The organism is Bacteroides sp. 4_1_36 (genome assembly GCF_003466325.1).
Lineage (GTDB): Bacteria > Bacteroidota > Bacteroidia > Bacteroidales > Bacteroidaceae > Bacteroides > Bacteroides uniformis.
The window spans coordinates 731-58,401 of record NZ_QSOX01000013.1 but is presented as its reverse complement, the minus strand read 5'-3'; the positions used below and the strand labels follow the sequence as shown (position 1 = coordinate 58,401).

Below are 57,671 nucleotides of genomic sequence, written 5' to 3'. Positions count from 1 at the left end.
GAGACCCGTTCAAGGACACATCCGGTCCGAGCTTGAATATCCTAATCAAGCTGATGAGCATGGTAGCCATTGTGATGGCAGGGCTTACGGTTGCGTGGAGTCTGTTCTAGAAAGAGTTTTTCCCCCGTATCCCACCAAAGGCGGGTGGCGCCGTTATCTGCGCCACCCAGTTTTTCCGTGAGGGTGGCGTATTGTGCCGGGTCGGCAGTGGCAGCGTCCGTCGAGAACGGAAGGCGGCGGATCATGATATCCGTATCAATCACTTTTCCGGTGTTGTTTTGGACCTTGAAAAGTTTGGGGTATCCGGTACGGCGTTGCTCAGCCCATGCCTCATAACTTTCGGGCCAGCATGCCAGCCACTTCTGGGTAATAATCTTTTCGAGTTTCGTCTCTATGTCTGCATCTTCTTCCCATTTGGGGGATATGGTAATCAAGGCTTTCATGTCCTTGCCTACCTTGCCGCCCGAGACTACATCTTTATAATCGGCAGGGGTTTTGTCGCTTTCCAGATATTCGGAGGCACCAGCACAGTCCCACTGTGTAAATGAAGTACTTACCCCGTATTCATAGCATGTGCGGGGATTCTCTTTGGTATAGCCACGGAGGGCTGCTTCGGCCCTGAGCAGCCAGACTTCTGCCGCACTCATCAATACGGCTCCGGTCTTTTCGCCGATGGTACTTGTGTTGAGGGAAGAGCAAAAACTGTAAATGTTGGCGTCACCGTCTTTCATGGGTAACCCGATGGGAATGCCTAACAACTGTTTTTGATAACCTTCGAGAAGGGCGGTGTTATACCATTTCTTGCCACGCGGGTCCTCATAACCGTTGACAATGGATTCCATCGAGGCATTCATGTAGACTTCACCCCAACCGGCAACGGCACACAAAGGATTGATATAGTTCTTGCCCATTACAGCGATGGTTTCCCTTGCACCTTCCAGTACACCTTGATTGTCATTCAGTGCTTTGGTTGCTTGGTCTTTGGCAAGTGTTGCATCTACATTGGAGATGCGCATGGCAAGGCGCAAACGTAGTGAGTTGGCAAACTTTAACCACTCCTTCAAGGTCTTGCCGTTGGTCAGCATATCATACTCTTTGAATTTGTTGTTGTCACCGCCCTCGTCCAGGTATTCCCTTATCAATTGCTGCCCTTCGTCCAGGTCTGCAAAGAAGCGTGTATAGGCTTCTTGCTGTCCGTAAACCCGGGGTGTCTCACCCAGTTGATGGTAGACCAGCGGACCGTATGTATCGGCAATGCGGTGCATCAGTTCCACTTTCAAAATTTCGGTAATGCCGAGGTAGCCTTTCAAGTTGTCATTGCCATAAAAGTTCTTTTCTGCCTTCTGCACCTCCGTGTAGACATATCCGTAAGTACATTGCCATGCGGCATTGGTCCAGCCTGAGTTCAGGTTGTAGCAGGCGTTGGATTTCATGAATTTAGGAATAGGGTCCATGAAGTAGCCGGAGAACATGTCATGGTTCAGGGATTGTGTCATCTGCCATACCCAATTTAAGCCAACAGAACCTATATTGAAGTAGATACCCGACTGTATGGGTTCGAATGGAGCAGTTAGGTTCTGGAAATCTATTTCCTTTTTGTCGTCCGAGAAACCTCCCTTGATTTCGTTGTCGTTCTCAAAACCGCCGGTGCAAGCTGCAAGCAGCAATATGCTATGGCAGAAAAGGAATATGATGCACTTGTTTTTCATAAGGTATTCATTTTAAAAGGTTAATCTTAGGTTAAAGCCGATATTCCGGGTAGTAGGCATGCCAAACACGTCTACTCCTTGATTGTTGTTGCCTACGGACATTACTGCATCGGGGTCGAACGGTGCTTCCTTCTTTAAGAAACACAAGTTGCGCGCTGCCAATGATACGTCGATTCCCTTTATGAATCTACTGTTTTCCAGTATCGTTTTCGGGAAAGAATAGCTCAGTGATACTTCACGGAGTCTGATGCAGGTTGCGTCGTACATATAATATTCGGAGATGGCATTTCTGCCGCCTACTGCGCTGTAAAATGCTCTCGGGTCGTTGAACTTCTGTCCCTGGTATTCTACATATCCCCGGGTGCGGGCATCTTCGGTGACTTTGGTCACGCCGTTGGCATCCAACTCAGACTGTGTCAGTGACATGACTTCGCCGCCAAAGCGGAAATCTATCAGGAAATAGAGCTCCAGGTTCTTGTAGGTAAGTGTGTTGCTCCATCCCATGGTGAAGTCTGGATTGGCATTCCCAAGCAAATCCTTGTTTCCGGTATTTCCTAAAGGCCTTTTGCTGGTTTCATCAACCATGATGCTGCCATCCTCGTTACGGCGGAAAGCATTTCCATAAATATCCCCCAGGCTGCCTCCTTCTTTGACGCGCATCTGATAGCCTGCGTTGAAACCTTCTTCGTAGTAGGAAAATTCTGGATAGTCAGGATGCAGGGTCACTACTTTGTTCTTGTTGGCGGACATGTTGATGAGACTCTTCCACGAAAAGTTTCTGTATAGTAGCGGAGTGGCGTCTACCGTCAGCTCAAAACCCTGGTTACGTATTTTTCCGGCATTGACATACCGGTATTTATAGGTGGAGCCCGTAGGATTGTCCATTCTCAACAACTGGTTCTTGGTATTGGTCTGATACCAAGTGAAGTCTATCCCGAAGCGGTGATGGAAGAAGCGCCATTCTGTACCGAATTCGATGGAGCTGCTGATTTCCGGTTTTAGGTCACCGCGCTGTTCTACGGTATTTACATTGATACTGCCGCCTACCATGATGATGTCTACCGGATTGGTGATTCCTATCGGGAGGTCATTACCGACTTCCGCCCATGAAGCGCGCACTTTTGCAAAACTTATCCATTTGGGCAGGGAGCAGGTTTTGTTAAGAATCCAGGTAGCTCCTATGGAGGGATAGAAGAATCCGGTATTCTTGCTGTCTGTGTGGGCTAATGTGGATGACCAGTCGTTACGTGCGGTAATGTCCAAGTATAGTAGTCCTTTCCAGCCCCACTGCATGGTGGCAAATACTGATTGGAGCGTGCGTTTGCTGTCGATGCTCTGATTTACGGCTGCTTTGGAGTCCATCACTACATTGGGGACGGTAAATACATTCGGTTTGTAGAGGGAAGCAAGCCTTGAGTCTATCGTCAGTGAATTGACTTTACTCATGTTGATGCTGGCTCCCAGTGCCGTATTGAGGGAAAAGTCATCAAATTCCTTGTTGAACAAGACCATTGCGTCACCGTAGACTTGGATTTCCTGGCTGTCCGACCAGATGTAACGTCCGTTTTCCTTGTCCTCGTATTTGCCGGCGATGTTGGGAGCTGTAGTGGCATACATCTTATTGTCGAATTTATCACTGATATAATCCACATTACCCCGTACCTGCAGGCTGAAGTAGTCCGTAATGTGCAGATTGGCTCTGGCCGATGCCACAGCGCGATAACGCTTGTAGCCACTGAGCACGCGGTTTTTCAGCCAGTAGGGATTCTGTCCCCATTCACTGACGGTACCATCTCCATTCTTTTCAATCCAGTTTTGTGTCATCATATTGCGGTCGGCATTCCACGTTTCAAAGTTTTCTCTGTAAGTGCTCATGTCTACGCCACGTGGGAAACTGTACAAGCTGACCAGCGGATTCAGATAATAGCCGCCGGTAGCAGGGGAGTTCTTGACGGTTTGGGTCATTAGTGTTGCAATGCCGTCCAGTTTCAGCTTGTTGTTGAAGAGGCTGACCGTTTCGTGTAGGTTCAGGTTATTCTTCTGTAGTTTGTTATTGTCCACAATTCCTTTAGCCGTGGTGTTGGCGTATGAGAAATAAGTTTGTACCTTTTCATTTCCGGTAGTGATAGCCAGCGAATTGAAAGTGGTGATGCCATTGCTGAAGAACTCGCCTATGTTGTCATAGTCCGTTACATTGCCTTTTGTACCCCAGCTTGCCGTACCGCCATCTTCGTTCCGGCCGTATGTATTTTGGAATTCGGGGGTACTGATGGCGTGACTTACGGTCAGGTTGGAGGAGAATGTAACGCGCTGCAGTCCGGCCTTTCCCTTTTTAGTGGTGATCAGAATGACGCCATTAGCTGCCTGCGAACCATAAAGCGCGGCGGCAGAAGAACCTTTCAGGATGTTGATGCTTTCTATGTCGTCCGGATTCAAGTTGGAAATCCCGTCACCGGCATCACGGTTCAATCCATCGTAGTTACCGCCGATTACGGTGGAGGTGGATTCTGTTGAGCTGTTCAGCATAGGAACACCGTCAATTACGTACAAGGGCTGGTTGTTGCCGCTGGCAAATGCAGAGCGTGCACCGCGAATGACGACTTTGGCAGAACCTCCTAAATTGGCGGTTTTATTGATTTGTACTCCGGCCGTCTTTCCTGCCAGTGTATTAATCATGTTCGGCTCTTTGGCACGGGTCAGCTCATTGCTGCTTATCTGTTGGGTAGAATAGGTCAATGAGGACATTTTCTTCTGGATACCCATGGCGGTTACCACTACTTGCTCCAGGGCGAGGTTCTTTTCTTCCATCCGGATGTGGAGATTATTTCTACCGTTCAGGGCAATGGTTTGCGGCTCATAACTGATGTAGGATACGACAATAGTGGCATAAGGAGGGATATTCATACTAAATTCTCCTTCGGTATTGGTGATAACACCATTGGCGGTCCCTTTTTCAAGAATGTTGGCACCGATAATCGGTTCGCCTTTGGAGTCCGTCACCTTTCCTCTTACAGTAGCCATTTCCTGCAGAGTGTCTGTCTTATCCTCAGCACTCCTGCTGTTTTTGGTTAAAACGATGTTTTTGCCTTCCATCACATACTTGATGTCTGTCCCTTTGAACATTTGGTCAAGTACTTCGGAAACAGTTTGGTTGCTTGCATTGATGTCGACGGTACGGCGTACATCGACGTTCTGTTTGTTATATACAAATAAGTATTCTGTTTGCGATTCAATTTGCTCGAGAACTTGCCCTACCCTCAGCCGGGCATTTTGAATGCTGACCCTGGCATTCTGAGAGTAGCAGTTCCCGCTGTACACCTGAAATATAACAAGCAGGAGAAGGAATAATGTGATTTTCATAGGTTTGCAATAATTGCTTAAAATCTAATTTTTTTAGATAAAAAAGCCTCATCAACAAAATTTTTCTCATATCTTTGTCACTGTGTTAAGTTAATAAATTGATTAAGGTCGATTTTTGACTGTTTCGGATCGGAAAGTATGGGGGTACTTTCCGATCTTTTTTTCTTACTCATATATAACAATTGAATCCTTTTCTTCGTTGATGCGGAACTTGAAAGGATGGTCTTTCGAGATGGTCCGCAGTATATGTTCGATGCCGTCCTGCTCTCTGAACTTGCCGGTAAAGCTGCCGTAGTTCAGCAGTTGAGGACTGGCAACGGTTATCTTTACATTATAGTATTTCTCCAGTCTACCGAGGATACCGCTGAATGGAGCGTCGTCAAAACAGTATAGTCCCTCTTTCCAGCGTAGATATTCATAGGAAGGAAGGACGGCCTTTCTACATTTTCCGTTTTCATTGAGAAATACCTCGTCTTTCTGCAACCTGGTGATTATCTGGCTGCTGTTGGCCGGATAGATATCGACGATACCTTCCACCAATGTGGTTCCGAACTCATGGCTCCCACTGTAGGCACAGACGTTGAAACTCGTTCCTACAACTTTTACCTTGTTCGTTTCTGTATGTACATAGAATGGGATATTCTTGTTTTTGGCTACTTCAAAGTAGGCCTCTCCGTCCAATTCCACATTTCGTTCGTTGCGTCCGAAGTTGGCGGCATATTTCATGGTGGACTTGGAGTTCAGCCATACGCGTGTTCCATCGGCAAGGATAATTTGGGCCCGTTGTCCGGCAGGCACAGTGACTGTTTGCAACTGCACCTCCTTGTTATATAAAAAGTCGGAGGTGATGAAATAACCGGCAATGGCGACAATGGTGACGGCGGCTATACGGGCCGCCCAGCGGAGCATCGGCATGATGTGCACCGTTTTCTTTTCATTGTTTCCCTGCTTGTCCGAGAACAAGGAAATGTCGTATATCATGCGCTCTTTCAGGAAGATGTCCCGGTTTTCATCCGAGGCGTCTATCCAGTCGAGTATCATCTTTTCTTCTTCAACGGAAGTAATACCTTTGAAATATTTATATAATAGCTCTTGGTTCATTGTCAATAATTTATTTCTTTTCTAAAACGTGCTCTTTTTACCTTTTGTATATATAACCGGAAAGTGGGCGGTAACCCTATTCCGTAGAAGCATTTTTTAGGATATTAATATTATGAGTATGGTAACAAGATAATCTTTCAGTCTCAGCCGGAGAATCCGCAGCACTTTGGTGATGTGTGCCTCTACGGTTTTAAGTGATATGTCCAGACTATCGGCAATCTGCTTGTTTGCCAGGTTCTGGTATCGGCTCAACATGAATATCTTCCGGCTTTGCTCGGGCATTTCCTGTAAGGTCTTATTTACGATATGCTGTATTTCCGTGTTGAATATCTGGTCCGGTTCGCAGGCTTTCAAGGTGGAGATGCGTAAGTCCAGTTCGCGCAGGTTGTGGCTGCTGATGGTTTCTTCCGCTCGCAGACGCACCTGCTTGTGCTCGAGTACGTGCAGGGCTTTGTTCTTTATGATGGTCAGCAGCAGGGCATGCAGGTTACTGTTTTCTTCCCAGCGGTCTCGGTTTTCCCATAAGGCAATCATGGATTCCATCACAACGTCTTCCGCTTCTGCTTTATCCCTGAGATAAGAATAAGCAAAAGCCAAAAACTTTTCTTGGTTTTCCTGGAAAAAGCGTGAGAAAAGATTCATAGTATGTAGGCTCCTTAAACCGGACATTAATTGAGGTTCTTTATGGAATATAAGGCTTTACATAGCAAAAAAACATAATCTTTTTGGAATATGCAAGCATTATGCCTTGTTTTTTCAGAGCCATTTCTGGCAGTATTGACAAAAAGAAAGCCTGATGGGGTTCCACCAGGCTTTATATACTTAAAGAATAAGAAATTTCTTATTTCTTTTCCGGTCTTTCTTGTCTTTCCGGTCTCGGAAGCAATACTTTGCGTGACAGCTTAAATTTTCCGGTCTTCGGGTCGATGTCGAGAAGTTTTACGTCAATTTCATCACCTTCCTTGATACCGGCTTCTTCTACTGTTTCCAGACGTTTCCAGTCGATTTCGGAGATATGGAGCAAGCCGTCCTTACCCGGCAGGAATTCAACGAATGCACCGTAAGGCATAATGGAGCGTACCTTGCCTTTGTAGACTTCGCCTACTTCGGGGACAGCTACAATCCCTTTGATGATACGCATAGCATCATCGATGCTCTTCTTGTTGGTACCGGCGATTTCGATTCTACCGATGTTGTCCACTTCTTCAATAGTAATGGTAGCACCGGTTTCTTCCTGCATACCTTGGATAATCTTTCCACCAGGGCCGATGACAGCACCGATGAATTCCTTGGGAATGGTCATTGTCTCGATACGCGGAGCGTGAGGTTTCAGGTCTTCGCGAGGCTCGGCAATGCACTCGGTGATTTTGCCCAAGATATATTCACGGCCTTCTTTAGCCTGCAGCAATGCCTTTTCGAGGATTTCGTATGACAGACCGTCCACTTTGATGTCCATCTGAGTGGCGGTGATACCGTCTTTTGTTCCGGTCACCTTGAAGTCCATGTCGCCCAAGTGGTCCTCATCACCGAGGATATCGGACAATACGGCATATTTGTCTTCGCCTGCATTCTTAATCAATCCCATGGCGATACCTGATACCGGTTTCTTGATTTTCACACCTGCATCCATCAATGCCAGAGTTCCGGCACATACGGTAGCCATGGAAGAAGAACCGTTTGATTCGAGGATATCGGATACCACGCGTACTACATACGGATAGTTTGCAGGAATCTGACCCTTCAATGCACGCCATGCCAGATGGCCGTGGCCGATTTCACGACGGCCTACACCGCGCTGTGCCTTGGCTTCGCCCGTAGAGAACGGAGGGAAGTTGTAGTGCAGAAGGAAACGTTCTTTTCCGTGTTCCAATACGTCGTCGATAATCTTCTCGTCCAACTTGGTGCCTAAAGTCACAGTAGACAAAGACTGTGTTTCGCCACGTGTAAAGATAGCGGAACCGTGAGGGCCGGGCAGGTAGCTGGTCTCACACCAGATAGGACGGATTTCGGTCGTCTTACGTCCGTCAAGGCGCTTGCCTTCGTCCAGAATGGAACGGCGCATCGCCTCTTTTTCCACATCGTGATAGTAACGGTCGATGAGGGCTGCCTTTTCTTCCAGTTCTTCTTCGGAGAACTGTGCCTTGAATTCTTCGCGGATGGCATCGAAAGCATCCATGCGTTCGTGCTTGTTCTTGTTTCCGGAAGCGGCAATGGCATAAGCCTTGTCGTAGCAAGCGTCGTGAACGGCCTTACGGAGTTCTTCGTCGTTCACTTCGTGGCAATATTCGCGTTTCACGGTAGAGCCTACTTCTTCTGCCAGTTCCATCTGTGCCTTGCACTGAATCTTAATGGCTTCGTGTGCGGCCTTCATCGCTTCCAGCAAGTCCTGCTCGGAAACCTCGTCCATTTCGCCTTCCACCATCATGATGTTTTCGTAAGTGGCGCCCACCATCAAGTCCATATCGGCTTGTTCTAGTTGTTCGAAGGTAGGGTTGATGACGAATTGTCCGTTGATGCGTGCTACGCGTACTTCGGAAATAGGTCCGTTGAAGGGGATATCTGAAACTGCAAGTGCGGCAGAAGCTGCGAGTCCGGCCAGAGCGTCGGGCATATCTACGCCGTCTGCTGAGAAAAGAATGATGTTTACGTATACCTCTGCATGGAAATTATCAGGGAATAAGGGGCGGAGAGCACGGTCAACGAGGCGGCAAGTGAGGATTTCGTAGTCAGAAGCGCGTCCTTCGCGCTTTGTGAAACCGCCGGGGAAACGTCCGAATGCGGAGAATTTTTCTTTGTACTCTACCTGTAATGGCATGAAATCTGTTCCGGGAACTGCGTCCTTGGCGGCACAAACAGTAGCTAAAAGCATGGTGTTGCCCATACGAAGCATTACAGAACCGTCTGCCTGTTTTGCCAGCTTTCCCGTTTCGAGCGTGATGGTTCTGCCATCAGGAAGCTCGATCGTCTTAACAATTGGGTTAATCATAAAAAATGTTTTATATCTAATTTTCTTTCAAAATTCGTGCAAAGATACATAATTTATTCATGTAAAATGGTGGGAATGAGATAAAAAGTTTGTATTTAGTTGTTTTTTGCAGTTTTCTATATGGAAGAACGAGGGAAAATGCTTTGACTGAACTTGAAAAGAAGTATATTTGCAGGCACGTTTGCAAAACAAAACTGAAGATACGATATGAAGAAAATCTTTTTTATGGCACTTGCTGCAATAGCATTGGGTGCATGTAATTCCGAACCGAAATTCAAAGTAGAGGGTGAAGTGTCTGGTGCCGACGGCAAGATGCTTTATTTGGAAGCCTCGGCATTGGAAGGTATTGTTCCTTTGGATTCTGTAAAACTGGAAGGGGATGGCTCTTTCCACTTCAAGCAGGTACGTCCGGTGTCTCCGGAATTTTACCGTCTGCGGGTAGACGACAAGGTTATTAATTTCTCGGTAGATTCGACGGAAACGGTTTTGGTAAAGGCACCTTATACCGATTTCGCCACTGCCTATACAGTGGAAGGTTCTCCGAATAGCTCGAAGATAAAGGACTTGACGCTGAAGCAGATGAAGCTTCAGGATAATGTGAATGCATTGCTGCAGTCGGTGCAGGCACATAAGATAGGTGCCGATGTTTTTGAGGACAGTCTTGCCTCTTTATTGAAGAACTATAAGGATGAAGTGAAAATCAGCTATATTTTTGCCGCTCCCAATACGGCTGCTGCCTATTTCGCCTTGTTCCAGAAGTTGAATAATTATTTGATTTTCGACCCTCTGAACAATAAGGAAGACATTAAGTGTTTTGCAGCCGTGGCAACCAGCCTGAACAATTATTATCCGGATGCCGACCGCTCCAAGAACCTCTACAATATTGTGATAAAGGGAATGAAGAATACCCGTACTCCGCAGCAGAAGGTGGTGGAAATCCCCGAAGAGGCAATTTCCGAAACCGGCATCATCGACATTAACCTGCGTGACATGAAGGGCAATACACGTAAGTTGAGCGAACTGAAGGGCAAGGCTGTTATTGTGGACTTCACTGTTTATCAGAGTGCCGTTTCTGCTACACATAATTATATGTTGCGCGACTTGTACGACAAGTATGCCGCCCAGGGATTGGAAATCTATCAGGTTTCTCTGGATGCAGACGAGCACTATTGGAAAACAACTGCCGACAATCTGCCTTGGATTTGTGTGCGCGACGGCAATGGAATTTATTCGTCTATAGCGGCTTCTTATAATGTGAAGAATGTGCCTTCTGTGTTCCTGGTCAACAAGAACAATGAGTTGAGTGCCCGTGGAGAGAGCATTAAAGACCTGGAGGCGGCAGTGAAAGCATTGCTGTAACATGTTATAAATAAGAAGTTTTCGTTTAAATATGTTACAAAGCAGCCTTTTATGCTTGACACGCATTGTATAAAAGGCTATCTTTGCAAAGGAAAATCGGAAAGAGGGTTCCAGCATGCTGACCATGTTGGAATTCTTTTTTGTTTATAGTACCATTAAAAACTAACATAACATTTAAGGAGGAAAAAGTATGGCTTATATGTCAGAAGACGGCTACAAGAAATTGATGGCCGAATTGAAACACCTGGAGACGGTGGAACGTCCCAAAATATCGGCTGCCATTGCCGAAGCGCGTGACAAAGGTGATTTGTCGGAAAATGCAGAGTATGACGCTGCCAAGGAAGCTCAAGGTATGCTTGAGATGAAAATTAACAACTTGAAGCTGACCATTGCCGACGCTAAGATTATTGATGAGTCGAAGTTGAAAACCGATTCTGTACAGATTCTCAATAAGGTAGAGCTTAAGAACGTGAAGAATGGCATGAAGATGGTTTATACTATCGTTTCCGAAAGTGAAGCCAATCTGAAGGAAGGAAAGATTTCCGTCAATACTCCGATTGCACAAGGTCTGCTTGGCAAGAAAGTAGGTGACATCGCAGAAATTAAAGTTCCGCAGGGCATGATTAACCTGGAAGTAGTGAACATATCCTTTTAAAGGAAGGCAGGTCCGCATACGGGCTTGCCTTATTTTATAATTTATAGCTATGGCAACAATATTCAGTAGAATTATCGCAGGTGAAATACCTTGCTACAAGGTGGCGGAGGATGACAGATTCTTTGCGTTCCTTGACATCAATCCGTTGGTAAAAGGTCATACATTGGTCATTCCCAAGCAGGAAGTGGATTATATCTTCGATTTGAACGATGAGGATTTGGCGGCGATGCATGTTTTCGCCAAGAGAGTGGCACTTGCCATCGGCAAGGCCTTTCCGTGTAGAAAGGTAGGAGAAGCGGTATTGGGGCTGGAAGTGCCTCATGCGCACATACATTTGATTCCTATGCAGAACGAAAAAGATATGCTTTTCTCCAATCCCAAACTGAAACTGACGGACGAAGAATTCAAGGCTGTGGCAGAAGCTATCCGTGCAGTGCTTTAATCGGTTTATTTTCCTCCCCTAAATAAACGGAAGCGGGAGTTGGACTTCATCCAGCTCCCGCTATTTTTTTGCCTTCGGCACCTATCCTTTAATTTTTAATTTAAATGTATTCCTCTCCCAGTTTTATCTGGGCATCATTCACATATTTGCGGATGGTATGTTCTTCATCTTTCTTGCAAATCAGTAATACATTGTCCGACTCGGCTATGAGATAACCTTCCAAACCGTCGATAACTGCAAGTTTGTTGTCGGGCAGCACCACGATATTGTCTTTGCTATTATAGATGAGGGATTTACATTTTAAGGCTACATTGCCTGCTTCATCTTTGGGAGACAAATCATACAAAGACCCCCAGGTTCCTAAATCAGACCAGCCGAAATCGCCTAATGACACATATACATTGTCTGCCTTTTCCATGATGCCGAAGTCTATGGAGACATTGGGGCAAGCAGGGAAGTTCTCATCAATGAATTGTTTCTCTTGGACTGTTCCATACACATCTTTGCCGGGGGCCAGTTTGGAAGTCAGCTCGGGCAGCAGGGCTTCGTTTGCCTTGATGATGGTATTTACGTTCCACATGAACAGACCAGAGTTCCAATAGAATTCTCCACTTTCCACGAATACTTTTGCCAGTTCCAGTTCGGGCTTTTCAGTGAAGGTTTTTACCTTGTAGAAATTATCACCGGCGGCTTCGGCTATTTGTATATAGCCATATCCGGTTTCCGGACGGTTGGGCTTGATGCCGAGTGTCAGCAGATTGTCCGATTGGGAAACGAAGTCCAGCCCTTTTTCGATAGCTGCCAGAAATTCGCCTTCCTTCAGGATTAAGTGGTCCGAAGGAGCTACCACTATATTGGCGTTCGGATTCAAGGCGCGGATATGATAGGAAGCCCACGCAATGCAGGGGGCTGTATTCCTGCGTGTCGGCTCCAGTAGAATCTGTTCGGGTTTAAGTTCGGGAAGCTGTTCTTTTACAAGGTCGGCATACAAGTCATTTGTTACGATAAGTATATTTTCCATGGGGATTACCTGCTTGAAGCGGTCGAAGGTTTGCTGCAGCAAGGAACGTCCTGTACCGAAGAAATCCAGAAACTGTTTTGGAAGTGTCTTGCGGCTGAATGGCCAGAAACGGCTGCCGATTCCTCCGCCCATAATTACACAGAAATTATCCTTATTGGTTACCATGCTATTGATTTTAAAAGTTTCTGCTAATGTACTGCATATTTTACAAACAAGGAATGATTCAAGCAGGTTTTATCGTTTTTTTCGCCTTTTTTTAGGAAAAGTATTGCAGGTTTAGAAAAAAGCTGTATCTTTGCACCGCATTTGAGAAGTCAAACATGCCCAGATGGCGGAATCGGTAGACGCGCTGGTCTCAAACACCAGTGGATTCACTTCCATCCCGGTTCGACCCCGGGTCTGGGTACGAAATAAAGAAGCGGGGAAAGTTTTAATGCTTTTCCCGCTTTCTTTTTATACTTATCTTTTATGCCCTTTGCTCATGGGAACAGATATCTGGCAAGAGATAGAAGTACTGAATCAAGAATTTGTGAGGCTTGGTATCAGTCAGTCGGTAGACTATGAAAAGTACTACCTCTATTCGCTTATTACCCATTCTACTGCTATTGAGGGCTCTACACTTACCGAATTGGATACCCAGTTGCTTTTTGATGAGGGGGTAACAGCCAAAGGAAAGCCGTTGGTCTATCATCTGATGAATGAGGATTTGAAGAAGGCATACGAACTCGCCAAAGAAGAAAGTGCACAAAATGCGGAAATTACGCCTGTTTTCTTACAAAAATTGAATGCTGCTCTAATGCGTACTACTGGGAGTGTATATAATGTAATGGGCGGTTCTTTTGATTCTTCTAAAGGTGAATTTCGTTTGTGCGGCGTTACTGCTGGGGTGGGCGGGTGTTCTTATATGAGCTATCCTAAAGTTCCCGCTAAAGTAGAAGAACTTTGTTCTATATTGAGAGAAAAGCAAAAGAATATGGAAACATTTCGGGAACGATATGAATTGAGTTTCAATGCTCATCTCAATTTGGTAACCGTTCATCCGTGGGTAGATGGCAATGGGAGAACGGCTCGTTTGTTGATGAACTATATCCAGTTCTGCCATCATCTTTTTCCGACGAAAATCTTTAAAGAAGATAGGGGCGACTATATTCTTTCTTTGCGGCAGTCGCAAGAAGATGAGAACAGTCAGCCTTTCTTGGACTTTATGGCAGCGCAGCTGAAAAAATCATTTGCGTCAGAGATTGAGAAATACAATACTGGACGTAAAAAAGGTTTTAATCTCATGTTTTGAAAAGCGACGATTCCTTCCTGATAAGCTCATATAGGCATTAGCTGATTGTGCTGTATCATCCTTTTGTATTGGGTTATTCTCAAAATATTCTCTTCTCGGCATTAAATACAAAATAATGGGTGTAAAATGCAAATTTATTTCGTAGATACTGTTTTCGCATTTATTTTTTTCTAAATTTGCAGTAGCTGGAATCTTATCTAACTATTTAATTATTAAATGTTTGCCAATTATGACAAAACATGTTCCTCTTTTTTTACCTCTCGGAAGTATTCGGTTACTGACGATATTCTTCTCTTTTTGTATAATCTTTGTTCATCCGGCATTGGCTGACAAAATGGCTGAAAGCCCCGAACTTTTCGATACTGCTTTCACCTTGCAGGAAAGGCTTGATATTCCCGACGGGTTTGTTCAAAGAGAGATGGTCTATATTTCCATTCTTTTAGGTACATTGGTGCTGTGCCTCTTCTTTTTCTTCATGCAGAGGCGGATGAAGAAATTGAGGGAAAGGGACCGGGAGAGGTATCTGCAACTGTTGGAAGGCATTCTTGATAATCTTCCCATTGCGGCAAAAGTGAAGGATGTGAATGATGGGATGCGCTATACTTTTTGGAATAAAAAGGCAGAGGAACTCTTTGAATGTTCGGCCAGAGAGGCTATAGGCAAGACGGATTTTGAAACAATGCCAGAGGCTGCGGCTTTAATTAGGAAGGAGGATGAAGAGTTGGTCAAGACGGGGATTCCACAAGAAGGTATACGACGTTTTTTTACCAAGAAGAACGAGGAGCGGTTTACCTTCCAGAACAATAATTTTATAAAGCTTTCTGATGGTCGCAAGTGGATTGTTTATACTGCTTGGGACATTACTGATTTGAAAATCATGGAGCGCAAACTACGTCTGGCCAAAGAGGAGGCTGAGGAGTCCAACCGGATAAAATCGGCTTTCCTGGCCAATATGAGTCATGAGATACGTACTCCGCTCAATGCAATAGTTGGTTTTTCGAGTATTTTGGCCACGGAAGTGTCTGAGGAAGAACGGGTGGAGTATCTCGATATTATAGAGCGGAATAATGAACTGCTGTTGCAGCTCATCAATGACATTCTGGATTTGTCGAAGATAGAAGCCGGTACATTGGAGTATGTCTATGCTAACGTGGATATCAATAAAATGGTGTCCGAGATAGAGCAGGCTACAAGTATCAGGCTGACCAATAAAGACGTGCGTCTGGTCACGGTTACGCCATTGCCCGGTTTGCTGCTGTATACCGATCAGCGCAGAATTACTCAGGTATTCAATAACTTCATCAGTAATGCGCTGAAGTTTACTGCTGCCGGTAGCATTACCATTGGTTACGGAATGCCCGAAAATAGCTATATCCGTTTTTATGTCACCGATACCGGGACGGGGATATCATCTGAGAATGCGCAGGGGATTTTTAACCGCTTTGTGAAGCTGGATTCCTTTAAGCAAGGTACCGGACTGGGACTGGCCATTTCGCAAAACATTGTGAAGGAACTGAAAGGAGAGATAGGGGTGGAGTCACAGTTGAGCAAGGGCTCCACTTTCTGGTTCACGTTGCCTTTTTATAAGATGGACGCGCACCGTTCTATCTTTCCTTGATGCTGCAAGCTCAATCCAATGAAGGGACATCGATTGTCTGGCTTTCCTCGTTCCAGTTGTCAAGGGTGAATTCTCCGGATGATTCTTCGGAAAAGATGTCTCCCAGAGTGAGGGTCAGGGTCAGTTTGGAGTTTGCTTCCAAAGGTCCGTTCAATGTTTGCTTGAAACTTTTCACGTTTCCATTTTTCAGTATGATGCTCATCTGGAATTCCGGTTTCCCGAAAGAAGGGAAGAGCATGACGGTGGCGTTGCTCATTTGTGTACCGTCGACGGAACGGACCAGAGGGAAGGCTACTGTGCGTGGGCTTCCTTGAGGAGCGGCGGTGTAGAAATTCAGTTCTCCAGCAATATTGGTGATGCGCACCACCATGCTGTCGATGCTCGAACTGAGGATGCCGTTGTTCTTGTCCTTGATGATTACTTTCAGTCCGGTCACTACCCGTTTGAGGGATGCTTTCAGGTCCTCACTTCCAATGTTGGCAGGCTGGACGGCGTGTACCAGGTCGAATACCGGATAATAGGTTGTGTCCGCTTCCATTTTGAATAGGGAGAAGTGTTGCCGGGACATGTCTTCGCCTAAGATGTAGACCGGGTCCCTCATGAGAGGATGTGCATAAATCGGCTCCTCGTATTTAGGGGTTCCCCAATAAATCATGTTATAGAGACCTGCGGGTAAGGATAACTCTCGATTGACGCCATCGTTATAGAAAGCTCCGTCTTTAACTTGGTAGTAACCGTAAAAAGGTGTCAGCTTCCGGTTTATGTAGTTTCCATAATAAATAGAGGTGCCCGCCTTGCAGGGCATGATGGTCAGTATGCCGGTCAGCGGGCTTTGTCCGCTTTCTGTGGACACGTCCATCAAAAGTCGTGGTGATACCAACTCACTGCTTTTTTCTATCTGGGGCGGATTGTCATCGGCGCAGCTTGCCACGATTGCGGCAAGTACTGCAAATACTACTAATTTTTTCATTATCTGTTAAGCTTTAGGTTGTTCTTCCTTGAGAACGTTTTTAGAAAGAAATGGTTCTTTGTACTCCGGAGAAAGTATATTGGGGATGGAAAAGTGAGGTGAAACCAATTCCGGTATTGAGGGGAATGGGAAGAATAGCCCCTCTTCAAAAGGCTTAGAGAAGGGATGGAAAACAAATTATACCTTTTTTAGTAACATTTTAGAAGCCTTGATTAACGAAATCATATACTCTTCGTAACAATTTCTCGACATTCTTTTCTTGTTCCTCCATACATTTGCATCCGAGTTCTTTGGTATTAATTGAAGAACACAATGAATCTTTGATATTAACCATTAAATAATGTACAATGAGAAAAACATTCTTGGAAAAGTGCATAAATCTGCGTTTATGCCGTGTTGCATTGGTACTTTTGTTTCTTGTACCTGCAATCAGTAACCTGCAGGCTAATCCTTCTCAAAACAAGACCATTTCGGGTGTTGTGACATCGGCTACGGATAGTGAGCCGTTGATAGGTGTCAGCGTGCAGGTGAGAGAAACCGCTACGGGTGGAATTACCGACATTGATGGCCGGTATTCGGTAAGTGCCCAACAAGGACAGACACTGGTGTTTTCTTACATCGGTTATCAATCACAGGAAATCAAGGTAGGTACTTCTTCCGTCATCAATGTGGTGCTGAAGGAGGACACGGAAATGTTGGATGAAGTGGTTGTAGTGGGCTATGGTGTCCAGAAGAAGAAATTGGTGACGGGTGCCACTGTTCAGGTGAAGGGTGACGAAATAGCCAAGATGAATACAACCAATCCCTTGCAGGCTATGCAGGGACAGACACCGGGTGTAAGTATTGCTTCGACTTCCGGTCAACCGGGTGCTGACATGAAAGTGAGTATCCGTGGTCTTGGTACCGTGGGAAATAGTGCTCCTCTTTATCTGATTGATGGTGTGGGTGGTGATATTTCTACTTTGAATCCTGCCGATATTGAAAGTATAGATGTACTGAAAGATGCGGCTAGTGCGGCTATCTACGGTTCGGCCGGTGCTAATGGTGTAGTGCTTATTACTACCAAGCAAGGGCGCGAAGGTAAAGCGCAGATTAGTTTCGATGCTTATTATGGAATACAGAATGTAGCTCGTAAGGCTAATATGCTGAATGCAAAAGAGTATATGGCCATTATGGATGAGCAGGCTTTGAATAGCGGACTTTCGGCTTACGATTGGAGCCAATACCAGTCTATTTACGATGCCAATGGCAATGTGTATGATACGGATTGGGTAGATACTATGTTCAAAGATAATGCCACAACGGAGAGCTATACGCTGGGTGTCACTGGTGGAAGCGCAACTTCCACTTATGCCCTTTCGTTAGGATATATGAGTCAGGAAGGTATTGTCGGCGGTTCGGATGTGTCTAACTATTCGCGTTACAATTTCCGTGTGAACAGCGAGCACAAACTTTTCAAGGATATTTTGAAAGTGGGCGAGCAGGTGAGTTTTGTATATAAGATGAATAACGGTATCAGTGTAGGCAACCAATATAATAATACCTTACGCGGTGCATTCGGAACATCGCCTATCGCTCCTGTCTATAGCGATAATAATCTTTATGATTCGCCTTACAATGACACCAGTACCAGTGACTGGAATAAAGGTGATGGAAACCCTTATGGTTTAATGATGACCGACAGCAACAATGAGAACAAAACGGCTACTTTTTCCGGTAATGTTTATGCTGAATTGCAGCCTGTCAAGAATTTGAAGATAAAGTCTGTATTCGGTGTGGTTTATGGTTCCAGCGAATACCGTAGTTTCAAGCCTCTCTACAAGTTCAGCCAATATATATATAATGAAGAACGTACTACCGTATCTCAAAATGCCAATCACTCTTTGGGTATGACATGGACCAATACGGCTTCTTATGACTGGACTATGGGAGAACATTCGTTCAACGCCTTGCTGGGTATGGAAGCCTATCGTTACGAGGGCACTTATATCGAAGCTAAAAATGGTATGTTGAAAGAAGGTTTTGATGATTGGGAGCATGCTTTTGTGGGCAACGGAACGGCCTCCGATTCGACCAACGGCTTGGGTGCCAGTGGCAATCCGCATACCGAGAGCCGCAAGGTGTCCTATTTCGGCCGATTGGGTTGGAACTGGAAAGAAACTTATATGGTCAATGCTACTTTGCGTGCAGACGGTTCGAGCAACTTTGCCAAAGGCAACCGTTTTGGTTACTTCCCTTCGGTATCGGCAGGATGGACCATTACTAACGAAAAATTCATGGAAAGTACGCAAAACTGGCTCGACTTCCTGAAAATACGTGCCAGCTGGGGACAAGTGGGTAATGCCAACATTGACGCATTCCAATATCTGGCTCCTATCAAGAGTACCAATACACACTATCTTTTCGGCAGCGGTTACGGCGACTCGGATGCTGCGGCACAGCTCGGAACCAACTGGGGAGCTTACCCTAGTCGTCTGGCTAATGCTGACATCAAGTGGGAGACTTCACAGCAGACCAATATCGGTCTTGATGCCCGATTCCTCAACAGTCGCCTGGGTGTTAATTTCGATTTCTACATTAAAGATACTAAAGACTGGCTCGTGGTGGCTCCTATTCTTGCTACTGCCGGAGCAGGTGCTCCTTATATTAATGGCGGTGGAGTGAAAAACACCGGTGTGGAACTCAATCTTACTTGGAATGACCAAATAGGCAAAGACTTTAGTTACAATATCGGTATCAACGGTGCCTACAATAAGAATAAGGTCGGAGAGATTCCTAACGACGATGGTATCATTCATGGCTCTACCAACCAGTTGTATGACAATACTCCTGAATTCTATCGTGCCGAGAATGGTAAGCCTATCGGTTATTTCTATGGTTTCAAGACAGCAGGCATATTCCAAAACAATCAAGAAATAGAGGATTGGATTAAGGCTGGTAACGGTGTGCTGCAAGCTGACGTACAACCAGGTGACGTGAAGTTTGTGGACATCAACCATGACGGACGGGTGAACGAGCTTGACAAGACCGATCTTGGTAACGGTATTCCTGATTTCACTATGGGCTTCAATCTCGGTTTCAACTGGAAAGGACTTGATTTCTCTGTAGTGGCCAACGGTGCTTTCGGACAGCAGATTGTCCAGAGCTATCGTAACCATACCTCCAAGCAAGCCAATTATACTACTGCAATTTTAGGACGTTGGACAGGAGAGGGAACCAGCAATCGCATACCTCGTGTCACAGACCAGAATCTCAACTGGCAGTTCTCAGACCTCTATGTGCAGGATGGTGATTACCTGCGAATCAGTAACATTACTTTGGGCTACGACTTTGCCAAGCTACTGAGATGTAAGGTCATCAGTCAGTGTCGTATCTATGCTCAGGTACAGAATGCGTTCACATTTACCAAATATGACGGCATGGATCCGGAAATAGGTTATGGTCCCGAAGGAGATAACGGACAAGGTTGGGTGTCGGGCGTTGATTTAGGTTATTACCCCCGTCCCCGTACCGTATTGTTTGGTGTTAACTTGAAATTTTAAAATATAGACTGATATGAAGAAAAACAAAAATATATTTATGGCAAGTGTCCTGCTCCTGAGTTTGGGACTGGCTTCGTGTACCGACAGTTTTCTCGATGTTACGTCGAAGACTGAATCTTCAACCGGTACATTCTATAAGACTGAAAAAGATGCTTATCGTGCTCTGATAGGTTGTTATGATGGTTGGCGCCAGACTTCATCAGCCATGATGGTAGGGTTTTATATAGCTTCCGAGGTGATGAGTGCCGAGTGTTTTGGCGCTACCGGAAATGCCGATGGACGTGGCTATCAGGCCATTGACCGTTTTGACATCTCCCAATCGCCGGCTGACCTCAACCTATACGAAGGTGACTGGAAAAATTATTATGCGGGCGTCTATCGTTGCAACGAGCTGATAGCTCATGAAGAGCAGATTGTATGGAATGAATCGGATAGCAAACGTGGTATCTATATGGGCGAATGTCGTACGTTGCGTGCATTGCTTTATCTGGATATGGTTCGTTTATGGGGGAATATCCCACTCTTTCTGGAACCGGTAAACGAAAATCGCGCTCCTTCACCTGCCAAAGAGGTGTTCAGTGCCATATTTACTGACTTAAAATATGCTATCGAGAATATTCCCGGTGACGCTTATCCCAAGGCCGACTATACCAAGAACGACGGACATATTACAAAATATGCCGCCGAGGCTTTGCTGGCACGTGCCTATCTTTTCTATACCGGATATTACGGTGAAGAACCTGTAGAGGTGACTCGTGCCGAAGCTTTGGCTGCTGTAGAAGACGTAATCGCTTCAGGAGAATATGGTTTGGTACCGCAATTCAAGAATTTATGGCCGGCTTCTTCTGCAAAAGTGGCCGAAAAAGGAGACTATGAAACTTTGAAGGGTACATATGCCGGTGATGGAAACAAGGAAACCATTCTTGCGTTGAAATTTACCGCTACTCAGGATTATAACGGGAATAATGACTCCAACCGTTGGCAGGTGATGTTGGGTATGCGCCAGCTTAATGCTGCTCCCTATTGCAAGGGATGGGGCGCATTGACGGTAAATCCTGATTTTGTGGAAGCGTTTCCCACTGGTGACCTCCGCCGTTCGGCTTCTATCATTGATTTGGTAGGGGAAGGAATCACCGGTTCGGCCGACTTTACCACCAGTTTTAATGACTGGCGTGAATATACCGGCTATGCTGTGAAGAAGTATGCTCCCCTTTGCTATGCCGATGGAAGCCATGCCGGTAAGCAGGATGGTAGCGGTGACTTCCAGACACAGAACCGCCAAGACTACGTTATTATCCGTTATGCCGACGTATTGTTGATGGCCGCAGAACTGGGTAGCCCCAATGCGCAAACTTATTTCGACCAAGTGCGTAAGCGTGCTTATCAGGTTGATGACAACGGAACAGTATCGGCCAACTATCAAGCTAAGAGTGTGTCTCAACAAGCTATTATGGAAGAACGTCGTCTTGAATTTGCTTTTGAAAGCATTAATTATTGGGATCTCCTGCGTCAAGGTATAGACGTGGCAGCCGAGAAGCTCGCCTTGAATGGTGTCAAGGTGAAGAGTGGAGGCGCTGATGATGCAATAACCATACGGGTCGACCGTGTGAAAGCCACCAAAGGCTTGAGCCAGATTCCTTATAATCAAATTAACCTTTCACAGAGTGTACTTGTGCAGAATCCCGGATGGTGAGTACCATTAATAGAGTAAATAAAAAATAAAAACAATAAGATATGAGACTTAAATCATTCTTTTCCATATTGGCAGGAGCGGCTTTGATATTTTCCGCTTGCTCGCCCGAAGAGTACGAGATGGGGGCAAAAACCTATGTTTCCGATGATTTGGTGGAAGGTATCGCCTATACGGTGACCCCTGATGCCAATGATCCTAATACGATTCATCTGACTTCGCTCATCAAGGGAGCCACTCCCTTGTGGGTCACTCCAAGCGGTCCTTCTCAAAAGACCACTCTTGACTTGGCACTTCCTTTTGCCGGAGAATATAGCGTGACTTTCGGCGCTTCCACACCGGCAGGTCCGGTATATGGCGAACCATATACCTTCAAGGTAGAGACCAATAACTTTGCCATGCTCGAAGACCCTATCTGGGCTAACCTTGCAGGTGGAGTGGGCAAGAGCCGTAAGTGGGTTCCCATTGACAAGAACTTTGGTATTGGCCGTTGTTCGGGACCGGTGATGTACATGAGCCACACTGATGTGAAAAATGATGGAAGCAATATTACCGACCTTATGATTGGTAGCGCCAATTGGGCTCCCAACTGGGATCCGGGTATCCAATCGTGGCTCATTCCGGCAGACGACCCCTATTTCCAGTCGTACATCACTTTCGGCCTGGATGCTGTGAAAGGCTGTACGGTGGAACTTCATCGGGTGGCTGCTTCGGGCACGACGGATGCCACCGGAACTTTCAACTTGAATGTGTCTGACCCGAAACGCCCTGTCATATCTTTCTATGGCGGTACCTATTCATTGCATAACGAGGGTTTTGATGATGTCTGTTCCAACTATACCAACGACATCAAGATTATAGAATGTACTCCTTATCTGCTGCAGGTAGCTACGATGCGTACCAATAGCGAAGGTCCGTGGTGGCTGGTGTGGAACTTCATTTCCGAAGAGGCTTATAATGACCCCAGTATCATACCGACTGAAGATCCGGGTTTGCTTCAGCCTGCCGAAGTACAACAGCCTGCCATTGAAGATTTGGCAACCAAACTGTTCACTACTGAAATCAACGGTGTCACCTATGTGGGCAATGAGGCACGCTTCCTCATCAATGATGAAGAACCTTATGACTGGACATGGTGGAATGGTGGTTCTGCTGCTTGGGAAAGCGTAGTGAAGGGACAGTACGGTTCTTCATGGGCACCTGTGGCCGATGCTTCCATTGCCGACTATGAGCTGGTATTGAGCAGCACGGCCGATGGCTACAAATGGGATGACGGTACCAATGCCGGTAAGCTTGCCATTGAAGACGGCAAATTGAAATTTATGGATGCCGACGGCAATCCGGTTGAGATAACCGTCCTCACCGCTACCGGTGATAAGCGCACGGTGGAAGTGAAGGGAAGCGAGTTTACCGTAATGGCTTGCGATGTCACCAGCTCTTTCCAGATGGGTGTGCCTGCAACGACCAATGACAAGGGAGCCGTGGATTCTTATCTTTGTGCCAACCTCAACTACAAACCTATCGCTACCGGACCTACCGGGCCTACTGAAATCAAGGTAGACAACAGCAAGGTACAAATTCTTTTCGGTGACGGAAATCCCGATCGTTTGCGCTTGCAGTTCTACAATCCTTGGGGCGGTGGTGACGCGGGATGGCCGATCGACATCACGAAGGTGAAGTTGAAAAAGAACCAGACGCTGAAGATACAGTACAAAGTGCTGAGTGGAATCACTTGGAACGAGGGCGCGACTCCTAAGACCGTGATTATGGACAATAACATCGGAAATGCTTGGGAAGATGACTGCTACAACTTGGCTCATGCCGTGGCCTTTGATACTGCCGAAGGAGCTGTACAGACTGTGTCCGTGACCAATACCACCGGTGCCACTGTGACTTACGAAGGAAGCAGTTGTATCTGTATCGGTATCCAGAATAAGGGACTTGCTACTGTGGCTGCCACCGAAGACGGACAGCCGGATGTGAAGGTTGAGATAATTTCGATGACCATTGAATAACCACTTAAATGAATTTAGTATATATGAAGACAAAGATATATTTAGGAATACTTTCACTTGCACTGGGCCTTTCGCTGGCTTCGTGCAATGAAGATGACGACTATACTATCCACACCACCCCGATTCTGAACGAATCGTCGGTGGTGACGGGGTCGTCCGATGTGACCGCCACTACCGCTACACTCCATGCCACGCTCTCCGGGTTGGATGGCATGGATGCCGGAAGCTATAAGACCGGCTTCTTCTATGGTTTTGCGCAAGACAACCTGCCCGAGGACGTGCAGGCTGCTTATGACGGTAGCGCCTTCAGTGCTCAGTTGAACGGGTTGAACAATAACTCTACGCTCTATTATCAGGCTTATGTATGCTTGCAGGGTAAGGTGTATTACAAAGGTGAGGTGAAAAGCTTGCTCACCACCGATGCCAAGGTGGCTACTGCCGATGCCGCATCTGTCGACTTCGCCTCGGCTGTATTGGGTGGGACATTGACCGATGCTACGGCCGATGCTACTTGTGGTGTTGTTATCTCTACTTCATCCGATGTAGAAGCGGTTCGTGCAGGCCTTATAGTGAAGAGTGAGGAACTTAAGGACAGCTATTCATTCGTCCATGAAGGGTTGGTGCCCGAAACGCAATACTATTATGCGGCTTACCTCAATCTGGGTAGCGGCATTGTGTATGGTGAGGTGAAGAGCTTCACTACTCCTGCCTATGACTTCGATCTCGACAATGACCTTGTCGACCTGGGACTCTCCGTGAAGTGGGCTCGCTTCAATGTGGGTGCCAAGAGCGAGACTGGACTGGGTGGCCTTTTCGGATTCGGTGACCTGACCGGATGCAACAATAGCATCGACCCTGCCGACTATGCTTCGGCCGATACTTATAAAACGGCTTCCGACTTGGCTTTCCGTGCATTTCAAGGGCGTGCCACACTGCCTACTGCCGATGATTTCGAGGAACTCTTCACGTTGTGCCAGAAAGAGTGGACTGAGCAGAATGGAGTGACAGGTTTCAAGTTCACCGGTCCTAATGGTAATTCCATCTTCCTGCCTGCAGCCGGTACGCGTGTGGCAAACGATGTGACGGCGCTGGGTACTGAAGGATATTACCTCACCGGTACTGTCAACTCTTCCAATACAGAATTTGCGGTAGGTTACCAGTTTGCAGCTTCTGTCAATCACCGTATCACTGCCGCAGTTTATCAAGGTATGGCTGTACGCGCTGTTTCCACAGCCAAGAACGTACCGTTCAACAAGGCTCTGCTCTATCAGAAGTGGTATCTTGACAATGGCCAGGACGGTAAGCAGCACGTGTTTGAAGGACCTTTCACGCAGTGGGGTGTTACGGACAACTGGAGCACAGTTTCCAACGGACAACCCAACATTGAACAGCAGATTCATTGGGAGATGGGTACGGATAATGGCTGGATAGGTTATACTTACGGAAAGGACTATGGTTATATGGAGCTCAAGGAGGACGGTACGGTGAATATTCATCGTATTGCCGAAGACGGTACCGTGACCGATGAAACCGGTAAGTTTACGATTGACGAGGCGAATAAAGTGATTGACATCGACATAGATGTGCTTTGTGCCAATACTTGGATTGGCACGAAGAGTGGTAAGCTGAACATTCTGTCGTTGACTGCCGACGGCTTGCAGATTGCCCTGCCCGATGGCGACTATGGCTATTCGTTGAACTATTACAGCCAGGCCAAGGCCGATGCCGATGCGCAGGTTCCTGTATTGCTCAATATCGCCGATTCATCATGGGCAGGAAGTTGGGATGCACTGCTTGTAGCCATTTCACCCGAAGACTTGGCTGGACAGCACACGTTTGTTTTCGAGGGAACTTGTACCGATGCTATGGTGTTTACGCTTGACTTTGCCGGTATGGCGAAGCGCTATCCCAATTCGTTTGTACGCATTGACGACATCAAGCTGGACGGTACTTCCATCCGGTTTGATGCCAACCGCTTCTATTATGGCGACATTGAAGGAAACGGCAAGTACCGTGTTCAGTTGTTCAATGCTTATGGGGCGGGTTCTGTAGGCAATGCTGTTCCTCTCAGTCCGTTCAGCAATGTAGAAAATCAAGGTACCGAGCCTGCCATCCATTTCAAGGAGAAGCTTGAGATTGTCTGCACCGTCATTACCGACGGTACCGGTGCAGGTATTTATACGCCCAATCTGGTTACTGTCAATCCGGATTGGGGAAGTGCATGGGGATATAACGCAGGAGCTACGTTCGAGGTGAAATACGAGAACTTCCAGTACAGCCTTGTGGCTTCTCAGTTCGACATTAAGTACGAATCTGCCGACTATGCGGCAGGTTCCATCATGACCTTCGTTGAAGTGGCTGACATTTACAAGTATTTCCCCGGTTTACATGCCACACTTGACAACCTCTATCTGGATGGCAAGGAAGTGACATTTGATGCATCCAAAGTGCTCGATGCCAATGAATCCCCGAAGTATCGTCTGGAACTTTGGAATTGCTATGGGACAACAAAGGATAAAGGGTGCGCTTTCGGTACTCCTGATGGTGATGTTATCAAGGAACTTGGTTTCAGCAGTTCTATGGAAGTGAAGTTCACGTTCCACACTCTTTTCTCTGTTCCTGAATGGTAAGAGGGATAGACGGAAATATACTGGTTAGATAGGAAATCCGGGATGCAGGCCATCCCGGATTTTTTGTTTTGCCCTCACCGGTGTGCATCGTTCTGATATAGATTGAAGAACCATAGAGAGAATAAAATAAAGGAGGTGGTCCGTAAGGCGGCGCTTTGATAGCTCTTTGCCTTGTACTTTGTTCGGACGGGATGGGTACTTATTGCGATAAACATAGTGATTTTATGGTATCTCCACTAAAGTGGTCCGCCTTGTTCATAGTAGTGAACAAATCAGCCCACTTAGGTGAACAAACTTGTTCACCTAAGTGGGCCGTTCATGAATCTTTGTACTGAACCGGACAGACAAAAGGGCGGAAGCGGAGAAAAGCAGGGGCTTTCTCTAAGATTGGCTGCTATTTTCCTTCGTAATCAAAGTATTCAAAGTCTGCATATGCTTTTGAGGTTTGAGAACCGGAGACGGCATACAATCCCAGCATGATTCCCGTAAAGCCACCGGCAGTTTCTGTACTGATATAGCGCGTATTCATTCGGCCCAGTTCTTTGAAGTCCTTTCCGTTTGTGGCATACTCGAACGAATAGATTTCGTTGCTGCCTTTTACACGGAGTTGTACTTTCCCCTGGGGCAGAATAACTTCCTTTTCCGTATGGGTCAATTCATTCAATTGGTAGCGCAATACTACAGCTTGTTTCCCGTCTGCCAATTGCTTGACTAATAAATCGTAATGGGATGATTCGAACATGTAGACCGTCAGGCCGGCTTCGTCGCCACTGGCGGCTTTTTTCAGTTGCATGGAAGTGGTGGCTGTGAAGTCGATATGTTCTTGCCGGCGGCCGGCAAAAGTAGGACTGCCTTTCCCGTTGTTCAGGTTTACGGGGGTTGCTTTCAGACGGAGGTTACCGGAAGCAAAGGTATAGTTTTCCGGATGATAGTTTCTGATATGAACCCATTCGGGACCTAATTTGCCGTTTTTGAAATCGGTGCGTGCAGGCTTGGGGGCAAGAGGATATTGCGGTAGGGTTGGCACATCCATTTGCAGGGCTATTGTGCCATCTCCGTTTACTACCGGCCAGGCATTCTTGTCCCAGCGCACGGGAGCAAGGAACGTTTCGCGTCCCAGCAGGTGATGGTTGCCGCTTTGCGGACGGAAAGCGAGACACACCATCCACCACGAACCGTCAGGGGCTTGTATCAGGTCGGCATGGCCGGTTCCTTGTATCGGGCTGTTTTGTGCATTCTTGTTGATGTGGGTCAGGATGGGATTGGCGGGATTCTCTTCGTACGGGCCGTCTATATCGCGGCTACGGGCTATTGTCACTTTGTGGCCGTATTCCGTGCCGCCTTCGGAAATCAGCAGATAATACCAGCCGTCTTTCTTGTAAATATGCGGCCCTTCAGGGTGCCGTCCGCCCGTGCCGTTCCAGATGCGTTTGGACTCGTTGAGTTGTTCGCCGGTTTTGGGGTTGATTTCGCACAGATAGATACCTACGCCCGGATTGCTGACAAGGTAACACTTGTCGTCTTCAAAATAGAGGGACGGGTCTATACCGCCTTGCTTGAGCCATACGGGTTCTGACCATTCGCCACGCGGGTCGGTAGTGTGTACAAGGAAGTTGCCTTTGTCGGACACGTTGGTGGTAATCATGTAGAATGTACCGCTGTTGTAGCGGATGGTAGGTGCATAGATTCCTCCCCATGGGCCGGCGTCGTGAAGCGGCAGTTGTGAGGGGCGCGTCAGGCAGTGTCCGATTTGTTCCCAGTTGATGAGGTCTTTGCTGTGGAACAACGGTACGCCCGGGAAATATTGGAAACTACTGTTGACCAGATAAAAGTCATCTCCTGCGCGGCAGATACTCGGGTCGGGATGGAAACCGGGAATAACGGGATTTTGATAACCTTGCCGGTTTTGTGAAAAGCAGGACAGGCTGAGCGCCAGTCCTAAAAGTAACATCATCTTTCTCATAAATGCATTGTATTTTAAATAGTTTATCAGATATATGAATCAGGGTAGTTGAAGGAAGTGTTTATACACAAAAATAAAGTATTCTTTCGGTTCAAGCAAGCCGGATGTGTCTGATGTCATTCAATGATAACTTTTGAGCCCTATTCGGAAACAAATGATACCGTTGCAGATAACATGGCATCGGTGTGTTTTCCGCCTTTTCCGCTACTTTTGCTCTCACTGATTTAACCATTATTTTTAATACGTAAAGACATGATGAAGAATATCATTGAAAAATTCCAAATTTGCCTGGTGCTGTCGGCACTGCTTTTCTCTTCTTTCGTTGCCGCATGTTCCGGCAATGATGATACTGTGACTCCAGAAATAACGATTCCCGCGAACATTCTGACGGATGGAATGACTTTCTCCAAGACCGGAGGAACAAGTACGCTGAACATCAAGTCGAACGTTGCATTGGAAGTTACCAGCAGTGCACCGGAGTGGTGTAAGGTTACTGCCGAAAGTTCTGCTTCGAGTAGTATTTTGAAGTATACCGTTATGGCAGAAGCCAATACGGACACGAGTGACCGTGAAGCCAAGGTAACGGTGAAAGCCGGAGGCAGCGAAGTAGGGAGCTTCACAGTGAAACAAACGGCTGCGGACGGATTAATCATATCCAACTCTACCTCTTTCGACCTGCCAGCTGCGGGAGGAGATGTTTCTGTGGTGGTGGAAACCAATGGTGACGTACAAGCCGTTTCCGATGTTTCTTGGATAAAGGCGGTCAATACCCGTGCCATGGAAGACAAGATTTTCAAGTTTACCGTCTCTCCCAATCCTTTGGGAGCGCGCGAAGGCCATATCTCTTTTACTTTGGGTAGCCTGACGGAGACTGTGGCCGTAAAGCAGGGTGCGGGCGAAACCGGCAATATGGAAAGCGATGCCAGGACACTTGCCGCCAAGATGTATGCAGGTATCAATATCGGCAACACGCTGGAAGCTTGTGATAACAAGAACAAGATAGCGAGCGAAACGTTATGGGGAAATCCTAAAGTGAGTGAGGCATATATCAAAGGGCTGAAGGCATTGGGATTTAATGCGGTGCGCATCCCTTGCGCGTGGGATTACTACATTGTGAATCCATCGACCTATGAGATAGATGCTGCATGGCTCGACCGGGTGAGCGAAGTGGTGGGCTACTGTGTAGCCAATGATATGTATGCCATTGTCAATATCCATTGGGATGGCGGTTGGCTTGAAGAGAGTATCACCCATGGTTACAGCAGCGAAGTAGATGCCAAGCAGAAAGCTATCTGGACACAGATTGCCAATAAACTGAATGCTTATGACGAACACCTGCTCTTTGCCGGATGTAACGAACCCGGACAGCAAGACCAGGGGAACGTTGGCACATCGGCCATAGATGTCATCTTGAAATACGAACAGACCTTCATTGATGCCGTGCGTGCCACCGGAGGAAATAATGCGAGCCGTTGTCTGATTGTGCAAGGTCCTTATACCAATATTGACAAGACGGTGAATGACTACACGATGCCCAAGGATGAGGTACCCGACCGTCTGATGGTGGAAGTTCACTTCTATGATCCCTATCAGTTCACCATGATGAACCATGACGAAACCTGGAGCAATGTATTCCTTTATTGGGGTAAGGATAATCATGTATCCGGTTCCATTCATAATGCCACCGGTTACGAAGAAGATTATGTGAAGCAGCAATTCCAGAAGATGAAAACGGCCTATGCAGATAAGGGAATTCCTGTGATTGTAGGCGAGTATAGTGCCATGAAGCGGGCAAAAGAAGACAAGATAGAGGGGACTTCTGAACTTGCCTATCCTGATATTGACCAGGAGATGCATAACAAGAGCCGCTCCTATTGGAATGAGGTAGTCACCCGAGAGGCGAAAAACCACGGTTGTGTCCCCTTTTATTGGGAAACCGGCGGTGACATGAACCGTGGTACGGGTACGGCGAAGGAGGCTTATGCCATTGAGGGCATCATGAAGGGAGCCGCAGCCGGTCAATACCCTTATTGATTGAGTGGTGGATAGAATAAAAGACAGTTTTTAAAAGTATCATACAAATAGGTTTTATAGGTTACAAGGATTGTTGATATAGTTTTTTTGATTGGTTACGGAGAAGTATGTCCGCGAGGGATATGCTTCTCCTTCTTTAAAAATCCTTGTCTTTCCTTGCTTTTCTGTTCGTTTTTCACTTCATTTGCAACAAAAATAACTTCCCTTAGCTCTGATAGTATGAAAAGACTGCAACTACTGCTCTTGTGGGTTTGGATGGTATGTTTCTCTGCTGCTTCACATGACTACATGTTTAAACATTTGGAAGTGAAAGACGGACTTTCCAATAATCAGGTTAATGCTATTTATAAAGATTCAAACGGATTCATGTGGTTTGGTACAGCTTCGGGGCTGAACCGCTATGATGGTTACAATATAAAGATTTATCGCAGCCAGAAAGATGACGAGAAATCTCTTCCCGATAGTTATGTCGAGGATATACAAGAAGATGCGTCCGGTAATTTGTGGATACGTACGGGAAGTGGGTATGCCATTTACAACTCGGCTTCCGATGTTTTTGACCGTAATGTGGAAGCTTGGATGTGGAACGTCGGTCTGACCGGAAATCCTTCGCTTATCTATATTGATAAGGAAAAGACTTTCTGGATCTATATTAATGGTAAAGGTGTTTACAGCTATAGAGAAGGACAGAAAAATGCCGTGGCAGTAAAGGAGGCGGATGAACTGCTTGCGAAAGCCGAAGTGTCCGACATGAAAGAATGCGGCGAAGGAATCCTGTTGGTTTTGAGTAACGGTATCTTGGTTTGTATAGATGAGGAAAAGCAAAATATCAAGTGGACCAATCCGGACATTGCCGAAGATTGCAGGGAAGTAAAGAATGCTACCTTTGATTTGTTTGTCGACCATAGTGGGCGGGCGTGGATATTCAGTGTGGAGGGGATGTGGATTTATAGCCTTTCTCGGAAGGTTTGGGAACAGCGTTCTCCCCGAACGGACACCTACAATACCGTACGTGCAGTGGCACAGGATAAATACGGATGTATATGGGTAGGCAGGGATCAGGATGGCGTTGAATTGATAGAACCGGCGGGACGGAAAATCCGTCTGGCGAACGATCCTAATAACGGGCGTACTCTGTCCAACAATACAATAACGGCTCTTTATGAAGATGAGGCCGGTACGATGTGGGTGGGAACCTACAAGAAGGGCGTCTCTTTCTATAATGAAAGTGTCTTCAAATTCGGCATTGCCGATGTAGGCGACATCAATTGTGTGGAGGACGGAGGCGGTGATATCGTATGGGTGGGGACCAACGACCGCGGGTTGATTCGCTGGAATAGCGTGACGGATGAACGTATGTTTTTTTCGCATACGGCAGATCCCCGCTCTATCTCGAGTGATGTCATAGTCTGCCTTCTTCGGGACAGTAGCGGCAGAGTGTGGGCTGGTACTTTCTGGGGCGGACTGAATTGCTATGATGGAAACCGCTTTATCCATTACCGGTCCCGTAAGGGAGACAGTAACTCGCTGGTCTATGACAATGTATGGGCATTGGCAGAAGATGCGGACAAAAATATCTGGATCGGTACGTTGGGGGGAGGATTGCAATGCCTGAATCCTCAGACGGGGATATTTACCACCTATTCTACAGGTAATTCAAACCTTGTGTCGGACTATATCTCATCCCTCTGCATCAGCTGTGACAATAATCTGATTATCGGTACTTCGGCAGGGATGGCTTTCATGGACCTGAGGACCGGCGAGATTACAAATTTTGCAGGTACAAAATCGGGTAAGACCAGACTTTCCAACCAAAATATCAATCAAGTTTACGAAGATAGTCGCGGTTTGTTATGGATAGCCACGCGTGAAGGCTTGAATGTATATGACAGCAAACGGGATGAATTGTACGAAGTGCCTATCAAACCCGGTTTCTCCAAACTATTGATATTAGGTATTACGGAAGATGAAAACAAAAGTATATGGATCAGCACCGGAGGAGAACTGATAAACGTGGTGTTGTCCGTTGACAGCAAGACGGAGCAGCCCGTGTTCCGTTGCTATACCTATAATGACAAGGACGGGTTGCAGAGTTGTGACTTCAACCAGCGTTCCCTCAAACGACTGCATACGGGCGAGATTGTAGTGGGAGGACTGTATGGGCTGAATCGCTTCCAGCCGGGCAACATAAAGTATAACCGTACGTTGCCCAAGGTTATGTTTACCGGTTTCCAGTTGTTCAATGAAGACGTGAAGGTGGGCAAGGAGTATGCAGGACGTGTCATCTTGAAGGAAGCTTTGAATGAAACAGAAGAAGTTGTCTTGGCTTATAAGCAGAATGTGTTCACGGTGCTGTTCGCGTCGGACAATTTCGTGCTGCCCGAAAAGACACAGTATTTCTATAAATTGGAAGGGTTTAATGAGAACTGGCTGACGAGTATGTCCGATATGCATCGCGTTACCTATACCAATCTGGCTCCGGGGACTTACATTTTAAAAGTGAAGGCTACAAACAGTGACGGATATGCGGGTACTGAAGAGGCTTCGCTCAAGATTGTCATTCTTCCGCCTTTCTGGATGACTCCGTGGGCATATATCGTTTATGCTCTTCTGATAGTAGGAGTTGTTTCCTTTTCACTTTATGCCGTACAACGGAGGGAACGTAATAAGTTCAGAATCCGCCAGATAGAGGAAGATGCGAAGAAGAGGGAGGAGTTGAGCCAGATGAAATTCCGCTTTTTTACGAATGTCAGCCATGAGTTGCGTACGCCGCTTACGCTGATTATATCGCCGATGGAAAGTATGATGAAGGAGATTACGGACGAAAAACTGCATGGCAAGCTACAACTGATGTACCGCAATGCGCAGCGTTTGTTGAATCTGGTCAACCAGTTGCTCGATTTCCGTAAGAATGAGATGGCAGGATTGCATCTCACTTTGTCCGAGGGGGATATTGTGGCGTATGTGCGTAGCATCTGTGCTTCTTTCCTGATGCTTTCTGAAAAGAAACATGTGCATCTGACATTCTTTTCGGCCATGGAATCGCTGAATATGTCATTCGACGAGGATAAAATTGGTAAAGTTGTGATGAATCTTCTGTCCAATGCTTTCAAATTTACTCCGGACGGGGGACGTGTGGATGTGGCATTGGAAATGTCGAAAGAGATGTCCGGAAGATTGCTGATAAAGGTATCGGATACCGGTGTCGGTATCAGGGATGAAGACAAGGAGCGGATTTTTGAACGTTTCTATCAGGTGGAGCAGGAAGAACCGGAGCACCAGTCAACGGGTAGCGGTATTGGCTTGAGCCTGGTACGCGACTTTGTGACGCTGCATGAGGGTACGGTGCGCGTTGTCGACAATGTGGGTTCCGGTAGTGTGTTTCTGGTTGAGCTCCCGGTTAAACATGTACGTGTAAGTCCTCCCAAGCCTGCACCGCTTACAGAAGAGGTGGAAGAGCATGAGGAACTTTTGCCGGGTATGGAAGAGGAAGCGCTTTCGGTTGATTTGCTGGACGATATGGAGGATAATGAAGATGAAAAAGAAAAGCCGTTGGCCCTGATTGTGGATGATAATGAAGATTTGGTTGCCTTCATGAAAGATAGTCTGAGCTTGTATTTCCGTATACAGTCAGCTTCCAATGGTCGGGAAGCTTGGCAGAAAATATCGGAACTGATGCCGGATATTATTGTCAGCGACGTAATGATGCCCGAGATGGATGGGAATGAATTGTGCCGCTGGGTGAAGACCGATAAACGCACGAGTGACATTCCGATGATATTACTCACTGCACGGCAGGCTGTGGAAGATAAAGTGGAGGGGTTGACCATCGGTGCGGATGATTATGTGACGAAACCTTTCAATGTGGAAATCCTTATTCTGCGTATGCGCAAGTTGATTGACCTGAGCAAGAAGCGCAAGGCAAAGTCGCTCATTGACCCCGAACCAAGTGAAATAGCCATTACTTCGTTGGATGAAAAGCTGGTGGAAAATGCCATCAAATATGTGGAGGCGAACATCGGTCGGTGTGACTTGTCCGTAGAAGAGTTGAGTCGGGGGTTGGGTATGAGCCGGGTACATCTTTACAAGAAACTCTTGCAGATAACCGGTAAGACACCTATTGAATTTATCCGTGTCATCCGTCTGAAAAGAGCGGCGCAGATGCTGCGCGAGAGTCAGCAAAATGTATCGGAGATAGCGTATCAGTTGGGCTTTAACAACCCCAAGTATTTCAGCAAATATTTCAAGGATGAATTCGGTGTTTTGCCCTCTGTTTATCAGGAAAGAGAGGGTAGATAACAAAAGATACCCCTTACGGAAACATATTGTCTTTTAGGGTAATCAAAAGCGCCCTTTTGTTTCAACATCGGGGAGACCCGTTTTTGAAGGAAACTTTCTATTTTTACATCGGAGAAAATTCACTTTAAAAACAGTAATATGAAATTGAAAAACACTTCAGTTTATTTGCTTGCCGGATGGATGCTCGCCGCATGTTCCGGAGGCGGATTCCAAAAGACCGAGAATGGTGTTGTTGTGGAAGTCAAGCAGCAGCAACCGACGGATGTGCGTAAAGTAAGATTGGAAGTAATGGGTGAGAAGCTCATTCATGTATCGGCTACTCCTGAGAAGGAATTTTCAAAGGAGCAGAGTCTCATTGTGATCCCTCAACAGAATAAGACCGACTTTAAGGTCGAAGAGCAGGGCGATGAAGTGACTGTCAAGACATCGGAATTATGTGCCATTGTGTCCAAGACAACGGGTGAGGTACGCTTCACGGATGCCGACGGCAAGCAGATTCTGGCTGAAGACTCTGACGGGCGGACCTTTACTCCGGTGGAAGTGGAAGGTACGAAAGGATATACAGTACGTCAAGTATTCCAGTCGGCAGGCAATGATGAGGCTTTCTATGGCTTGGGCCAGCACCAGGCGGATGAGTTCAACTATAAAGGTAAGAATGAGGAACTGTTCCAGTACAATACAAAGGTGTCTGTACCCTTTATCGTGTCTAATAAGAACTACGGTGTGCTTTGGGACAGCTATTCGCTCTGCCGTTTCGGTGACCCGCGCGATTACTCACAGCTGGGTGATGTCTTCAAACTTTATGATAAAGAGGGCAAGGAAGGTGCTTTGACCGGTACATATATTCCGGGCAAGAAAGACGTGGAAACCCTTGTACGTCGTGAGGATTCTCTTTATTTTGAACATCTGGACCGTGCCGCACATTTGAGTAAGGTGATTAATTTGCCTGCGGAGTTCCCGTTCGGAGGGTCCGACGTAGTTTATGAGGGAGAAATAGAACCGGCAGAAAGCGGCTTGTTCCGCTTCATCCTTTACTATGCAGGCTACATGAAAGTATATATTGATAATGAGTTGGTGGTTCCCGAACGTTGGCGTACGGCTTGGAATCCTAACACTTATAAGTTTGCTGTCAATCTGGAAGCGGGCAAGCGCGTTCCGTTGAAGATAGAGTGGAAGCCTGATGCCGGTGTTTCTTACTGCGGTCTGCGAGTATTGAGTCCGGTGGCTGATGAAGAACAGAACAAACTCTCCTGGTGGGGTGAAATGCAGAATGAAATAGACTACTATTTCGTTTATGGTGATGATATGGACGATGTGATTAGCGGCTACCGTACATTGACAGGTAAATCCCAGATTATGCCGAAATGGGCGATGGGTTACTGGCAGAGCCGTGAGAAGTACAATACGCGTGAGGAGGTTCTCTCCACGCTGAAGGAATTCCGCGAACGTCAGATTCCTATCGACAATATCGTAATCGACTGGCTGCACTGGAAGCAGGATTCCTGGGGAAGCCATGAGTTCGATCCCGAACGTTTCCCCGACCCGAAAGGAATGGTCGACTCCATCCACGCCATGAACGGACGTCTGATGATTTCCGTATGGCCCAAGTTCTATGCTACGACCGAACACTTCAAGGAATTTGACGAAAAAGGTTGGATGTATCAGCAGGCTATCAAAGACAGCATCAAAGACTGGGTCGGTCCTGGCTATCTGGGCTCTTTCTATGACGCATACGATGCCGATGCACGCAAGCTCTTCTGGAAGCAGATGCAAGACCACTACTATCCTCTGGGTGTTGACGCTTGGTGGATGGATGCCAGCGAACCGAACATACGCGACTGTACGGATTTGCAATACCGCAAGGACCTTTGCGGTCCGACAGCACTCGGCCCCTCTGCCAAGTTCTTCAATGCATACGCACTGATGAATGCAGAAGCTATCTATGACGGACAGCGCGGCGTGGAACCGGACAAGCGCGTCTTCTTGTTGACACGTTCCGGCTTTGCAGGGTTGCAACGCTATTCTACTGCCACCTGGAGTGGTGACATCGCTACCCGTTGGGAAGATATGAAAGCGCAAATCTCTGCCGGCTTGAACTTTGCTGTCAGCGGTATCCCTTATTGGACCATGGACATCGGCGGATTCTGTGTAGAGAACCGTTATGTGGCTGGTCAGATGGAATTCAACAAGACTGGACGTGAAAATGCTGATTACAAGGAATGGAGAGAGTTGAATACCCGTTGGTATCAGTTCGGCGCTTTCTGCCCGTTGTTCCGTGCACACGGCCAGTATCCGTACCGTGAGGTTTGGAATATCGCTCCGGCAGGACATCCGTGCTACAACTCCATCGTTTATTATACGAAGCTGCGTTACAACATGATGCCGTATATCTATTCTTTGGCAGGTATGACTTATTTCAATGATTATACCATCATGCGTCCGCTCGTAATGGACTTCACAGCTGATGCAAACGTCAACAATATAGGTGACCAGTTCATGTTCGGTTCTGCCCTGATGGTGGCTCCGGTTTACGAATACGGTGCACGCAACCGCGAGGTTTATTTCCCGGCAAGCTGCGGTTGGTATGACTTCTACTCCGGCAAGTATGTGGACGGTGGCCAGAAGCTGACAGTGGATGCTCCTTATGAACGTATCCCGCTCTACGTTTGCGAAGGTGCCATTGTACCTTATGGTCCGGATATGCAATACAGTGATGAAAAACCGGCTTCGGAAATCACTCTCTATGTTTATACGGGTAAGGACGGCGCGTTTACGCTCTATGAGGATGAAGGTGTGAACTATAACTACGAGAAGGGACAATATGCCACTATACCGTTTGCCTATAACGATGCTGAGGGTACACTGGTTATCGGCGACCGTACGGGTGACTTCCCCGGTATGCTGAAGGAACGTACTTTCAATGTGGTGAAGGTAAGCAAAGACCAGCCGCAACCGTTCGATTTGAAGGCGAAAGGCACAACGGTGAAGTATGACGGAAAAGCACAAACCGTAAAATTATAATCAGAATGATAGACGACGGTGCCAGGGAGAGAAGTCTTCCCGGTACCGATCTCGTCGTTCCTCGGTGCCGGGCACTTCCCCACTTCTGAATAGCTGTGAGAGAGGAGTAGGCACTCGATAATCTTTTAGATATTTATTACCATGAATAAAATCATATTGTCTTTGGCCATCGGGCTGTCCCTATTGGCCGGTTGCAATGCTCCTAAAGAGGTAGCTGGCGATGACCGTAGCTTGGATTTTACGGCCGACTGGGCCTTTCGCTTGGGAGATGATACGGCGGCAGCCCGTCTGGATTATAATGACGCAGACTGGCGGAAACTGAACTTGCCCCACGATTGGGCTGTTGAAGGAGAGTTCAGTCGGGACAATCCGTCAGGAACAGGGGGAGGTGCTCTGCCTGGTGGTATAGGTTGGTATCGTAAGACTTTTATTGCCGATAAGGTCGATGAGGGCAAGCGCTATCGCATAGATTTCGATGGTGTCTATATGAACTCCACCGTTTATATTAATGGGCATGAACTGGGAACACGCCCCTATGGATACATCTCGTTTAGTTATGATTTGACTCCTTATATCAAATGGGGGGAGAAGAATGTGATTGCTGTAAGAGTGGACAATGCCGAACAACCCAATTCACGTTGGTATTCCGGTTGCGGTATCTACCGTAATGTGTGGTTGACGAAACTGAATCCGGTGCATGTGGCACAGTGGGGTACCTACGTGACGGCAGAAGAAGTGTCGAAGAACAGTGCCCGGTTGAAGATACGTACCAGTTTACAGTACGATGTAGAGATGCAGACGGAAGATTCCGTGCAGCAGGCCGACGGTACATATGTTGTGTTCGATTCGGAAATTATTCCTCTGATTGATGTCGTCCTGCAATCCCGGTTAGTGGATGCCGACGGTCATGTGGTGGGTGAGGCTGTGTCGGAAGCTCAGCTGATGCCTGTCGCTCCGGCAGAAATGGAGCAGGAAATAGAATTGAAGAATCCTAATCTCTGGAGTATTGATGCACCTTATATGTATAAGGTAGAAAGCATCCTCAAGAATAAAGAGACCGGCGAGGTACTCGACCGTTATTATACTCCTACCGGCATCCGTACTTTCCGCTTCGATGCACAAAAAGGATTTATCCTGAATGGTGAACAAGTGAAGATAAACGGTGTCTGCATGCATCATGACCTGGGTTGCCTGGGAGCTGCGGTGAATACGCGCGCCATCGAGCGCCAGTTGGAGATTCTGAAAGAAATGGGTTGCAACGGAATCCGTTGTTCCCATAACCCTCCTGCACCGGAGCTGCTCGACCTTTGCGACCGTATGGGCTTCATCGTGATGGACGAGACTTTCGACATGTGGCGCAAGAAAAAGACCCGCCACGACTATTCACGCTATTTCAACGAATGGCATGAACGCGATTTGACTGACCTTATCGTGCGTGACCGCAATCATCCTTCCATCTTCATGTGGAGCATCGGCAACGAAGTGCTGGAGCAGTGGACGGATGCCAAAGCCGACACCTTGAGTCTGGCAGAGGCCAACCTGGTCTTGAACTTCGGCCATAGTGCGGATATGCTGGCAAAGGACGGAGAAATGTCCGTCAACTCACTGCTGACAAAGAAACTGGCGGACATGGTGAGAAAGCTCGATGCCACGCGCCCCGTGACGGCAGGCTGCAACGAGCCGAATCCGAACAATCATTTGTTCCGTTCCGGTGCGCTTGATATTATCGGCTTCAATTACCATGACGACTGGTTTGCAGGTGTTCCCGTGAACTTCCCCGGTAAGCCGTTCATCGTAACGGAAAGTGTTTCCGGCCTGATGACACGCGGTTACTACCGGATGCCGAGTGATTCGATGTTCATCTGGCCCGAACGTTGGGACAAGCCTTTCTATGATGCCTCGTTCTCTTGCTCCTCCTACGACAACTGTCATGTTCCTTGGGGCAACCGTCACGAAGGTACTATGCGTCATGTGAAGAACAACGACTTTATCAGTGGACAATACGTCTGGACGGGCTTCGATTATATCGGTGAGCCTACTCCTTACGGTTGGCCGGCACGCAGCTCTTACTTTGGCATTATCGACTTGGCCGGCTTCCCGAAGGATGTCTACTACATGTATCAGTCCGAGTGGCGTCCGGATAAGGCGGTGTTGCATCTTTTCCCGCATTGGAATTGGACGGAGGGACAAGACATCGATTTGTGGGCATATTATAACAATGCCGACGAAGTGGAGCTTTTCGTGAATGGAAAGTCGCAGGGTGTGCGCAGCAAGGGAAAAGACGATTTCCACGTCATGTGGCGCGTGAAGTATGAGCCGGGTACGGTAAAGGCTGTTTCCCGCAAGGAAGGAAAGACTGTGGCCGAGCAGGAAATCCGGACAGCGGGCGAACCTGCGCAGATTCGTCTCAGCCCCGACCGCAGTACCATTCAGGCAGATGGCAAAGACTTGAGTTTCATTACGGTTGAGATTCTGGACAAAGATGGAAATTTGTGTCCGAATGCCGAAAACGATGTGACCTTTGCCGTAGAAGGTGCCGGCTTCATTGCTGGAGTGGATAACGGAAGCCCCATCTCTATGGAGAAGTTCAAGGACAACCACCGCAAGGCTTTCTACGGAAAGTGCCTGGTGGTACTGCAGAACAACGGTGAACCGGGTGGTGTCAAGGTGACGGCTACGGCTGATGGACTGGAGAAGGCGACGACGGCGATTAAAGTTAAATGATAATTTGATGTGCTAATTGGCACATTAGCATATTAACCAATTAAGACATGAAGAATAAATTTTTAGCAACCTTATTTCTTGCATGCTCCATCAGTACCGTGTCTGCACAGACACCGGTCTATATGGACGATGCACAACCTATTGAAGCACGTGTAAAGGATGCTCTCAGCCGGATGACACTGGAAGAGAAGGTAGCCCTTTGCCATGCGCAGAGTAAATTCAGCAGTGCGGGTGTTCCGCGGCTCGGCATTCCCGAGCTTTGGATGAGCGACGGCCCTCACGGTGTCCGTGCCGAAATCAACTGGAATGACTGGGGATATGCCAACTGGACCAATGACAGCATTACCGCTTTCCCGGCTTTGACTTGTCTGGCCGCTACCTGGAATCCGGACATGTCTGCAAAGTATGGCAAGGCCATCGGTGAGGAAGCGCGCTATCGTGAAAAGGATGTGTTGCTGGGCCCCGGCGTCAACATCTACCGTACTCCGATGAACGGTCGTAATTTTGAATATATGGGCGAGGACCCTTATCTGGCCAGTGTGATGTGCGTACCTTACATCCAGGAGTTGCAGAAGAACGGAGTGGCAGCTTGTGTCAAGCACTATGCGCTGAACAACCAGGAACTGTGGCGCGGACATATTGATGTGAATCTTAGCGACCGTGCTTTGCATGAAATCTATCTGCCTGCATTCAAGGCTGCGGTAGAAGAAGGAGGTGCCTGGAGCATTATGGGCGCTTACAATAAGATTCGCGGCCAGCACGCCTGCCATAACGATTTCACACTGAACAAGATTCTGAAAGATGACTGGAAGTTCGACGGCTGTGTCATTACCGACTGGGGCGGTGCCCACGACACCTATGAAGCTGCCGTCAACGGTCTGGATATTGAAATGGGTTCTTACACCAACGGTCTGACGTCCGAGAGTGTATTTACCTATAACGATTATTACCTTGCCAACCCTTACCTCCAGATGTTGAAAGATGGCAAAGTGCCGATGTCTACAATAGATGACAAGGCTTCCCGCATTCTTCGCTTGATATTCCGTACGGCGATGAACCGTCAGAAACCCTATGGTTCGGTAGCTACGGAAGAGCATTATGCCGCTGCCCGCGAGATAGGCAATGAGGGCATTGTGCTGTTGAAGAATGCTCCGGTGATAAAGAAAGGTGCCCCGTTGCTGCCGATTGATGCAGCCAAGTATCAGAATATCCTGGTGGTGGGCGATAATGCCGTACGCTTGCTGAATCAGGGAGGAGGCTCTTCCGAACTGAAAGTGAAGGATATGGTATCTCCGCTGGATGGCTTGCGTGCCGTTTATGGTGATAAGGTAGCCTATGCGAAAGGCTATGCCGCCGGTCGTCCGATGTACGGCCGTGCAGATGAAATTCCGCAGAATGTGGTAGACTCACTCCGTGCAGAAGCCGTGGAAATGGCGAAAAAGGCAGACTTGGTGGTACTGGTAGGCGGATTGAACAAGAACCACTTCCAGGATTGTGAAGGCGGCGATCGTCTGGAATACGGCTTGCCTTTCGGGCAGGATGAACTGATTGAAGCTTTGCTGGGGGTAAACAAGAACCTGGTTCTGGTGCTTCTCAGTGGTAATGCGGTGGAAATGCCGTGGGTATCCCGGGTTCCTGCCATTGTGCAAGGCTGGTATTTAGGCTCCATGGGTGGCAAGTCTCTGGCTGACATCCTGAGTGGTGCGGTGAATCCAAGCGGAAAGTTGCCCTTTTCTTTCCCTGCCAAGTTGACGGATTGCGGTGCACATGCTTTTGATGAACTCAGTTATCCGGGCGACAGCATTAAGCAGGAGTATAAGGAAGATATTCTGGTGGGCTATCGTTGGCACGACACCAAGGAGATTCCGGCTCTCTTCCCCTTCGGTCATGGCTTGAGCTATACTACCTTTACATATGGCAAACCGGTGGCTTCTGCCAAGGCCATGGCTGCCGACGGTACGCTGACGGTGACAGTTGCCGTGAAGAATACGGGTAGCATTGCCGGAAAAGAGATTGTACAGCTTTATGTAGGCGATGATAAATGCAGTGTGCTTCGTCCTGTAAAGGAACTGAAACATTTTGCAAAAGTCGGTTTGGCGCCGGGCGAGGAGAAGAGCGTGACTTTCACCCTTACTCCGGATGATTTGAAGTTCTACGATGAGGCTTCCGCAGCTTGGAAGTACGAACCGGGTAAGTTCAAGGCATACGTTTGCGCTTCGTCTGCCGACGTCCGTGGTGTAGTTTCGTTCGAAATGCAATAATCTTATAATCAGTGCGTAACCACTGCAAAATCAGTGCAACTGTTTTGCAGTGGTACTGCATACCTTTTGCAGCGCTACTGCAATTGCTTTGCAGCGTCACTGCAAAAGGTATGCAGCAATGCTGCAAAGTGTATGCAGTAATGTTGCAAAATGTATGCGGTAAGTTTGTAGCCTGAAATCAGAATCAAAAAACAATATGAAGACACTTGCCACTCTATTTCTGCTTGCAGCCTCGTTGCTGCTTCGTGCTGCCGATACCCCTGCCGACAGTTGTAATCATCAGCTATACTATACATCGCCCGCCGCTATCTGGGAGGAGACTCTTCCTTTGGGCAACGGACGCTTGGGCATGATGCCCGACGGGGGCATTCTCCGTGAGCACATTGTGCTGAATGAAATATCATTATGGAGCGGAATGGAGGCGGATTATAGCAATCCGGATGCTTCGAAGAGTCTGCCTGCCATCCGGCAACTGTTGTTTGAGGGAAAGAACCGAGAGGCACAGGAGCTGATGTACAGCAGTTTTGTTCCGAAGAAGCAGGAGACTGACGGGAGATATGGAACCTATCAGGTATTGGGCGATTTGGATATAGATTTTACCTACAATTCTTCATTATCCATTCTCAACTCTCCATTAAACAACTATCGCCGTTGGCTCAACTTGCGCGATGCGGTGGCATATACGGCTTTCAGGCTGGAAGATGTCGATTATCACCGTGAGTATTTTGTTTCCCGTGACCGTGATGTCATGCTGATTCATCTGGTTGCCGGACGTGAAGGGGCTCTGAATTTCTCTGCCCGTTTGAGTCGTGCGGAACATAGCTCGGTGACTGTCCAAGGGAACACCCTTTTGATGGACGGCATGTTGGAAAGCGGTAAACCCGGTTTGGACGGTATGAAATACCGTGTGGCCATGCAACTCGTGCAGAACGGTGGTGAATCGTCTGTCAGCCTGGAAAACGGTATCCGCTTGAAGAACGGGCAGGAAGCCTGGTTGATACTTTCTGCCGCTACCTCCTATGCCGCTGCCGGTACCGACTTCCCGGGCGAACGCTATGCGGAAGTCTGCGACAGCTTGCTCCGTCCTTTCACCGCCCCCGCTAATTCTCCATGTGCCATTCTCCATTCTTCATTATCCAACCATGTCACCGCTCACCGTTCCCTCTACGACCGTGTTTCCTTGACGCTTCCTGCCACGCTGGATGATACGCTCCCGACGAACGAGCGCATCCTCCGCTTCACACAGCAGGAGTCGCCGGCATTGGCTGCTCTGTACTATAACTACGGACGCTATCTGCTCATCAGCAGTACCCGCCCCGGCAGCCTGCCGCCCAATCTGCAAGGACTCTGGGCAAATGGAGTATCGACTCCCTGGAACGGGGACTACCATACGAACATCAATATCCAGATGAACCACTGGCCCTTGGAGCAAGCCGGACTTTCCGAACTCTATCAGCCGTTGACAACGTTGATGGAGCGCCTTGTCCCTTCGGGAGAAGCAAGTGCGCGTACTTTCTATGGCGATGAGGCAGATGGCTGGGTGCTCCACATGATGACCAATGTATGGAATTACACCGCTCCCGGTGAACATCCTTCCTGGGGAGCGACCAATACCGGTGGTGCGTGGCTGTGTGCCCATCTGTGGGAACACTATCTGTATACGCAAGACAGGGATTATCTGCGTCGTATTTATCCCGTCTTGAAAGGTGCCGCCCGGTTCTTTAGTTCCACCACCGTGCAGGAGCCTTCTCATGGCTGGCTGGTAACTGCCCCCACTTCTTCTCCGGAAAATAGTTTCTATGTGCCGGGTGACAGCGTGACTCCCGTCAGCATCTGTATGGGTCCCACTATGGATGTGCAACTGCTCACCGAGCTTTATACCAATGTCATTGCCGCCGCCCGCCTGCTGGATTGTGATGCGGACTATGTGGCGAAGCTTGAGGCAGACCTGAAGAAGTTTCCGCCCATGCAAATCAGTAAGGAAGGATACTTGCAAGAATGGCTGGAAGATTATAAGGAAGTGGATGTGCACCACCGCCACGTTTCCCATCTCTACGGCCTGCATCCGGGAAACTTGATTTCGCCGGAGTCCACCCCCGAGCTTGCCGAAGCCTGCCGGATGACCTTGAACCGTCGTGGAGATGAGGGTACCGGTTGGAGCCGTGCTTGGAAGATAAACTTCTGGGCTCGTTTGGGTGACGGAAACCGTGCTTGGAAACTTTTCAAGAGTTTGCTGCATCCTGCTGTCGATGCTGCGACGGGAGGTCATGGTAGCGGCACTTTCCCTAATTTGTTCTGTTCGCATCCTCCTTTCCAGATTGATGGCAACTACGGTGGCGCGGCGGGAGTCGGCGAAATGCTGCTGCAAAGTCATGAAGGCTTTATCCATCTGCTTCCTGCCCTGCCGGATAGCTGGACTACCGGTAACTTCCGTGGAATGCGCGTACGCGGCGGTGCTTCCATAGACCTGGACTGGAAGGATGGACGGGCAACGAGGGCTGTTGTTACCGCTCTTGTTCCGGGTAAATTCATCCTAAAGATGCCCGCAGGCGCCGTTCGTGCCCAAGTGAAGATAGGAGGACGTACGCATACTTACAAAGAACCGGCATTTCCGTTGGATTTGAACAAGGGAGAGGCGGTGACCATACATTTCTTATAGGAACGTTCCCCTCCGACAAAATTATCAAGTTATTTGTCTTTCGCGTCCGAATGCTGTACATTTGCAGTGCATGTAGAACAAATATCTTAGATAATTATGAAAAATAGAGTACGTTTTTTCTTCTTGTTTCTCGGCTTGCTGGGAGCGTTGGCAGTTCATGCACAAATCAATGAGTTGCCACGTTCCACACCCGAGGCAGAAGGAGTCCCTTCCAAGGCTGTCACTGCCTTGTTTGATTCACTGATGGCATTGCCGAAAACAGACATCCACAGCGTGGTGGTGGTGCGTCACGGCAAGGTCATCGGAGAAATCTATCCGGCTCCGTTCGCGCCGGAATATCGCCATACCATGTATTCCTGCTCCAAAACCTTTGTCGGGGCTGCCGTAGGACTTGCCATTGCGGACAACCGCTTGCGTTTGACAGACCGCGTCGGTGCTTTCTTCCCGGAGCTTCTTCCGGATTCGGTTTCCACTAATCTGGCAGACATGACTGTCCGTGACCTGCTTACCATGACATCGGGTGTCACTCCCGACTGGAATATGCGCAACCTCACTCCCGACTGGATACGTACCTTCCTTGCCAAACCGGTGAAAACTCCGGGCAAGAAGTTTGAATATGATTCGATTAGTACCTATATGCTTTCTGCCATTGTGCAGAAGGTGACGGGCATGACCTTGCTGGATTATCTGAAGCAGAAGCTTTTCATCCCGATGCATATCACGGACGTTGCGTGGGAGATAAGCCCTGAAGGCATCAATACCGGTGGCTGGGGACTGCATATCCAGAGCGAGTCATTGGCAAAATTCGGATTGCTGCTGCTGAACCGGGGTGTTTGGGAAGGCAGGCAGTTGCTTCCGGCTTCCTGGGTGGAGCAGATGATGACCAGACAGATAGGAGATTATGGCTATCAGATGTGGCTTTGCGAATATCCGGGTGCTGTACGTGCTGACGGGGCTTTGGGACAATACATTCTGATTGTTCCGGATAAGGATATGGTAGTGGTCATTACCGAATGTACATTGATAGACGGTCGTCGGCAGCGTCGTCTGGTCTGGAACCGCTTGTTGCCGGAGACAGGTGACCAGGCATTAGTGCCCGGTAAGGACTACAAGCGCCTGCAGAAGAAACAGCGTTCTTATCAACTGCCGTTGGTGCAAGGAAAGGCTGCTTCCTCCCTTTCACAGAAATACGCAGGCAAGCGCATCCTGCTCGGAGAGAACAAATACGGATGGCAATCCATCGAACTGCAATTCAAGCAGCAAGAAGTAGTGATGACTGTGGTGGAGAAAGACGGAAAGACATACAGTCTTCCGTTTGGCTATAAGCAATGGTCGAAAGCGGCAATTGATGGCTATCCTCCGTATTCGGTTGCTGCAAAGGGGCGTTTTAAGGGTATAGAAGGCCCTTTCCAGGTGGCAGGCAGTTATGCGTGGGCGTCACCTGATGCTTTGCAACTGAAAGTACATTATGTCAACTGGATAAGCGCTCTTGGGCTTACGCTCTGCTTTGAGGATAACAAGGTACTCCTGACTGTTACGGAGAATTATTCTTCGGGTGAAGGGGTGACTTTCGAAGGTACATTAGCGCATTAAAATAATGAATCGTATTTTGCTTACTCTAAAACGGCCTTTTATCTGGCTGTACCGTTTCCGGCACCGTTGCGGCTACGGTGTACATTCTCCTTTTGCCTTTAACCTGATTACGCATGTAATTTACGAAAGTACGGCTTATTATAAATATGAAGAGCTGGCCAAGGCACAGAAGCAACTGGAGCTGGAGAAAGATAAACGTTGGAAGTACGAATCGAAGAAAGTAAAACGCCTTCTGTTCCGTCTGGTAAACTATACCCAGCCGGAGACCATTGTAGATGCCGGTACGCTTGCCGCTTCTGCCCTCTATCTGAAAGCGGGGAAGGAGGGAGCAGATTATACTTCGGCTTCCGACCTTTCCGAGCTCTTTCTGGAGAGTGGCGTTCCCGTTGATTTCCTTTATTTGCACGATTATCGTCATCCCGATTTTGTAGAGGAGGTCTTCCGCATCTGTTCTGCCCGTACCAGGGGAAAGTCTGTTTTTGTGATTGAGGGTATCCGTTACACTCCGCAGATGTCTGCCCTCTGGAAACGTATGAAGCAGGACGGGCGGGCGGGTATTACGTTCGACCTTTATGACCTTGGTATCATATTCTTCGATAAAACAAAGATAAAACAAGACTATATTGTCAACTTTTGATTATCTTTAGGCGTTTCAATAGTGATTAGCGGTTAGTGATTAGTGCTTAGCTCCACTTACTGGCTGCTAAACATTAATCCCTAACCCCTAAACATTAATTCCTTATGAAGATATACACCAAAACCGGAGATAAAGGAACCACCTCTCTTGTAGGCGGAACCCGTGTACCTAAAACGCATATCCGCCTTGAGGCGTATGGTACGGTGGATGAACTGAATTCCAATCTGGGTCTTCTCATCACGTACCTGCTTGACGGGAAGGATAAAGATTTTCTGCAGCAAGTGCAAGACAGACTTTTTGCCGTAGGCTCTCATCTGGCCACAGACCGGGAGAAAATGGAGCTGAAAGAAGCCAGTATCATCAGCCCGGAGCAGGTGGAAATGGTGGAGCGGGAGATAGACCGTTTGGATACTCTTTTGCCTCCTCTTTCAGCCTTTATTCTTCCCGGCGGAAGTCGCGGTGCGGCAGTCTGCCACGTTTGCCGTACGGTTTGCCGTCGTGCAGAGCGTCGGATTCTTGCTCTGGCCGAACAAGTGGAAATCGCTTCGGAATTACTGGCTTACGTGAACCGCTTGTCTGATTATTTGTTCGTTCTTTCCCGTAAAATGAATCAAGACGACAAAAAAGGTGAAATATTTTGGAATAATAGTTGCAAGTGAAATAAATTGTTATACTTTTGCCGAAAAATAGAAATAGGACTTAATATTCACAATTTTAATACTAGAGACTATGTATTGGACATTGGAATTAGCATCTAAACTGGAAGATGCTCCTTGGCCGGCAACTAAGGATGAATTGATAGATTATGCCATGCGTTCGGGTGCTCCGCTTGAAGTGATTGAGAATCTGCAGGAAATGGAAGATGAAGGCGAGATTTATGAAAGCATAGAAGATATTTGGCCCGATTATCCCAGCAAAGAGGACTTTTTCTTCAACGAGGAGGAATATTGATACGCTTTAAAAGAAAAAACTTACCGGTATGTCTGGTAATATTTTGAAACATAGGGAGAAGTAATTCCAAAACCGATAACTATGGTTGAAGAATTGCTTCTTTTCTTTTTAATACCCCCACACTACAATAATAATGAATGTACAAGAAGCAACAACACGCCGGTTACCGGATTTGAAGGAAAGGCATCTGCCTGAAAACTGCCGCGAAACCATAAACACGATTTTAAAGGAGACTTACGGCTACGAACAGTTTCGTAATCTTGAGATTTACGATGACTTGTCCAAGGGAAAAGAGAAACTCTGCATTTCGCAGGGACAGCTGATAGAGAACGTTATACTGGAGGCTGAAAAGGCTTGGAAAGGTGAAACGCAGGTAGACAATATCTTGCTGACTGCCCCTACCGGCTCCGGAAAATCCTTGTTGTTCCAGCTTCCTGCCATCTATCTGGGGAAGGAGTATAATCTGCTTACCATTGTGGTTTCCCCTTTGAAGGCGTTGATTGTAGACCAGGTGGAAAGTCTGCAAGAGCTGGGGTATATGCGTGTGGCATACGCCTCGTCCGATTTATCGCCGGAACAGAAGATGGAGGTTTACCGGCAGGTGCGTGAGGGGGAGATTGATTTGTTCTATCTCTCGCCGGAATTGCTTCTCTCTTACGACATTAAGCATTTTGTAGGCGAGCGCCGCATCGGTCTGGTGGTGGTCGATGAGGCGCATACGGTCACTACGTGGGGCAAGGAGTTCCGCGTGGACTATTGGTTCTTGGGGCGCTACCTGACTGCTTTGAAACAGACTCTCGGCTATAATTTCCCGTTGTTTGCATTGACTGCTACGGCTGTCTGGAACCCGAAAGGAGGTAATGACATGATATTCGAGACTATTCGTTCCTTGCAGATGGAGCCTTGCGTGCTTTATGTAGGTACAGTGAAGCGCCGGAATATTGGCTTTGACATCCGTCAGATGGAGATGGAGGACGGGGAGACATACGACAAGGCAAAGCAGCGCGTGGTGGCTGCGCGGGTGGAGGACTTCCTGGACGGGCACAAGACATTGCTCTATTATCCTTTTGCGGGTGGCATCGACATGCGCTTGAAGACGTGGGTGAAGCCGGCGGACTGGCGTCTGGTTGCCTCCTATTATGGCAAGAAGGACAAGGAACAGAAAGCTGCCATTGTACAAGAGTTCAAGGAAGGAACCAAGAAACTGATTGTGGCTACGAAAGCCTTTGGTATGGGAGTGGACATCAGTGATATAGACCGTGTATACCATGTGGCGCCATCCAGTACGTTTGTCGACTATATTCAGGAGATAGGGCGTGCCGCGCGTGATACGGAGATACAGGGTATTGCCGCTACCGACTACCATGAACGGGATTTCTATTATATGAAGCGTCTGCATCAGACAGGGAACATTGCCCAGGAACAGCTGGTGCTTATTCTGAGAAAACTCATGGAAGTGTACCGCATGAAAGGGGAAAAACCGGAAATCATGGTATCTTTGTCCGATTTCGAGTTTGTGGTGAAACTGCCGCGTACAAAGAACAAGCTGGAGTATGAAGCGGAGTTGGGACAGCTCATCAAGACCGCCTTGCTTTGGCTGGAAGACGATTTGATGCAGCGTTATGGAAGGCATCTGCTTGAAATCAGCCCCAAGAATCTGTTGACCGAAGGATATGTCCAGGACAAGACGGGTGATGTCTTTGCCCGTGAATTCCATAGCTATCTGACAAAGGTAGAAGGGGAGGACGGGGTTTACGTCGCACGTCTGGAAGCGCTTTGGGAAGAGCGTTTCCCTGAGCTTGGCTACAAGGAATTCAAACAGAAACTGAATAATGGAACGTTGTGGGAGGGAGCCCGTGCCGTGTCTGTAGGCAAGCATGAGGTGTTGTTGAAGGAAGATGCCACTGTCATCCGTGAGCGGATGGATGCCTTGTTCAAGAGCCTGACAACGATGCTGAAAACGTCATTGATAAAGTCGAAAGGACGTTTTGATGAAGAAGAATTGCGGGCTGTCTTTGCCGAGCATGGCATGGACGTGCGCTCTGCCAAACGCTTTATCGGTTCCCTGCTGGAGAGTCGCACGGAGGAAGGCCGCAGTGTAAGCTATATCAGCAGTGTGAAAAAGAAGGATTCCAATGAACTCTCTTTTACGGTGACCAAAGGCTTTGATTTGCTTTTGTCGCGCTATCAAAAACTGTTTAGCCAACGCATAGTGGGCAGTAAGGGAGACCGCCTGGTGTTTTATTGCACTCCTTTCTCGGACTTGAATATGCTGCTTAATCTGCTTTCTATGCTTGACTGCCTTTCGTTCAGTGTGGAGGGTGGCGGTACGCCTTGCGTATTTGTCCGTTTCAATGACCCCGAAACTCTGCAGGAACTTGCGCTTGGCGATGATTACCGCAATCTGATTCTGGATACCAACGGGCAGATATTCCAGGAGCAGATTGACTTGTTCTCTTTCTTCTTCGGAACAGATAAGCTGACGGATGAACAGCGCTGGGACTTTATAGAGGATTATTTTACGGGAATGGGAGTGGACGACTTGAAAAAGAAGTTTGTGTCCTTGTAGCACCAATTCGTTGAACAGCCTTTCCAGAGTTACAGTTCATCTTTGCTTTTACTGTAAAGATTGTGAGTAATTAGTCTAAGTGCTCCTGCAGAAACCGTTGCAGGATGCGTGCATGGTTGTATATCGGTGCTTTGGAAGCATATAGTAAGGTTATGGTATGGTGGTGTTTTATGGTGTCAATGAACCTAAGGGCGGCTTCCGAATTTTCCAGTTCCTTGCGATACATGGCTGCAAACCCCTCCCAGTGTTCCGCTTGGTCTTCGTGAAACCATTTTCTTAATTCAGGTGAAGGGGTAATATCCTTTTCCCAGACATCGTATTTCAGATGTTCCTTTTTTATGCCGCGAGGCCACAGCCGGTCCACCAATACACGGTAGCCGTCTGTTGCATTGGGTTCTTCATATACCCGTTTGATTCTGATTTGTGTCATGGCTGTTCTCTTAATTTTGCTTCCATTTTGATGGAGCGTGGGAAAACGATATTATTTTCCAGATGGATGTGCTGGTGCAAGGCCTCTTCAAATGCTTTAAGCTGTTGGAGTACGAGGCGGTAACTGTTGCAGGCATCTTCTGGAGCTGTATAGCCGTTGGTCAGATGCTCTATGTGGCGATAGCGTTCTCCTTCAATGTCATGTTCTGCCATCATGACGGATATGGGAGCTTCGATGCTTCCACAGTGGAATTCGGGCAGGGGAGTATTTTCCAGCTTAGCCTTTACCATCTCATAGATGTAGGGAAACAGTACCAGTTCCTCTTTGTCGAGATGGGCATTGAGGTCGGAGAGGGAATCATGAAAGAGAGCCTGCACATTGTAGAGTGACGGATGTTTTTCACCGTGTACGCGACATATTTTATCCAGCAGTTCTTCAATCTCGGGACCTTGTGTACGGATATTACGGTGGTGGATTTTGAGAATATAGTCCACCAATAAGTCCAGAGGCCAACTCTTGAAATCAATATTTTCGGAGGTTGTCGGAGCCAGATGCTCTATTTCTTCTATCACCTTCTCCATATCGGCTCCGGCAGTTTTACTGGCTTCGGGAAGCAGTGCGGAACCATGGCAGCAGAAATCAATGCCATATTTATCAAATATCCCGGCATTGTTGAAGTTGTCGGCTACGATTTCGCCGACTGTCATACGTTTATAATCCTTCATATGTTATCTTGTTTTTGTTTTCCACAACATTGTGGAAACCTGCTATATATACAATTATATGGCAGATAATGTTTGAAGGGTTATGATTATTTGAGTTTTCTTGCCCGGTTCTTTCATTTAAAGGAATTGGAGGAGTTATCACTTCGCTCCGCTCCGTCAGGAGTTGAAGAAGTTAAAGCCGATACTTCTGTGAATACATACGCACGAGTATTGGCTTTAACTCCTAAGCCGACTTGTCGGCTGATAACTCCTTTAAATGAAAGATTCGTGGTTTCCTTGTCTATCCTTCTACTTTTTGGAATGCCAGCCGTTCGTCTCCATTGGCCAGAAGGATGATGCCGCAATATTTGAATCCGTGCTTCTTCAGTATGTATTGCAGGATATGATTGTCCCGGTGGGTATCTGCACGTAGGTTGGGTATTTGTTCGTAGCACCATTGCAGGCAGGCATTGGCCACTCCTTTGCTGTGTTCTGTACTTGCCAGCCGGTGAATGACGCCGTAAGGAAGCGTATCTTCCACCCATTTTCCTTCATAGATATGCGTATATGTGGGGTCGTTTCCACGGATAAAGGCGAAGGTTCCGATAATTTCTTCGGTATCGTCGGTGCACACATAGCTGTTTCCTTGTTCGATGTCTGCTATGACGATTTCCCTGGAAGGGTAGTTGCCTCTCCACTGCAGCATATTTCCGTCTTTCCGCATGATGTGCTTCGCTTGTTCAAAGATGTCCATAAGGATTGCAATGTCTGTGGGTTGCGTCTTTCTGATTTTTATCATAGCTTTTTATTTTATCTGTGTGGTATCTTTCTTTGATTCAGGTTGCAAAGGTAATGCGTTTTGTGATTCATTGTTCTCGTAAATGAACAAATGCTAACATACGTTGTTTCTTTAGGAAGAATTTCCATATATTTGTCCCGTAATATTAAACACAATTGATTATGAAAAAGATTTTTAGTGCTTTCGTGATAGCTGTATGCTGTATGTTTATGGCTATGCCTGCCCAGGCCCAACTATTGAAGTGGGGTGTTAAGGGTGGTGTGAATATGACGAAAATAGATTGGGATGGCGGATATAAGGGAAACAAGGATAATTCTACCGGTTTCTTTATTGGTCCGATGGCTGAGTTTACCATTCCCATTGTAGGCTTGGGTGTTGATGGTGCTTTGCTGTTCTCTCAGCGCGGCAAGGACGAGGTGAAGCAAACAGGACTGGAAGTACCCGTAAATCTGAAATATACCATTGGCTTGGGTAGTTTGTTGGGTATTTATGTGGCAGCCGGTCCCGATTTCTTCTTCGACTTCAAGAAGAAGGATTACGTAGACCGCAAGAAGGCTCAAGTGGCACTTAATCTGGGTGCCGGTGTGAAGCTGCTGAAGCATCTCCAGGTTGGCGTGACCTATCAGCTCCCGATGGGCGACTCATTTACGTGGAAGAATGCGGGTGATGCCATCGGTGCCAAGAATAAGACTTGGCAGGTGTCTGCGGCGTATCTCTTCTAAATGTAGTAAAACGATTTGTGGAATATAAAGAAAGGCTCTCCTACAAAAAGGAGGGCCTTTCTTGTGTTTTTGATTACTTTTCTACAATTACATCTACTGGGGCAGGTGCATCATCATGGAGTGGGGTAGCAGCTTCGCGACTAGGCTGTCTACCGTCTTTGATGGCGAGTACCCATTCCCCATTTGCTTTTATGGGGTTGAACATGAACCCCATACTACTACCTGGAGTGTCAGAATCTGAACGTGGCGTAAATTCTATTTTGTACTTCACGTCATTATTTCCTTGTGTAGAGAAGCTGAGGTAATCCAATCGATAACGAATTACCGGGAAACGCTGGAAACGTTTGGTCAGTGCTTCCCGTTGTTGTATCGTTAAGGGTTTGGCTATACCAGCGTCATCAATGGAGTAAAGCATATCAAGAGCCTTGTCAGTCTCTTTAGCTTTTAGAAGATCCATACACTGTGTACATAATGTAAGAACAGCGCTTGAGTCTGCAGCAGTCAAAGTGGCTACAAACTCATCTTCTGCCTCTTTCTGTGTCTTCATCTTCTCTTCGTGTCCTTTTGTTGAACATGCTCCGAGTAGAAAGCTTGCTGAGAGAAGAAGCATAAAAAGGATTTGTTTATTGTTCATTGTTGATATATTTATTAATCGTGCATTGTTAAATAAAAAGGTGCGTCACCTTATTATGACGCACCTTTATTATATTACCGCATTTTAGGATGCGATGAGTTCTTTACAAAATTATCTGTTGGCAATAGTACCATCAACAGCAATGGCAACTTTAGCACTTACTGTACCCCATGTGTATGTGACCTTTACAGGAACCATGATGGTGAAGTCTTTAGTGTTACCCATATTGTTCTTGTAGTTCAATACTACAGAGTTCAACTTGCTGATGTTGGTAGTTTTGATGTCAATCGGGTTAGAAATTGCAGTACCACCTACTTTATCAAGGATTGTCAGCTTGATAACGTCCTTGTTGATAGGCTTCTGTTCACCGATAACATTAACGTCACAAGTTGCATTGTCAATATCCAAAGTTATTGCGCTGATACCGTAGTATTCGTACAAGTTAACGTTGTTTTCTTTAGCAGCTTCATATACTTTGTCTTTATCATTGTATACGATAACCGGTTTGTCGCGCCAGTCGTTGGCCTTGAACAAGTTACCAAGTAATACGGAAGAACCGTTAGCCTCTGCATCCAAGAACTTGGCTTTGTCGTTGCTTTCAATATCCAGCGGACGCAAGAAGCGAGCGTTGAAGTTGTAAGCGGGAGCCAGTTCAATTTCGCAGTCACCATAAACAGCGGATACCTCGATGATGGCAAACTGTTGGTTAGGCTTGTTTTCGTTATGACCGAAAAGGTTCAAGAATACTTTTGCTTCATCGTTGTTTGCATAAGTAATTGTCTTGGCTGTCTTATCAAGAGTTGCGATGAGAGAAGCGGTTGCTCTCTTTTCACCCCAGTATAACTTAGTGCTGCTCTTGCTCTTGTCAGCTTCAACTGTACTTACAAACAACTTCTTTCCACCTATAGTCAGACCATCGTTCTTAGCAGAGAACAAGTAGCTGTACTTGATTTCCATACCTTTGTCTTTGTTGTTCCAGATTTCACCATAAACCGGCTTGGAAGCTTCTGATACAATGAATTCGATGCCTGATTTTTCAACTTCTTTTCCAGCTTCTGTTACGTAGTGATAGAAGTAGTCATCAAGATTCTTCACATAATTTGCTACATTGTTTGCTGCATCCGGAGCAGGAACATTGGTACGTACAGTATCTCTGTCAGCCAAAGCTGTTTCAGCAGGATACCAGAACGCATCACGTTTGTTACCATAACTTGCAGTAGTCGGCAATTCTGCTATGGAAATCTTGATACCTACGTAAATAGCGTAAGTTGTTCCACCTGCTACAGGTTTGTACTTGCCATAAAGTGTCAAGGCGCGATCTTTGTAATCCTTGATGAGTTGGTCTCTTTGAGTCTTATTGCTAGTCCAGTTCAGGATAGCATTTGTACTAGTGTTACCGTCAGGAGTTTCAGTAACTACACCGTAAGTATTGTCTGCTGCAAATTTATTAGCAGCTGTTACTTGAATGAAGCCACCCTTACCGTCTGCTACATAAGTTTCGTCTTTTACAAATGTATAACCCTTTGTGAATTCTTCCTTGGTCATACCCAGTTCTTCAAGAATCTTACCGGACATGTCTTTCCAAGTGATGGATACAGTTTGTTCACCACACAAGTACGGCAACTGCGGAGTGCTCTTGTCAATAACAATTGCATCAGGAGTAGCGGCTTTTTCAGTGATTTCCAACTTGATGTAACCTGCTAATACTACATTATTTGTTGCATCAACCAGTTTAACCAATACTGCCGGACGACGACCGATAGCACTTCTGCCAATCTTTTCTGTGCTTCCTTCAGGAATAACCACACTTTCTTCTTTGTCGTTTACATAGCAAGGAGTGAAAGTACCGTCTTCTTCCAATTGAGAGTAAGCATTTTCCTCTGTATCATTGTCACCGCTGATATAGTGAACAGCTTCAAACTTGAGAGTCAGATTATATAGCTGGGCAGCTTCAGCAAGACTCATGCTTTTGTGAGTGGTTGCAGTAATTTTCTCTCCAAAGTTTTCTACATGATGGATACACAGTAAATCTGCCAATTCAATAGAACCACCATTGTATTGTGCAGGAACAGTATATACGTTTTCGATAGCTTCCTTAGCTGTCTTATACAGTTCAGGTTTACAAGTGTTTTTTGTTACGATTTTGCTGTCATCGGTATACGCAATGGCTTTAAAACCTTGAATCATCGGCATGATGGCTGCATAGTCAGAAGTAACTGTAGACTTTTCTTCACCTTCTTTTTCGCCATTAACCAATGTTGCTTCCAGAGCTGCGATAGAAATATAGTTGTTTTCACCGGGAGTGCTCAAATTGCCCTTCTTCAAATCCTCTACAGAGAGTTTGTATGTAGCATACATTTTTTCGCCGTCAATGGTCTTACCTGCGTTTTGGAAGATAGGGGTTACCACAGCAGGAGTAGCTTTTGTAGCTACATATTCCGGAGTAGCTGCCAAGAATTTCCACTCAATATCTTTCAGCTTGGCATTTAGCGGGTTCAAGTGATAGTACATTGCGCTGGTTGAAGGCATCCAATAAGTTTTCTTAGTGGCATCTTTCAAAGTAATCCAATTGGTAGCACTTGTACCTTTCTTGATTACATAAGCTACATTGTGGTCATCTTTACTTTCTATTGCGTTCTTTTCAGCTTCGATGAAATCACCGTTGGCATATTTGTATTTAGTAGCTTCTACTCCGTCTTCATACAAATCAGGAATGAATACCAATGCTTTCAACTTAGTAGTCAGAGAAATAGTCTTTTCAACCAATTTGCCGTTCTCATCCTTCATGTTACCAAGGGTCAGAGTTTCATCTTTTGTATTCCAAACTGCTGAAAGAGTCCCTTCCGGTAACCATTTCGTAGTTTGTACTTCATATAAAGGATCTTTACCCTTCTCTTCTGTTACTTTCACCCAGTAGCCAGCTTCTGCTTGGCCATGCAACTTGCCAGTTTCTTCAGTACCTGGGTAGTAATAGATGGTTTTAGCGTCTTGACCAGCGCTACCGTTGCCCGGTTCACCTTTTTCACCGCGTGCAGGGAACTCTGTTTGTACATTGTCTTTAGCCCACCAATAGTCACCGTTAGCGTCTTTTACAATACTCCAAACGGGAGCGTTTGTGCCGTTTGTTCCGTTCTTGATAGGATAAGATTCGCCATTGCTTAATTTGATGACAATGCCATCTTCTGTTTTGTCAACGCCGGTAATGACCGATCCAGCGTCAATCTTAGCTTGAAGGTCACTTACCAGCTTTTCTACTGCTGATACGCGGTTGTCCAAGCTTTC

At 47.0% G+C, this 57,671-nt stretch carries 35 protein-coding genes and 1 tRNA gene (1 of these 36 cut by a window edge); 23 read left to right on the top strand and 13 right to left on the bottom strand.

What is annotated here, in order from left to right:
- Positions 1-110, top strand: partial view of a sodium-translocating pyrophosphatase gene (locus DXD65_RS13255; protein ID WP_009037367.1) — the end only. The gene continues 2,095 nt to the left of window position 1, outside the view; 110 of the gene's 2,205 nt are visible here — the last part of the coding sequence; its start codon lies off the left edge, out of view; it ends in the stop codon at positions 108-110.
- On the opposite strand, the gene DXD65_RS13250 is transcribed toward DXD65_RS13255, so the two are convergent.
- The 5 genes from DXD65_RS13250 to pnp all read right to left on the bottom strand — a co-directional run bounded on the left by DXD65_RS13250 (position 42) and on the right by pnp (position 9,156).
- Complete coding sequence (locus tag DXD65_RS13250) at positions 42-1,709, bottom strand: SusD/RagB family nutrient-binding outer membrane lipoprotein (RefSeq protein ID WP_233556139.1); 1,668 nt, start codon at positions 1,707-1,709, stop codon at positions 42-44. The genes DXD65_RS13255 and DXD65_RS13250 overlap by 69 nt on opposite strands.
- A gap of 12 nt (positions 1,710-1,721) precedes the next feature.
- Positions 1,722-5,069 carry a SusC/RagA family TonB-linked outer membrane protein gene (locus DXD65_RS13245; protein WP_117887717.1) on the bottom strand — a complete coding sequence of 1,116 codons (3,348 nt, stop codon included), beginning with the start codon at positions 5,067-5,069 and terminating at the stop codon, positions 1,722-1,724.
- 165 nt (positions 5,070-5,234) lie between these two features.
- The gene (locus tag DXD65_RS13240) at positions 5,235-6,170 is read right to left on the bottom strand and encodes a FecR family protein (protein ID WP_005824380.1); all 936 of its coding nucleotides are present in this window, start codon (positions 6,168-6,170) and stop codon (positions 5,235-5,237) included.
- Positions 6,171-6,266: 96 nt separating this feature from the next.
- Complete coding sequence (locus tag DXD65_RS13235) at positions 6,267-6,839, bottom strand: RNA polymerase sigma-70 factor (RefSeq protein ID WP_005833682.1); 573 nt, start codon at positions 6,837-6,839, stop codon at positions 6,267-6,269.
- Positions 6,840-7,011: 172 nt separating this feature from the next.
- Positions 7,012-9,156: a polyribonucleotide nucleotidyltransferase gene (gene pnp, locus DXD65_RS13230; protein WP_005824386.1), complete on the bottom strand. Its 2,145-nt coding sequence runs from the start codon at positions 9,154-9,156 to the stop codon at positions 7,012-7,014.
- 207 nt (positions 9,157-9,363) lie between these two features.
- Here pnp and DXD65_RS13225 point away from each other — a divergent pair, with 207 nt between their 5' ends.
- From DXD65_RS13225 to DXD65_RS13215, 3 genes are all read left to right on the top strand, one after another.
- Positions 9,364-10,515: a thioredoxin-like domain-containing protein gene (locus DXD65_RS13225; protein WP_005824390.1), complete on the top strand. Its 1,152-nt coding sequence runs from the start codon at positions 9,364-9,366 to the stop codon at positions 10,513-10,515.
- 190 nt (positions 10,516-10,705) lie between these two features.
- Positions 10,706-11,170, top strand: coding sequence for a transcription elongation factor GreA (gene greA, locus DXD65_RS13220; protein ID WP_005824394.1), 465 nt, complete (start codon positions 10,706-10,708; stop codon positions 11,168-11,170).
- A 49-nt stretch (positions 11,171-11,219) separates the two neighbouring features.
- Positions 11,220-11,612, top strand: coding sequence for an HIT family protein (locus DXD65_RS13215; RefSeq protein WP_005824396.1), 393 nt, complete (start codon positions 11,220-11,222; stop codon positions 11,610-11,612).
- A gap of 100 nt (positions 11,613-11,712) precedes the next feature.
- Here the strand turns inward: DXD65_RS13215 and DXD65_RS13210 are convergent, their stop codons facing one another.
- Entirely contained in the window at positions 11,713-12,798 is a 1,086-nt protein-coding gene (locus DXD65_RS13210) for a mannose-1-phosphate guanylyltransferase (protein WP_005824399.1), read from the bottom strand.
- A gap of 157 nt (positions 12,799-12,955) precedes the next feature.
- Between DXD65_RS13210 and DXD65_RS13205 the strand changes: the two genes are divergently transcribed.
- The 3 genes from DXD65_RS13205 (at position 12,956) to DXD65_RS13195 (ending at position 15,542) form a co-directional block, all read left to right on the top strand.
- Positions 12,956-13,039 (top strand) — tRNA-Leu (locus tag DXD65_RS13205).
- A 75-nt stretch (positions 13,040-13,114) separates the two neighbouring features.
- Complete coding sequence (locus DXD65_RS13200) at positions 13,115-13,924, top strand: Fic family protein (protein WP_034525383.1); 810 nt, start codon at positions 13,115-13,117, stop codon at positions 13,922-13,924.
- Between the two features lie 229 nt (positions 13,925-14,153).
- Positions 14,154-15,542: a PAS domain-containing protein gene (locus DXD65_RS13195; protein ID WP_005824402.1), complete on the top strand. Its 1,389-nt coding sequence runs from the start codon at positions 14,154-14,156 to the stop codon at positions 15,540-15,542.
- Between the two features lie 10 nt (positions 15,543-15,552).
- On the opposite strand, the gene DXD65_RS13190 is transcribed toward DXD65_RS13195, so the two are convergent.
- Positions 15,553-16,512, bottom strand: a complete 960-nt coding sequence (locus DXD65_RS13190) for a FimB/Mfa2 family fimbrial subunit (RefSeq protein WP_005833650.1) — start codon at positions 16,510-16,512, stop codon at positions 15,553-15,555.
- Between the two features lie 347 nt (positions 16,513-16,859).
- Here DXD65_RS13190 and DXD65_RS13185 point away from each other — a divergent pair, with 347 nt between their 5' ends.
- The 4 genes from DXD65_RS13185 to DXD65_RS13170 are packed head-to-tail and all read left to right on the top strand — an operon-like array spanning position 16,860 to position 26,389.
- Complete coding sequence (locus DXD65_RS13185; protein ID WP_117588593.1) at positions 16,860-20,054, top strand: SusC/RagA family TonB-linked outer membrane protein; 3,195 nt, start codon at positions 16,860-16,862, stop codon at positions 20,052-20,054.
- A 13-nt stretch (positions 20,055-20,067) separates the two neighbouring features.
- Positions 20,068-21,747 (top strand): RagB/SusD family nutrient uptake outer membrane protein, encoded by a 1,680-nt coding sequence (locus DXD65_RS13180; protein WP_009037356.1) that lies wholly within the window; start codon positions 20,068-20,070, stop codon positions 21,745-21,747.
- 41 nt (positions 21,748-21,788) lie between these two features.
- Positions 21,789-23,759, top strand: coding sequence for a hypothetical protein (locus tag DXD65_RS13175; protein WP_005824411.1), 1,971 nt, complete (start codon positions 21,789-21,791; stop codon positions 23,757-23,759).
- A gap of 8 nt (positions 23,760-23,767) precedes the next feature.
- Positions 23,768-26,389, top strand: a complete 2,622-nt coding sequence (locus tag DXD65_RS13170) for a hypothetical protein (protein WP_035447715.1) — start codon at positions 23,768-23,770, stop codon at positions 26,387-26,389.
- 394 nt (positions 26,390-26,783) lie between these two features.
- Here the strand turns inward: DXD65_RS13170 and DXD65_RS13165 are convergent, their stop codons facing one another.
- Positions 26,784-28,352, bottom strand: a complete 1,569-nt coding sequence (locus tag DXD65_RS13165) for a glycoside hydrolase family 43 protein (RefSeq protein ID WP_035447716.1) — start codon at positions 28,350-28,352, stop codon at positions 26,784-26,786.
- A 252-nt stretch (positions 28,353-28,604) separates the two neighbouring features.
- On the opposite strand from DXD65_RS13165, the gene DXD65_RS13160 reads away from it, so the two are divergent.
- From DXD65_RS13160 to DXD65_RS13110, 11 genes are all read left to right on the top strand, one after another.
- Positions 28,605-30,386 carry a cellulase family glycosylhydrolase gene (locus DXD65_RS13160; RefSeq protein WP_005833637.1) on the top strand — a complete coding sequence of 594 codons (1,782 nt, stop codon included), beginning with the start codon at positions 28,605-28,607 and terminating at the stop codon, positions 30,384-30,386.
- 219 nt (positions 30,387-30,605) lie between these two features.
- Entirely contained in the window at positions 30,606-34,685 is a 4,080-nt protein-coding gene (locus DXD65_RS13155; protein WP_172679949.1) for a hybrid sensor histidine kinase/response regulator transcription factor, read from the top strand.
- A gap of 138 nt (positions 34,686-34,823) precedes the next feature.
- Positions 34,824-37,706 (top strand): TIM-barrel domain-containing protein, encoded by a 2,883-nt coding sequence (locus DXD65_RS13150; protein ID WP_035447717.1) that lies wholly within the window; start codon positions 34,824-34,826, stop codon positions 37,704-37,706.
- A 141-nt stretch (positions 37,707-37,847) separates the two neighbouring features.
- Complete coding sequence (locus tag DXD65_RS13145) at positions 37,848-40,430, top strand: glycoside hydrolase family 2 TIM barrel-domain containing protein (RefSeq protein ID WP_117887716.1); 2,583 nt, start codon at positions 37,848-37,850, stop codon at positions 40,428-40,430.
- A 47-nt stretch (positions 40,431-40,477) separates the two neighbouring features.
- Positions 40,478-42,691: a glycoside hydrolase family 3 C-terminal domain-containing protein gene (locus DXD65_RS13140; protein ID WP_005833629.1), complete on the top strand. Its 2,214-nt coding sequence runs from the start codon at positions 40,478-40,480 to the stop codon at positions 42,689-42,691.
- A gap of 196 nt (positions 42,692-42,887) precedes the next feature.
- Positions 42,888-45,350 carry a glycosyl hydrolase family 95 catalytic domain-containing protein gene (locus DXD65_RS13135; protein ID WP_117887715.1) on the top strand — a complete coding sequence of 821 codons (2,463 nt, stop codon included), beginning with the start codon at positions 42,888-42,890 and terminating at the stop codon, positions 45,348-45,350.
- Positions 45,351-45,446: 96 nt separating this feature from the next.
- On the top strand, positions 45,447-46,943 hold the full coding sequence (bas-suc, locus tag DXD65_RS13130; RefSeq protein ID WP_009037348.1) for a 3-succinylated cholic acid synthase: 1,497 nt from the start codon (positions 45,447-45,449) through the stop codon (positions 46,941-46,943).
- 4 nt (positions 46,944-46,947) lie between these two features.
- Positions 46,948-47,580 (top strand): hypothetical protein, encoded by a 633-nt coding sequence (locus DXD65_RS13125; RefSeq protein ID WP_009037347.1) that lies wholly within the window; start codon positions 46,948-46,950, stop codon positions 47,578-47,580.
- Positions 47,581-47,684: 104 nt separating this feature from the next.
- Positions 47,685-48,239: a cob(I)yrinic acid a,c-diamide adenosyltransferase gene (locus tag DXD65_RS13120; RefSeq protein WP_009037346.1), complete on the top strand. Its 555-nt coding sequence runs from the start codon at positions 47,685-47,687 to the stop codon at positions 48,237-48,239.
- 70 nt (positions 48,240-48,309) lie between these two features.
- A complete protein-coding gene (locus DXD65_RS13115) occupies positions 48,310-48,531 on the top strand; it encodes a DUF2795 domain-containing protein (RefSeq protein WP_002558131.1) in 222 nt (73 codons plus the stop codon).
- A 133-nt stretch (positions 48,532-48,664) separates the two neighbouring features.
- Positions 48,665-51,100, top strand: a complete 2,436-nt coding sequence (locus DXD65_RS13110; RefSeq protein WP_009037345.1) for a DEAD/DEAH box helicase — start codon at positions 48,665-48,667, stop codon at positions 51,098-51,100.
- 70 nt (positions 51,101-51,170) lie between these two features.
- On the opposite strand, the gene DXD65_RS13105 is transcribed toward DXD65_RS13110, so the two are convergent.
- The 3 genes from DXD65_RS13105 to DXD65_RS13095 form a co-directional block, all read right to left on the bottom strand.
- Positions 51,171-51,530 carry a DUF488 domain-containing protein gene (locus DXD65_RS13105; protein WP_035447724.1) on the bottom strand — a complete coding sequence of 120 codons (360 nt, stop codon included), beginning with the start codon at positions 51,528-51,530 and terminating at the stop codon, positions 51,171-51,173.
- Entirely contained in the window at positions 51,527-52,255 is a 729-nt protein-coding gene (gene ric, locus DXD65_RS13100; protein ID WP_005824443.1) for an iron-sulfur cluster repair di-iron protein, read from the bottom strand. The genes DXD65_RS13105 and ric overlap by 4 nt, the downstream gene beginning before the upstream one ends.
- A 280-nt stretch (positions 52,256-52,535) precedes the next feature.
- Complete coding sequence (locus DXD65_RS13095; RefSeq protein WP_008661945.1) at positions 52,536-53,033, bottom strand: hypothetical protein; 498 nt, start codon at positions 53,031-53,033, stop codon at positions 52,536-52,538.
- Between the two features lie 161 nt (positions 53,034-53,194).
- Here DXD65_RS13095 and DXD65_RS13090 point away from each other — a divergent pair, with 161 nt between their 5' ends.
- Complete coding sequence (locus DXD65_RS13090; RefSeq protein WP_035447725.1) at positions 53,195-53,755, top strand: porin family protein; 561 nt, start codon at positions 53,195-53,197, stop codon at positions 53,753-53,755.
- A gap of 73 nt (positions 53,756-53,828) precedes the next feature.
- Here the strand turns inward: DXD65_RS13090 and DXD65_RS13085 are convergent, their stop codons facing one another.
- Together DXD65_RS13085 and DXD65_RS13080 are read right to left on the bottom strand one after the other, a co-directional pair.
- Complete coding sequence (locus tag DXD65_RS13085) at positions 53,829-54,389, bottom strand: hypothetical protein (RefSeq protein WP_034532595.1); 561 nt, start codon at positions 54,387-54,389, stop codon at positions 53,829-53,831.
- Positions 54,390-54,500: 111 nt separating this feature from the next.
- Positions 54,501-57,671, bottom strand: a 3,171-nt coding sequence (locus DXD65_RS13080; protein WP_158573901.1) for a PL29 family lyase N-terminal domain-containing protein, incomplete at its 5' end; no start/stop codon positions are given.

Bases quoted from the DNA above. Each gene is read 5' to 3' on its own strand.
- DXD65_RS13250 (WP_233556139.1), bottom strand. From the start codon at position 1,709: ATGAAAAACAAGTGCATCATATTCCTTTTCTGCCATAGCATATTGCTG.
- DXD65_RS13245 (WP_117887717.1), bottom strand. From the start codon at position 5,069: ATGAAAATCACATTATTCCTTCTCCTGCTTGTTATATTTCAGGTGTAC.
- DXD65_RS13240 (WP_005824380.1), bottom strand. From the start codon at position 6,170: ATGAACCAAGAGCTATTATATAAATATTTCAAAGGTATTACTTCCGTT.
- DXD65_RS13235 (WP_005833682.1), bottom strand. From the start codon at position 6,839: ATGTCCGGTTTAAGGAGCCTACATACTATGAATCTTTTCTCACGCTTT.
- pnp (WP_005824386.1), bottom strand. From the start codon at position 9,156: ATGATTAACCCAATTGTTAAGACGATCGAGCTTCCTGATGGCAGAACC.
- DXD65_RS13225 (WP_005824390.1), top strand. From the start codon at position 9,364: ATGAAGAAAATCTTTTTTATGGCACTTGCTGCAATAGCATTGGGTGCA.
- greA (WP_005824394.1), top strand. From the start codon at position 10,706: ATGGCTTATATGTCAGAAGACGGCTACAAGAAATTGATGGCCGAATTG.
- DXD65_RS13215 (WP_005824396.1), top strand. From the start codon at position 11,220: ATGGCAACAATATTCAGTAGAATTATCGCAGGTGAAATACCTTGCTAC.
- DXD65_RS13210 (WP_005824399.1), bottom strand. From the start codon at position 12,798: ATGGTAACCAATAAGGATAATTTCTGTGTAATTATGGGCGGAGGAATC.
- DXD65_RS13200 (WP_034525383.1), top strand. From the start codon at position 13,115: ATGGGAACAGATATCTGGCAAGAGATAGAAGTACTGAATCAAGAATTT.
- DXD65_RS13195 (WP_005824402.1), top strand. From the start codon at position 14,154: ATGACAAAACATGTTCCTCTTTTTTTACCTCTCGGAAGTATTCGGTTA.
- DXD65_RS13190 (WP_005833650.1), bottom strand. From the start codon at position 16,512: ATGAAAAAATTAGTAGTATTTGCAGTACTTGCCGCAATCGTGGCAAGC.
- DXD65_RS13185 (WP_117588593.1), top strand. From the start codon at position 16,860: ATGAGAAAAACATTCTTGGAAAAGTGCATAAATCTGCGTTTATGCCGT.
- DXD65_RS13180 (WP_009037356.1), top strand. From the start codon at position 20,068: ATGAAGAAAAACAAAAATATATTTATGGCAAGTGTCCTGCTCCTGAGT.
- DXD65_RS13175 (WP_005824411.1), top strand. From the start codon at position 21,789: ATGAGACTTAAATCATTCTTTTCCATATTGGCAGGAGCGGCTTTGATA.
- DXD65_RS13170 (WP_035447715.1), top strand. From the start codon at position 23,768: ATGAATTTAGTATATATGAAGACAAAGATATATTTAGGAATACTTTCA.
- DXD65_RS13165 (WP_035447716.1), bottom strand. From the start codon at position 28,352: ATGAGAAAGATGATGTTACTTTTAGGACTGGCGCTCAGCCTGTCCTGC.
- DXD65_RS13160 (WP_005833637.1), top strand. From the start codon at position 28,605: ATGATGAAGAATATCATTGAAAAATTCCAAATTTGCCTGGTGCTGTCG.
- DXD65_RS13155 (WP_172679949.1), top strand. From the start codon at position 30,606: ATGAAAAGACTGCAACTACTGCTCTTGTGGGTTTGGATGGTATGTTTC.
- DXD65_RS13150 (WP_035447717.1), top strand. From the start codon at position 34,824: ATGAAATTGAAAAACACTTCAGTTTATTTGCTTGCCGGATGGATGCTC.
- DXD65_RS13145 (WP_117887716.1), top strand. From the start codon at position 37,848: ATGAATAAAATCATATTGTCTTTGGCCATCGGGCTGTCCCTATTGGCC.
- DXD65_RS13140 (WP_005833629.1), top strand. From the start codon at position 40,478: ATGAAGAATAAATTTTTAGCAACCTTATTTCTTGCATGCTCCATCAGT.
- DXD65_RS13135 (WP_117887715.1), top strand. From the start codon at position 42,888: ATGAAGACACTTGCCACTCTATTTCTGCTTGCAGCCTCGTTGCTGCTT.
- bas-suc (WP_009037348.1), top strand. From the start codon at position 45,447: ATGAAAAATAGAGTACGTTTTTTCTTCTTGTTTCTCGGCTTGCTGGGA.
- DXD65_RS13125 (WP_009037347.1), top strand. From the start codon at position 46,948: ATGAATCGTATTTTGCTTACTCTAAAACGGCCTTTTATCTGGCTGTAC.
- DXD65_RS13120 (WP_009037346.1), top strand. From the start codon at position 47,685: ATGAAGATATACACCAAAACCGGAGATAAAGGAACCACCTCTCTTGTA.
- DXD65_RS13115 (WP_002558131.1), top strand. From the start codon at position 48,310: ATGTATTGGACATTGGAATTAGCATCTAAACTGGAAGATGCTCCTTGG.
- DXD65_RS13110 (WP_009037345.1), top strand. From the start codon at position 48,665: ATGAATGTACAAGAAGCAACAACACGCCGGTTACCGGATTTGAAGGAA.
- DXD65_RS13105 (WP_035447724.1), bottom strand. From the start codon at position 51,530: ATGACACAAATCAGAATCAAACGGGTATATGAAGAACCCAATGCAACA.
- ric (WP_005824443.1), bottom strand. From the start codon at position 52,255: ATGAAGGATTATAAACGTATGACAGTCGGCGAAATCGTAGCCGACAAC.
- DXD65_RS13095 (WP_008661945.1), bottom strand. From the start codon at position 53,033: ATGATAAAAATCAGAAAGACGCAACCCACAGACATTGCAATCCTTATG.
- DXD65_RS13090 (WP_035447725.1), top strand. From the start codon at position 53,195: ATGAAAAAGATTTTTAGTGCTTTCGTGATAGCTGTATGCTGTATGTTT.
- DXD65_RS13085 (WP_034532595.1), bottom strand. From the start codon at position 54,389: ATGAACAATAAACAAATCCTTTTTATGCTTCTTCTCTCAGCAAGCTTT.